The sequence below is a fragment of the Nocardia vulneris genome, from assembly GCF_001613425.1.
Classification (GTDB): domain Bacteria; phylum Actinomycetota; class Actinomycetes; order Mycobacteriales; family Mycobacteriaceae; genus Nocardia; species Nocardia vulneris.
The window spans coordinates 57672-113328 of the sequence record NZ_BDCI01000017.1; the positions used below are offsets into that span (position 1 = coordinate 57672).

Annotated in this window: 59 protein-coding genes (2 of these 59 only partly in view); 33 read left to right on the top strand and 26 right to left on the bottom strand. The window is 66.9% G+C overall.

Going from position 1 to position 55657, the window contains the following annotated elements:
- Positions 1-1339: the 5' portion of a hypothetical protein gene (locus tag NVU01S_RS43420; RefSeq protein WP_156161567.1), read on the bottom strand. Its footprint begins 224 nt before the window's first position; the window shows 1339 of its 1563 coding nt (coding positions 1-1339); its start codon is at positions 1337-1339; the stop codon falls past the left edge of the window.
- 288 nt (positions 1340-1627) lie between these two features.
- On the opposite strand from NVU01S_RS43420, the gene NVU01S_RS17985 reads away from it, so the two are divergent.
- Positions 1628-2611, top strand: a complete 984-nt coding sequence (locus NVU01S_RS17985; RefSeq protein WP_082032030.1) for an alpha/beta hydrolase — start codon at positions 1628-1630, stop codon at positions 2609-2611.
- Positions 2612-2714: 103 nt separating this feature from the next.
- On the opposite strand, the gene NVU01S_RS17990 is transcribed toward NVU01S_RS17985, so the two are convergent.
- Positions 2715-3116: a nuclear transport factor 2 family protein gene (locus NVU01S_RS17990; protein WP_043670103.1), complete on the bottom strand. Its 402-nt coding sequence runs from the start codon at positions 3114-3116 to the stop codon at positions 2715-2717.
- A 204-nt stretch (positions 3117-3320) separates the two neighbouring features.
- Here NVU01S_RS17990 and NVU01S_RS17995 point away from each other — a divergent pair, with 204 nt between their 5' ends.
- Positions 3321-3623, top strand: a complete 303-nt coding sequence (locus NVU01S_RS17995; protein WP_209444792.1) for a hypothetical protein — start codon at positions 3321-3323, stop codon at positions 3621-3623.
- 59 nt (positions 3624-3682) lie between these two features.
- Here the strand turns inward: NVU01S_RS17995 and NVU01S_RS18000 are convergent, their stop codons facing one another.
- Positions 3683-4306, bottom strand: coding sequence for a TetR/AcrR family transcriptional regulator (locus NVU01S_RS18000; RefSeq protein ID WP_043670109.1), 624 nt, complete (start codon positions 4304-4306; stop codon positions 3683-3685).
- A gap of 188 nt (positions 4307-4494) precedes the next feature.
- On the opposite strand from NVU01S_RS18000, the gene NVU01S_RS18005 reads away from it, so the two are divergent.
- Positions 4495-5709: a cytochrome P450 gene (locus tag NVU01S_RS18005; RefSeq protein WP_043670112.1), complete on the top strand. Its 1215-nt coding sequence runs from the start codon at positions 4495-4497 to the stop codon at positions 5707-5709.
- A gap of 582 nt (positions 5710-6291) precedes the next feature.
- Positions 6292-8085: an FAD/NAD(P)-binding protein gene (locus NVU01S_RS18015; RefSeq protein WP_209444793.1), complete on the top strand. Its 1794-nt coding sequence runs from the start codon at positions 6292-6294 to the stop codon at positions 8083-8085.
- 34 nt (positions 8086-8119) lie between these two features.
- On the opposite strand, the gene NVU01S_RS18020 is transcribed toward NVU01S_RS18015, so the two are convergent.
- Positions 8120-10459, bottom strand: a complete 2340-nt coding sequence (locus tag NVU01S_RS18020; protein WP_244467230.1) for a thiamine pyrophosphate-binding protein — start codon at positions 10457-10459, stop codon at positions 8120-8122.
- Between NVU01S_RS18020 and NVU01S_RS44225 the strand changes: the two genes are divergently transcribed.
- Together NVU01S_RS44225 and NVU01S_RS18025 are read left to right on the top strand one after the other, a co-directional pair.
- The gene (locus NVU01S_RS44225) at positions 10446-10634 is read left to right on the top strand and encodes a hypothetical protein (protein ID WP_167829376.1); all 189 of its coding nucleotides are present in this window, start codon (positions 10446-10448) and stop codon (positions 10632-10634) included. The two genes, NVU01S_RS18020 and NVU01S_RS44225, sit on opposite strands and share 14 nt — an antisense overlap.
- 12 nt (positions 10635-10646) lie before the next feature.
- The gene (locus NVU01S_RS18025; RefSeq protein WP_043670116.1) at positions 10647-10958 is read left to right on the top strand and encodes an EthD family reductase; all 312 of its coding nucleotides are present in this window, start codon (positions 10647-10649) and stop codon (positions 10956-10958) included.
- Between the two features lie 164 nt (positions 10959-11122).
- Here the strand turns inward: NVU01S_RS18025 and NVU01S_RS18030 are convergent, their stop codons facing one another.
- On the bottom strand, positions 11123-12271 hold the full coding sequence (locus NVU01S_RS18030; protein WP_167829381.1) for a DSD1 family PLP-dependent enzyme: 1149 nt from the start codon (positions 12269-12271) through the stop codon (positions 11123-11125).
- A 385-nt stretch (positions 12272-12656) separates the two neighbouring features.
- Between NVU01S_RS18030 and NVU01S_RS18035 the strand changes: the two genes are divergently transcribed.
- Entirely contained in the window at positions 12657-13028 is a 372-nt protein-coding gene (locus NVU01S_RS18035; protein ID WP_244467231.1) for a winged helix-turn-helix transcriptional regulator, read from the top strand.
- A complete protein-coding gene (locus NVU01S_RS18040; protein WP_063775963.1) occupies positions 13025-13780 on the top strand; it encodes an NADPH-dependent F420 reductase in 756 nt (251 codons plus the stop codon). The genes NVU01S_RS18035 and NVU01S_RS18040 overlap by 4 nt, the downstream gene beginning before the upstream one ends.
- 918 nt (positions 13781-14698) lie before the next feature.
- Here the strand turns inward: NVU01S_RS18040 and NVU01S_RS18045 are convergent.
- Together NVU01S_RS18045 and NVU01S_RS18050 are read right to left on the bottom strand one after the other, a co-directional pair.
- Positions 14699-15382: an HD domain-containing protein gene (locus tag NVU01S_RS18045; RefSeq protein WP_156161569.1), complete on the bottom strand. Its 684-nt coding sequence runs from the start codon at positions 15380-15382 to the stop codon at positions 14699-14701.
- Positions 15383-15496: 114 nt separating this feature from the next.
- On the bottom strand, positions 15497-16171 hold the full coding sequence (locus NVU01S_RS18050) for an HD domain-containing protein (protein ID WP_043670122.1): 675 nt from the start codon (positions 16169-16171) through the stop codon (positions 15497-15499).
- A 146-nt stretch (positions 16172-16317) separates the two neighbouring features.
- Between NVU01S_RS18050 and NVU01S_RS18055 the strand changes: the two genes are divergently transcribed.
- Positions 16318-17712: a lipase family protein gene (locus NVU01S_RS18055; protein ID WP_156161570.1), complete on the top strand. Its 1395-nt coding sequence runs from the start codon at positions 16318-16320 to the stop codon at positions 17710-17712.
- Between the two features lie 126 nt (positions 17713-17838).
- Here NVU01S_RS18055 and NVU01S_RS18060 read toward each other — a convergent pair whose 3' ends face one another.
- Positions 17839-19104, bottom strand: a complete 1266-nt coding sequence (locus NVU01S_RS18060) for an EstA family serine hydrolase (RefSeq protein ID WP_043670124.1) — start codon at positions 19102-19104, stop codon at positions 17839-17841.
- A 192-nt stretch (positions 19105-19296) separates the two neighbouring features.
- Between NVU01S_RS18060 and NVU01S_RS18065 the strand changes: the two genes are divergently transcribed.
- Positions 19297-20181: a class I SAM-dependent methyltransferase gene (locus tag NVU01S_RS18065; RefSeq protein ID WP_043670125.1), complete on the top strand. Its 885-nt coding sequence runs from the start codon at positions 19297-19299 to the stop codon at positions 20179-20181.
- 21 nt (positions 20182-20202) lie between these two features.
- Here the strand turns inward: NVU01S_RS18065 and NVU01S_RS18070 are convergent, their stop codons facing one another.
- On the bottom strand, positions 20203-21120 hold the full coding sequence (locus NVU01S_RS18070) for an NADP-dependent oxidoreductase (RefSeq protein ID WP_043670362.1): 918 nt from the start codon (positions 21118-21120) through the stop codon (positions 20203-20205).
- A gap of 143 nt (positions 21121-21263) precedes the next feature.
- On the opposite strand from NVU01S_RS18070, the gene NVU01S_RS18075 reads away from it, so the two are divergent.
- From NVU01S_RS18075 to NVU01S_RS18090, 4 genes are all read left to right on the top strand, one after another.
- Entirely contained in the window at positions 21264-21671 is a 408-nt protein-coding gene (locus tag NVU01S_RS18075; protein WP_043670127.1) for a PPOX class F420-dependent oxidoreductase, read from the top strand.
- Positions 21672-21783: 112 nt separating this feature from the next.
- Positions 21784-22128, top strand: a complete 345-nt coding sequence (locus NVU01S_RS18080) for an ArsR/SmtB family transcription factor (protein ID WP_043670129.1) — start codon at positions 21784-21786, stop codon at positions 22126-22128.
- A complete protein-coding gene (locus tag NVU01S_RS18085; RefSeq protein ID WP_043670132.1) occupies positions 22128-22628 on the top strand; it encodes an SRPBCC family protein in 501 nt (166 codons plus the stop codon). The genes NVU01S_RS18080 and NVU01S_RS18085 overlap by 1 nt, the downstream gene beginning before the upstream one ends.
- The gene (locus NVU01S_RS18090; RefSeq protein WP_043670135.1) at positions 22628-23248 is read left to right on the top strand and encodes a dihydrofolate reductase family protein; all 621 of its coding nucleotides are present in this window, start codon (positions 22628-22630) and stop codon (positions 23246-23248) included. Before NVU01S_RS18085 ends, NVU01S_RS18090 begins: the two co-directional genes overlap by 1 nt.
- Positions 23249-23362: 114 nt before the next feature.
- Here the strand turns inward: NVU01S_RS18090 and NVU01S_RS18095 are convergent, their stop codons facing one another.
- Positions 23363-24304 carry a Gfo/Idh/MocA family oxidoreductase gene (locus tag NVU01S_RS18095; protein WP_043670138.1) on the bottom strand — a complete coding sequence of 314 codons (942 nt, stop codon included), beginning with the start codon at positions 24302-24304 and terminating at the stop codon, positions 23363-23365.
- Positions 24305-24399: 95 nt separating this feature from the next.
- Between NVU01S_RS18095 and NVU01S_RS18100 the strand changes: the two genes are divergently transcribed.
- The gene (locus NVU01S_RS18100; RefSeq protein WP_043670140.1) at positions 24400-25371 is read left to right on the top strand and encodes a helix-turn-helix transcriptional regulator; all 972 of its coding nucleotides are present in this window, start codon (positions 24400-24402) and stop codon (positions 25369-25371) included.
- Positions 25372-25432: 61 nt separating this feature from the next.
- On the opposite strand, the gene NVU01S_RS18105 is transcribed toward NVU01S_RS18100, so the two are convergent.
- The gene (locus NVU01S_RS18105; RefSeq protein ID WP_244896316.1) at positions 25433-26845 is read right to left on the bottom strand and encodes a cytochrome P450; all 1413 of its coding nucleotides are present in this window, start codon (positions 26843-26845) and stop codon (positions 25433-25435) included.
- A 173-nt stretch (positions 26846-27018) separates the two neighbouring features.
- On the opposite strand from NVU01S_RS18105, the gene NVU01S_RS18110 reads away from it, so the two are divergent.
- From NVU01S_RS18110 to NVU01S_RS18135, 6 genes are all read left to right on the top strand, one after another.
- Complete coding sequence (locus NVU01S_RS18110) at positions 27019-27585, top strand: DUF6790 family protein (RefSeq protein ID WP_043670143.1); 567 nt, start codon at positions 27019-27021, stop codon at positions 27583-27585.
- A gap of 224 nt (positions 27586-27809) precedes the next feature.
- On the top strand, positions 27810-28415 hold the full coding sequence (locus tag NVU01S_RS18115) for a PadR family transcriptional regulator (RefSeq protein WP_052280572.1): 606 nt from the start codon (positions 27810-27812) through the stop codon (positions 28413-28415).
- Positions 28415-30187 (top strand): sulfatase, encoded by a 1773-nt coding sequence (locus tag NVU01S_RS18120; protein WP_043670147.1) that lies wholly within the window; start codon positions 28415-28417, stop codon positions 30185-30187. The genes NVU01S_RS18115 and NVU01S_RS18120 overlap by 1 nt, the downstream gene beginning before the upstream one ends.
- A 33-nt stretch (positions 30188-30220) precedes the next feature.
- Complete coding sequence (locus NVU01S_RS42520) at positions 30221-31540, top strand: MFS transporter (RefSeq protein WP_052280573.1); 1320 nt, start codon at positions 30221-30223, stop codon at positions 31538-31540.
- Positions 31537-32415, top strand: coding sequence for a formylglycine-generating enzyme family protein (locus tag NVU01S_RS18130; protein ID WP_043670149.1), 879 nt, complete (start codon positions 31537-31539; stop codon positions 32413-32415). The genes NVU01S_RS42520 and NVU01S_RS18130 overlap by 4 nt, the downstream gene beginning before the upstream one ends.
- Before the next feature lie 80 nt (positions 32416-32495).
- Complete coding sequence (locus NVU01S_RS18135; protein ID WP_043670152.1) at positions 32496-32918, top strand: MarR family winged helix-turn-helix transcriptional regulator; 423 nt, start codon at positions 32496-32498, stop codon at positions 32916-32918.
- Here the strand turns inward: NVU01S_RS18135 and NVU01S_RS18140 are convergent.
- A complete protein-coding gene (locus tag NVU01S_RS18140; protein ID WP_043670155.1) occupies positions 32915-34069 on the bottom strand; it encodes a M20 family metallopeptidase in 1155 nt (384 codons plus the stop codon). The genes NVU01S_RS18135 and NVU01S_RS18140 overlap by 4 nt on opposite strands.
- A 14-nt stretch (positions 34070-34083) precedes the next feature.
- Positions 34084-34965 carry a polysaccharide deacetylase family protein gene (locus NVU01S_RS18145; protein WP_043670158.1) on the bottom strand — a complete coding sequence of 294 codons (882 nt, stop codon included), beginning with the start codon at positions 34963-34965 and terminating at the stop codon, positions 34084-34086.
- 195 nt (positions 34966-35160) lie between these two features.
- Between NVU01S_RS18145 and NVU01S_RS18150 the strand changes: the two genes are divergently transcribed.
- From NVU01S_RS18150 to NVU01S_RS18160, 3 genes are all read left to right on the top strand, one after another.
- Positions 35161-35979 (top strand): IclR family transcriptional regulator, encoded by an 819-nt coding sequence (locus tag NVU01S_RS18150; protein WP_052280574.1) that lies wholly within the window; start codon positions 35161-35163, stop codon positions 35977-35979.
- 150 nt (positions 35980-36129) lie between these two features.
- Positions 36130-37227 (top strand): oxidoreductase, encoded by a 1098-nt coding sequence (locus NVU01S_RS18155; protein ID WP_218023630.1) that lies wholly within the window; start codon positions 36130-36132, stop codon positions 37225-37227.
- A 28-nt stretch (positions 37228-37255) separates the two neighbouring features.
- Entirely contained in the window at positions 37256-38050 is a 795-nt protein-coding gene (locus tag NVU01S_RS18160; protein ID WP_043670164.1) for an alpha/beta fold hydrolase, read from the top strand.
- Between the two features lie 28 nt (positions 38051-38078).
- Here NVU01S_RS18160 and NVU01S_RS18165 read toward each other — a convergent pair whose 3' ends face one another.
- From NVU01S_RS18165 to NVU01S_RS18180, 4 genes are all read right to left on the bottom strand, one after another.
- Entirely contained in the window at positions 38079-38774 is a 696-nt protein-coding gene (locus tag NVU01S_RS18165; RefSeq protein ID WP_244467233.1) for a GntR family transcriptional regulator, read from the bottom strand.
- A 30-nt stretch (positions 38775-38804) separates the two neighbouring features.
- Entirely contained in the window at positions 38805-39722 is a 918-nt protein-coding gene (locus NVU01S_RS18170) for an NAD(P)-dependent oxidoreductase (protein ID WP_043670377.1), read from the bottom strand.
- Between the two features lie 10 nt (positions 39723-39732).
- Positions 39733-40149, bottom strand: coding sequence for a carboxymuconolactone decarboxylase family protein (locus NVU01S_RS18175; protein WP_244467234.1), 417 nt, complete (start codon positions 40147-40149; stop codon positions 39733-39735).
- 70 nt (positions 40150-40219) lie between these two features.
- On the bottom strand, positions 40220-41374 hold the full coding sequence (locus NVU01S_RS18180; RefSeq protein ID WP_043670170.1) for a serine hydrolase domain-containing protein: 1155 nt from the start codon (positions 41372-41374) through the stop codon (positions 40220-40222).
- A 224-nt stretch (positions 41375-41598) separates the two neighbouring features.
- On the opposite strand from NVU01S_RS18180, the gene NVU01S_RS42525 reads away from it, so the two are divergent.
- The 4 genes from NVU01S_RS42525 (at position 41599) to NVU01S_RS18200 (ending at position 43841) form a co-directional block, all read left to right on the top strand.
- The gene (locus NVU01S_RS42525) at positions 41599-42246 is read left to right on the top strand and encodes a TMEM175 family protein (protein WP_052280575.1); all 648 of its coding nucleotides are present in this window, start codon (positions 41599-41601) and stop codon (positions 42244-42246) included.
- A gap of 2 nt (positions 42247-42248) precedes the next feature.
- Positions 42249-42665, top strand: coding sequence for a MarR family winged helix-turn-helix transcriptional regulator (locus NVU01S_RS18190; protein ID WP_043670173.1), 417 nt, complete (start codon positions 42249-42251; stop codon positions 42663-42665).
- 92 nt (positions 42666-42757) lie between these two features.
- Entirely contained in the window at positions 42758-43033 is a 276-nt protein-coding gene (locus NVU01S_RS18195; RefSeq protein WP_043670177.1) for a GlsB/YeaQ/YmgE family stress response membrane protein, read from the top strand.
- A gap of 112 nt (positions 43034-43145) precedes the next feature.
- Positions 43146-43841 (top strand): DUF899 domain-containing protein, encoded by a 696-nt coding sequence (locus tag NVU01S_RS18200; protein ID WP_156161571.1) that lies wholly within the window; start codon positions 43146-43148, stop codon positions 43839-43841.
- Positions 43842-43860: 19 nt separating this feature from the next.
- Here NVU01S_RS18200 and aztD read toward each other — a convergent pair whose 3' ends face one another.
- Genes aztD through aztB form a run of 3 tightly spaced genes read right to left on the bottom strand, consistent with a single transcriptional unit; the run spans position 43861 to position 47964 of the window.
- Positions 43861-45027, bottom strand: coding sequence for a zinc metallochaperone AztD (gene aztD, locus NVU01S_RS18205; protein ID WP_043670179.1), 1167 nt, complete (start codon positions 45025-45027; stop codon positions 43861-43863).
- 28 nt (positions 45028-45055) lie between these two features.
- Positions 45056-45979 (bottom strand): zinc ABC transporter substrate-binding protein AztC, encoded by a 924-nt coding sequence (gene aztC / locus NVU01S_RS18210; RefSeq protein WP_043670182.1) that lies wholly within the window; start codon positions 45977-45979, stop codon positions 45056-45058.
- Entirely contained in the window at positions 45976-47964 is a 1989-nt protein-coding gene (aztB, locus tag NVU01S_RS18215) for a zinc ABC transporter permease AztB (RefSeq protein ID WP_043670185.1), read from the bottom strand. The genes aztC and aztB overlap by 4 nt, the downstream gene beginning before the upstream one ends.
- Positions 47965-48011: 47 nt before the next feature.
- Between aztB and aztA the strand changes: the two genes are divergently transcribed.
- The gene (gene aztA, locus NVU01S_RS18220; RefSeq protein ID WP_043670188.1) at positions 48012-48677 is read left to right on the top strand and encodes a zinc ABC transporter ATP-binding protein AztA; all 666 of its coding nucleotides are present in this window, start codon (positions 48012-48014) and stop codon (positions 48675-48677) included.
- Positions 48678-48754: 77 nt separating this feature from the next.
- On the opposite strand, the gene NVU01S_RS18225 is transcribed toward aztA, so the two are convergent.
- Together NVU01S_RS18225 and NVU01S_RS18230 are read right to left on the bottom strand one after the other, a co-directional pair.
- Positions 48755-49285, bottom strand: a complete 531-nt coding sequence (locus tag NVU01S_RS18225; protein ID WP_063048141.1) for a hypothetical protein — start codon at positions 49283-49285, stop codon at positions 48755-48757.
- A 69-nt stretch (positions 49286-49354) separates the two neighbouring features.
- The gene (locus NVU01S_RS18230) at positions 49355-49534 is read right to left on the bottom strand and encodes a hypothetical protein (RefSeq protein ID WP_043670193.1); all 180 of its coding nucleotides are present in this window, start codon (positions 49532-49534) and stop codon (positions 49355-49357) included.
- Between the two features lie 21 nt (positions 49535-49555).
- On the opposite strand from NVU01S_RS18230, the gene NVU01S_RS18235 reads away from it, so the two are divergent.
- The 4 genes from NVU01S_RS18235 (at position 49556) to NVU01S_RS18250 (ending at position 51949) form a co-directional block, all read left to right on the top strand.
- On the top strand, positions 49556-49777 hold the full coding sequence (locus tag NVU01S_RS18235; protein ID WP_156161573.1) for a hypothetical protein: 222 nt from the start codon (positions 49556-49558) through the stop codon (positions 49775-49777).
- Positions 49778-49823: 46 nt separating this feature from the next.
- Entirely contained in the window at positions 49824-50336 is a 513-nt protein-coding gene (locus NVU01S_RS18240) for a CAP domain-containing protein (RefSeq protein WP_043670198.1), read from the top strand.
- Between the two features lie 150 nt (positions 50337-50486).
- Entirely contained in the window at positions 50487-50780 is a 294-nt protein-coding gene (locus NVU01S_RS18245) for a hypothetical protein (protein WP_043670201.1), read from the top strand.
- The gene (locus tag NVU01S_RS18250) at positions 50777-51949 is read left to right on the top strand and encodes a JmjC domain-containing protein (protein WP_043670203.1); all 1173 of its coding nucleotides are present in this window, start codon (positions 50777-50779) and stop codon (positions 51947-51949) included. The genes NVU01S_RS18245 and NVU01S_RS18250 overlap by 4 nt, the downstream gene beginning before the upstream one ends.
- Before the next feature lie 52 nt (positions 51950-52001).
- Here NVU01S_RS18250 and NVU01S_RS18255 read toward each other — a convergent pair whose 3' ends face one another.
- The 4 genes in view from NVU01S_RS18255 to NVU01S_RS18270 are tightly spaced (at most 31 nt apart) and all read right to left on the bottom strand, a layout consistent with a single transcriptional unit that may run on beyond the window.
- Entirely contained in the window at positions 52002-53333 is a 1332-nt protein-coding gene (locus NVU01S_RS18255; RefSeq protein ID WP_043670205.1) for a nucleotide sugar dehydrogenase, read from the bottom strand.
- Between the two features lie 26 nt (positions 53334-53359).
- Positions 53360-54541: a hypothetical protein gene (locus NVU01S_RS18260; protein WP_043670208.1), complete on the bottom strand. Its 1182-nt coding sequence runs from the start codon at positions 54539-54541 to the stop codon at positions 53360-53362.
- Between the two features lie 31 nt (positions 54542-54572).
- The gene (locus tag NVU01S_RS18265; protein ID WP_043670211.1) at positions 54573-55592 is read right to left on the bottom strand and encodes a Gfo/Idh/MocA family oxidoreductase; all 1020 of its coding nucleotides are present in this window, start codon (positions 55590-55592) and stop codon (positions 54573-54575) included.
- A gap of 1 nt (position 55593) precedes the next feature.
- Positions 55594-55657 carry the 3' end of an FAD-dependent oxidoreductase gene (locus NVU01S_RS18270; RefSeq protein WP_082032034.1) on the bottom strand. The gene runs 1355 nt beyond the window's last position, so only the last 64 of its 1419 coding nucleotides appear in the window; the start codon falls outside the window, past its right edge; its stop codon occupies positions 55594-55596.

Consider the following 55657-nt stretch of genomic DNA (forward strand, 5'->3'; position numbering starts at 1 on the left):
GAGACAAAGGACGAGGAGAGAGTTGATCCGAGGTGCAAACACACCACTCCCACTCAACCGAATCGAACGATGGCCAACCTGGAGGGAATTTGACCAATTCACCCCGAGCTCTGACGCGTTCACGAAGCCCATCTAACTGCTCGGCACCTTTGACTATCCAGTTATCAGTACTCCTTACATCAGAAATCGTGACGGCTTCGATAGGCCATTTGACCTCCAATATCACACCTTTTCCAAGCAATGGATCGACGGCAACGACATCCAGATCGCCTAACAATTTTCTATTTTCATCCTTTATTTTCAATCCTTCTAAAACTTTTACGCCAGGTATGAGGCGAAGCCATCCTGCCAACGCAGTAGCCCGCTCGCCTTGCCGCTTCCCTATTGGACCAAACAAAGATGTATCAGATGCAGCGGTGCGCAACATAGATGCATCCAAGACGCGCGGAAACATCAGCAATGGGAGGATTGAAATGAAATCCCCATTCGGTATCAGCAACGATGTCCTCAGCGAACGCCGGGGGCCGACCATCAATCGGTCTAAGGCTACTTCAATGATCCGTTCAGATAGCGAGGGGTTTATTTGACTCACCAGGTCGACGATCACCGTCCGTAGTGCGTGAAACATCATCGTTCCTGGATATGCGACCCTGCGATGCGCCAATTCACCTAATTCCGCCATCCCCATCAAAGTAGCTATTACCGCGGTCATTGCCTCGACCGTCAGTCCCTCACCGAGATCGAAGTCGTTTGGCAGGGTGCCCTCTGGGCGGTAGGCCCGGAAATTGGTCATGGCAGACAGTGCACGTGATGAGGCAGCGCTTAGCAATTCGACCGGCGGCACAAAGCGATTAAGGTGTTCACGGCTCTGAGATGACGCCCAATCCACCTCGGCCGATGACGGACGTTGCATCTCAAAGGGTCTAAGTTTACGTTCAAGATACATGTCCGCAACCTCGGGTGCCATATCCCATTGGTAGCTCAATTTAAACGCGCCAGAATTTTTTCGAATCCTATATGTGCCAGCTCGTATTGCAGTTTCAAGCGGATCCAGCCTCATAAATTGAGTCGCGAGCTCAAGTGCCTTGTAAACATCGGCCTCATGGCATATTTCGTCCCCCAAAGGATGATCGAAATGCCAACGCACCATTAGTTCCACGAGGGATTCCCACGGAAAATCCATAACTTCTAGTCCACGACGCGCCGATTCAGCTCGTGGGAGTAGGGCCATACGAAGCAACGCGTGAAGGCGATCGTGCCCCGCCTTCCACACCGATAACCTGTCAACCTGCTGACGAAATCTCACGATGACATCTAGCAGCTCAGCTTCTGGCGTCATACTTGATTCATCCTACTCGATGCCGATGGACCGGCACTAACGCCTAGCAGCGACGGCAGCAGCCTCAATGTGGTCTGACGCCGGCTTGGGGCCATACGTCACGATCACCGACGACCCCGCGACCCGCGCGCCGCCACCCCCCTTGCGTTCGAGTACGCGTTCCCGATCCGACCTTCCCCCACCTGGGAATTGGCGACTTGGCAAGGTGCACAGTTAGCCTGGGCGACAGGCCAATTCGGGTCCCTCGCCGGTCGGGTCGCGGGCGGGAAGTTGAAAGGTATACGCATAGTGGTGTTTTCGGTGGGTCGGGGGAAGGTGCCGGGTTGGCGCCGACGGGCCGGCGTTGTTTTGGCTGCGGCTGTCCTCGTGTCGGGGATCGGTGCGACGGCCTCGGCAGCACCGGTGCGTGGACCGGTGCTGCGTGCACCCGCGGGCGGCTATCAAGAGCTGGTCGTGCCGTCCAGCATGGGCCCTATCAAGGTGCAGGTGCAGTGGGCGTCGCGGGGCGGCAGCTCCGCGCTCTACTTCCTCGACGGCCTACGTGCACCGGCCGATCACAGCCAGTGGACCTCCGACACCGACGCCCTGCGCCAATTCGCCGGCGACAACGTCACACTGGTGTTCCCGGTCGGCGGCCACTCGAGCTTCTACACCGACTGGTACCGGCCGAGCAGCACCAACAGCCAGCCGACTACCTACCGCTGGGAGACCTTCCTCACCAGAGAGCTGCCCGCTTTCCTTGCGGGCTACGGTGTTTCGCGAACCAACAATGCGATCGTCGGCGCCTCCATGGGCGGCAACGCCGCCCTCACCCTGGCCGGACACCACCGTGACCAATTCAAATTCGCCGGGTCCTTTTCCGGTTTCGTGCATCCCACCTTCCCGCTGTGGAACGAGGCGATGCGCGCCGCAATGCTCGATGAGGGCCGCTTCAACGTGGACGACATGTGGGGCCCCGCAGGCACTCCCGCTTGGTTCCGCAACGACGCGACCGTCCAGGCCGAACTACTGCGCGGCCTCCCGATCTACGTCTCCACCGGCAACGGCCTGCCCGGTCCGCTGGACGCCCCCAACGCCATCACCGACACATTCAACGGCATCGCCCTCGAAGCCATGACCGTCGCCGCGACCCGAATCTTCCGAGACCGCTTGGCAACTCTGAACATTCCTGCCCGCATCGACATCACGGACGGCACCCACACCTGGCCCTACTGGCAGAATTCCCTGGCCGCCGCCCGCCCCGCCATCCTCGACGTATTGAACGCGCACTAGCCGCGCCAGGTCGGTCGAGAATCGCTCAGCCTGGATGGGCAACTCGAGCTGCTGCCGCAGGACTCCACCGGTGCGGAGTTCACGTCGGGCGCACCGTGCCGGATCAGGGTGCGGCCAACGGAAGGTCCGTGATGCCGGTGGCTTGCGACCAGACACAACGCCATATGCCGCCGGCATTGGTGTAGACATCGGTGTGCCAGGCCTCATGCCGCGGAATGCCCGCTCCGTCGACGGCGAGTTCGATCACGCACTGGTAGCGCAGGACGACGACGTCGGTGCCGACGATGGCGTCCATATCGCCGATCAACCCCAGTTCCCGATAGACGACCCGTCCTGTGGTGAGGAGATCGAGGTAGGCGGCCTTGGTCCACACCGTGCCGGTCGGGTTGCACAACCGGTACTCCGCGGCGTGCAAGCGGTCGTAGGCGCCGCGATCCACGTCGAGAAGGCATTGGATCCGCTCCCGCTCAGCCCCGATCACTTGACTGGCCACATCGGCGGTCATACCCGCTCCTATTCACTCATTCGACCCGAACGAACTCCGTCGAGATGTTCGCCATCGGCCTTCGGGTCCGCCGCTACTACATGAACCAGATTGCCGCACACCAAGACCAGGCAACCGCGATCATTCTTCACTGCCGGGAAGCATGTCGGTTTGCGGACTGTCGAGAACCCGTCTCGGACCCAGCTGCACGACATCCTGGCGGACATGAGCTTCAATGCGCCGTTCGTGATCGTCGATCGGCTCGGCGGACCCGAACCCGGCGACTTCTACATCCAGGTCCACCTCGATGAAGACGTGGATCCCGCCGACGGTCACAGCTACATCATCGAATTCCGCGACGGCGGACCCGACGCGCATTTCCGTGCCACGACCAGAGACGACGCACCGTGGGACAGCGTCGTCTCACCGGCCTTCGACACCGTGGTGAAAGTAGTGCAGGACTGGGCATTTCAACGCGAGGGGTGGCGAGAAGCGCTCTCGTGGGAACAGATGCAGTTCGACTCTTGACGCAACCGGGTCCCCCGGCCGAGCACGTCACGGTTGCCGGGCACCGTTGTCAACCACGTTCAGGTCGCGGGATGACCGCCTGAGATACCGTGCTGCACCGCGTCGAACGCCTGATTCAAGCGCTGACGGTGCGTTGTAGCGAGGTGGGCGAGATCGTCTCCGGCGAGCCGGCGCCGTACCGTGTCGACGGCGACTGTCCGGTACGCGGCGACGAGCAGGGCTGCCGCGAGCGCGCTGTCACCGGAGAACGCGGGGTCCTGGTCGAGTTCGGCGGTCAGTGCTGCCTCGATTTCGGACGCGAAGGCGCGCAGCCGCGCGATCAAAGCGGGCGACGCCGTGATGGTTCGCATCATCGGTTCGATGTCGCCGGCGAGGCCCGAGAGCACGTGCCGCTCCTCGCCGAGCGCGACGGCGGCCCGGCGCAGCGCCTCGACCGCATCGATGGTGTCGCCCCGCCCGCGGATCGCGTTGCGGACGATCTCGACGACGTCCGGAAGACGGTCGAACAGCAGATCTTCCTTCCGTTCGAAATGCGAGAACACCGTCACCTTGGACACGCCCGCCGTCGCGGCGACATCGGCGATCGTGACGTTGTCGAAGCCGCGCCCGACGAACAGTTCCTGCGCGACCTCGGCGATGCGCGCTCGCGTCTTCGCCCCGCCGCGGTCCCCTTTGTTCGGCATGCGCGTGGAACTCCCTCCTGCTACCGGGGCTTTACAAAGTAAATTTACCAGGTAAGGACGAGCCACAGAGGCCGGGGCGCTCAGGCATCTTGTCCAAATAAGCTTACTTGATAAGCTTACTGAGTAAGCCTAACTTCAGCGCGGAGGTTCGGAGTACCGGTGCCGACCGCGGTTCGATGGGAGAAGCCATGACGTCGCAGACGCCACTGCACCTTGTTCACACAGCGCGTGAGCGATACAGCCCGGGGCCCGCTCTGACCGAGCGAGCGCACACAGAGGGCCTCACCAGAACGGACACGCCTTTCGGAGTGCCGGGTTGGCTGGTCACCCGCCATGAGGACGTACGCGCCGTACTCGGTGACGCCGCCCGGTTCAGCAGCGCGACACCTGGCCGTCGCGCGAATCCGCCCGCCGCGTCGACCGATACCGACTCGGCCGGTAAGCAGTTCGCCAGTGCGGCATCGTTTTTGGTCGGCCAGGATCCGCCCGAACACCCCCGCCTGCGCCGATTGCTCACCCCCGAATTCACGATGCGCCGTATGCGCGAGCTGGCGCCTCGGGTGCGCGCCGTTGTCGGAGCGGTACTCGACGGCATGCAGGACGCGGGCTCGCCGGTCGACCTCGTCGAGTGCTTCGCACTCCCCGTCCCGTCCCTGGTCATCTGCGAACTCCTCGGCGTCCCCTATGCCGACCGGGAAATGTTCCAACGTCTGACGGCGGTCCAGCTGCGGGCCACAGCGGCGCAAGAAGAGCGGACCGAAGCCTTCCTCGCGCTGCGTTCTTATATGGGCGATCTCGTCGACCGGCAGCGCACTGCTCCGGGTGATGATCTGATCGGCATGCTCATCCGCGAACACGATGACGACCTCAGCCACGACGAGTTGGTCGGCGTCGCCCTCGTCCTGTTGATCGCGGGGCATGAGACGACCGCCAACACCCTCGGCGCGGGCACCGCCCTGCTTCTCGAACACCCCGGCCAACTCGCCGCGATCCGCGACGAGCCGCACCGGGTCGACGGCGCGGTCGAGGAACTGCTCCGCTTCTGCACACCGGTCCACACGGGCCTGGTCCGGACGGTCACGACGGACACCGTCATCGGCGGGCAGCCGATGAAAACCGGTGACCTGGTGGTTGTTTCGCTGCCCATGGCCAACCGCGACCCGCGTCTGGTCACCGCACCGGACGACTTCGACATCGCACGCAAGCCGGTCCCGCACGTCGCGTTCGGCCACGGCATCCACCACTGTGTCGGCGCTCCCCTGGCCAGGATGGAACTACGGATCGCACTCCCGGCCCTGTTGCAACGCTTCCCCGGACTCCGGCTCGATCTCGATCCGGCGGACATCCAGTTCCGCACCATGACAGCCGTGCACGGCGTCGAAAGTTTGCCCGTCGCTTGGTGATAACGCATCGTGGGCCGTGCGGCGCCGGTCCCAGCGTCAGCCGGGCTGACGAGTAACCGGCGGCGGGACTGGATCTGAACAGCTTATCGCGACGTAAGGCGCAGCCGGACTCATCCACGAGGACTCGGCGTCAATCACGGGACGTGACAACGGTTGTCATGCGTTCGGTCGATACCGCTCAGGGGTACGTGTCGAACAGAATGAGGCTATTGCAGGGTCAAGATCATCGACGATGAGGAATACTGCGCGCATGATGTTTGCGCTGGCGACAGCTGCGGATGTTTCTGAGCCGGACCCGGCGGGGGTTCCCGCGGCGCACGCTGATGTCGTGCCGCCCCACGCGGCGACTTTCGCAGCGACACTAGGGTTCTCGGCCAGACCGAGCTCGGCGCAGCTAGATGCCGTACGTCAGCTCAATGCGCACGCGACCAGTAGCGAGCAGTGGCGCCGGGCGTTCGGGGATGCCATCCGCGGGTGGGCCGAGGGTAGGCTCGGGAACCCTCCGGTCCAGAAACTCTCGCCGTCATCGTGCGGGTAGCAGCCGATCAGGCGGGATCACCACCGAGGTCCCGGCGAATCGTCGTGGTCGGTGCAGGTCTGGCCGGCACCGCCACGGCCATACGACTGCTGCGGTTCGCCACCGAGCCTGTTGAAATTGTCCTGCTCGAACGTCAGAAGGAACACAGACACGCGGGAGTCGCGTATCACGCGGCGGGAAATCCGTGGCACCACATCTTCAACATCCAAGCGGGCAGGATGTCGGCTTTCCGGGAGGATGTCGACGACTTCTTGAATTGGGCCAACCGAGAAGCCGATCGATCGGCGTGGCCGCCGGAATGGCGGGAAGTCACCTTCTTCGAATCGGATCCGGCACCACGCCGGATCTATGCGGATTACCTCGGTCAGCGGCTGGCCGAGGCCGCGGCGGAAGCCGGCGACGGCGTCGTCCTGCTCGAGGCAGACGGCGAAATGGTCGGCCTGACGCCGTCTGCCGACGGCATTTCCGCAGCGATCGAAAACCTGTCCTGGTCGGGCGGCCCCGGACTCGAAACGACGACCGTGGACGCAGACCACATCATCCTCGCAACGGGACCTGAACTGCGTCACCCGCGCTACGCACAGGCCGTGCTCGACCACCCGTCCTATATTCGGCTGCCGTACACCGGCGAGGCAGTGGAGCGAATCAAGGCCCTGCCGCCGCGTGCTGTCGTCGCGATCATCGGAACACTGCTCAGCGCTTACGATTTCGCTGCGCTGCTGCTACGGCAAGGGCACACCGGCGCGATATACATGATTTCGCCGTCGAGCCTGACGCCGGGAACCTACCCGGCCGACCACCGGCATGACGTACTGGCCGTCCCGCCACCCATTGTCGACATCGAGCAGGGACGTGCGACTCTCGCCGGCCAACTCGAAGCCGAGTGGATCAGGGCATGCCTTTTCGTCGCCGAGCAGCATCCCGAGGTACACACCGCCGTGATTTCGGAGCGAGTCGCGAAAGCCTGGGAAGCATATCTGCCCGACATATTCCAGAACATCTCCGCCGAAGACCTGCAGTTCCTTTTGGAAAAGTACGGCAGCCGTCTCGCCACGCTACGGGTCAGTGCGATGGCGTACACCACCGCCGTCGTGGATGCCGCGCTCCGCGTCAGCGGGCAGGTCCAGGTGGTGACCGGCCGCGTCACGGACTTGCAGCCGCTCGAGCAGGACCGATTGTTGCTGACACGCTCCGGCGAGGGACCACACCGAACCTTGGCAGCAGACCTGGTCATCTCCAATTTCGGCCGAGAGTTCGACTATGCCGCGGTGCGGTCTCGGCTGTGGCAATGCCTCCTCGACAGTGGGCTGGCCGTTCCGCACCGGAAGACCCGAAGAGGCGTGGAGGTAGACCGATTCGGCGCCTTGCTCATGGTTGATGGCCGCAAGTCCGGAGCGGTCTCCGCGGTGGGGGCTCCCCGGGAAGGCGACGAGATTGTTCGGCATGGACGGCTCGGGGCCTTCAGTTTCAATCTGGCCACCATCAAGAACCATTCCGTGTCGGTGGCCGCAGATGTGCTGCGCAAACTCGAATCGAGGTACGCGAGCCTGCCCGACTCCACATCGACTCCACCGCTGGAAAGCGCATGGGCCGAACTGGTTTCGTTGGAGGTCCAGCGCTTGGCTGCGCGTCGGCGGCGGACCCGCACCGAATTTCAGGAGCAGTTGGACACGAAACTCCTCGAGGCCGCTGGACAATCCGATATCAGCACCTGGCGGGCGGCGATAAATCGAGCAGCGGTCGACTGCTTGACCGAGCTCTCCGTGACGCCGCGGGAACTACGTGCCCAGCTCATGCTCGACCTCCGACCGCCGAACTCGGACCGGACACTTCAGTGACCGAGAACGCGCTGGACCGGCGGAGGTGGCGCACTCAACCGGCCGCACCGAGAACGTCGAGAGCGGCGGCGACAATGCTGTCGGCGTCCAACCCGTGGTACCGGTACACCTCCTCCAGCGAGCCGACCTGCCCGTAACGTGTCACCCCGAGATCGATATGATGCACCCGGTTGATTCCGGAGAGGAAAGACATGGTGTGCGGGTGGCCGTCCAGGACGGTCACCATCGGCGTGGCCCGGGCGGGCGGGAACAACTGATCCAGGATCCAGCTCTCACCGCGGCCGCGACCTTGCCTGGCCTGCAATGCCTCGAAGAGCAGACCAGGACTGGTGACGCACACGACGTCGGCGACCACCCCGCCCGATTCGAGCCGGTCGGCCGCAGCCACCGCCTCGGTCACCACAGCGCCCATCGCGACGATCGTGACGACCGCGGCCTCGCGCCGGCGCAGCGGATATCCGCCTGCGACAACCTGTTTGCGCCGGCGCTCCCGCGCGGCAGGGTCGGCGGGCACCTCGGCGAGCCGCTGTTCGACCGGCCGGGTCGACAACCGCAGATACGCCGAGGTCCCGTCCGGTCGCCCGAGGCGGGCGATACTGGCCAGCAGCGTCCATTCCACATCGAGGGCGAACGCGGGTTCGTAACAGATCAGGCCCGGGGTCTCGATACCGATCGAGGGCGTCGTAATCGATTGGTGGGCACCGCCTTCGGCGGCGAGCGTGACACCCGACGGCGTGCCGATCAGGATCGACTGCCCGCCGGCGTAGATGCCGTACGTCCAGGGTTCGAGCGCGCGTTCGACGAACGGGTCGTAGAGCACACCGATCGGGAACAGGGGTTGGCCCCACCGGCTCCAGGTCGCGCCGAGTTCGCCGATCAGCCCCACCAGATTCGTTTCGGCGATGCCGAGTTCCATGTGCCGCCCGGTGGGTTGCTCACGCCAGCGCACGAGCGTTTCGGCGTCGTCGGCGAACCAGTCGTGCCGTTCGGCGCTCGACCACACGCCGACCTTGTTGATCCAGCCCGCCAGATTGGTGGTCGAGCTGACGTCGGGACTCACGGTGATCACCCGCCGCGCCATCTCCGGCGCCGCCCGGCTCAGGTCCAGCAGGGTGCGCCCCAGCGCCGCCTGCGTGGTCGCGACACTTTTCGGCGTGTGGCCGAAATCCTTTGGTACCTCGGGTACTTCGACAGTAGGCACCGGTTCACGGCGCAACCGCAGCGCGGTATCCGCGCACAACCGCCCGGCGGCACTCTCGTCGTCGAGCCGCGCCCACGGTTGTTGCGGATCGCGGCCGAGTTCGGCGGCGAGCGACTCGTACTCGGCCACCGACAGCAGCGACGAATGGTTCTGTGGGTGCCCCTGCGTCGGCAGCCCATAGCCTTTGATGGTGTAGGCGATGATCACCGTCGGGCGGGTGTCGTCGATCTGCGCATAGGCCTCGATCAAAGCCTGCATATCGTGCCCGCCCAAATTACGGATCGCCGCCAGCAACGTCGAATCATCCAGACCGGCAATCAATTCCGCCAATTCCGCGTGATCGGTCCCGCTGCCCGGCAGCCTGCGCCGAAGTTCGTCGGCGTCGCAGCGCAGCAGGCGCTGGTACTCAGGGTTGGGCATGTCGAGGATCCGGGTACGCAGCGCCGCGCCGCCCGGCCGGGCGAACAACGACTCCAGTAGACGGCCGAACTTCACCGTGAGCACCTGCCAACCCGCGGCGGCGAACATCGCCTCCAGCCGACCGGCCGCGATATTGGGCACCACCCGGTCCAGGGACTGCCGGTTCAGATCGACGATCCATACGATCTCACCGAGATCGGCGTTACCGGGATCGACCACCGCCTCCCACACCGCGCCCTCGTCCAGCTCCGCATCACCGACCAGCGAATACTGCCGGCCGGTACCGGTTTCGGCACCCAGTGCGTCGTTGAGATAGCGCCGCGCGATCGCACCCCAGATCGGCGCGGTCGCCCCGATCCCGACCGATCCGGTCGAATAGTCGACCGGGTCAGGGTCCTTGGACCGGCTGGGATAGGACTGCAGCCCACCGAATTGACGCAGGGTGGTCAGGTACGACTCGTCCAACTCCCCCAGCAGATAGTTGATGGCGTGCAGCACCGGCGAGGCATGTGGTTTGACCGAAACCCGGTCACCGGAGCGCAATGCGGTGAACCACAGCGAAGTCATGATGGTGGTCATCGACGCGCACGACGCCTGATGACCGCCCACCTTCAACCCCGACGGATTCGGCCGCACCCGGTTGGCGTGATGAATCATCGAAACCGCCAGCCACAGCGTGCGACGCTCGATCTCCGCCAGGGCGTCCAGCTCGGCGGTGCCGCGCTGGTATTTCGGCTCGGTGACCTCGGTCATCGGCATCTCCTCGAATGACATCCGGGTGTTCGGGTGGGTCCGTGCCTGGTTCGGGGCAGAGCGCACGTGGTTCGCGATGACCGCGTCGTCGGTCGCGCCGTACATCTCGTCGATCGTTTCGATCCTGCCATTCACGGTCCGCTCGCCGTGCGCTACCGTCGTCGCTCGCCGCTGAACGGAGTCTGTTGTGCACAAGCTGATGGTCCTGTATCCCGAGCCCGCCGATCCCGACCACTTCCGCGACTACTACGTGAACATCCACCTCCCCCTGGTCACGCGCATGCCTGGTCTGCTCGCGTGGCGCTACAGCTTCGAGGTGGCAGCGGCGCAGGGACAGACGCCGTACTTCGCGGTCTTCGAAGCCGAATTCGCTGACATCGCGGCAATGACCGCGGCTCGGACGTCTCCGCAGGGCCAACAGGTGGCAGCCGATGTCGCCAACTACGCGACCGGCGGTGCGGTCGTCATCCACTATCCGGTACAGAACGGCACCTGCTGAGCAGGACCCGAACGGCCCACCGCACGCAGCGTGCGCGAGCCGGCGGTTCCGCCTCGCCAACCCCCGTGGCATATCAGCCACCGGACCGTGACCGGGGTGCTCGCGGAACGACCTGATCGCACACCGGCGGGCGACGCAGAATTTCGAACCCGCGAACGCACTCGCTACTGCGAGCGTCCGCGCGCGTGCACCGGCCACAGGTCGACGAGCACATCGTTCTCGACGACGTGGATGAAGTCGTAGCGATCAATGGTCGGATCACAGTGCGGCGGAACGAATTCGACGCGAGAACCGAGCGGCGGGCGCTCCGGTTCACCGACGACCAGAACGCCGTGCTCGTCGCCGTACCAGACATAGGTGCCGAGGTCGGTGCCAGGCACGTCGGCGTCGGTGGCGAACGCTTTCAACCCGGCGTCGACCGTAACCCATTGCGGCTGAGCGGTGTTGATGACCGTTGACTGGACGAACAACGCCTGCTCGAGCGATCGCAACCAGGTGCTCTCGACCTCGCCGTACTGCCGATCCAGCACCGCGTAGGAGCCGGGCTGCACCTCGTTGAGCACCCCCAGCGCGAGGTCGGCGTCGAGGGTGCCGGTACCGCCGCCGGTGCGGATGCCGGTGTCGAAACCGGCCTTGTCCAGCGCGTCGATCGTGGCGGTGAGCAACTCCATACCGTCGGCCACCGCCGCGCGCCGGGCATCTGGTTCCCGCACATGCTGCCAATGCCCGCCGTATCCCTGCACACCCCGCAACCGCAGGTTCGGCGAGGCTTGGATGGGCGCGGCCAGCACGAGCGCGGCCTCGGGATCGGGCACGCCGGTGCGGTGCATGTTCACGTCGACGTCGATGAGCACGTCGATCGGGGTACGCGCGGCCGCGGCGAGCGCGACCACACCGTCGAGATGGTCGACGGTGACCCGCACCGAGGCGCCCTGTGCAGCCAGATCGGCAACTCGTGCGGCCACGTGATGATCGATGATCGGCGAGGTGATCAACAGATCGGTGATCCCCGCCGCGAACAACGCTTCGGCCTCACCGGTTTTGGCGACACACACCCCGACAGCTCCGGAGTCCAGTTGCAGCCGTGCCAGATCCGCCGACTTGTGTGTCTTGGCGTGCGGCCGGAGCGCGACACCGCTGTCCGCGCACAGCTGTGCCGCGCGAGAAAGGTTGCGCCGCAACGCAGCCAGATCGATCACCGCCGCGGGCGTCGGGATCATCCGACGCGATCCAGGACGGCCGATCAACTCCAGTGCCGTCCGTACGACCGGCACAGTCACCTCGCCGGTCGCCCACTTGTGCTGGGTAGTCATGCCGTTCACCTCCACATTCCGACAACCCGCCCGAGTCCGTTCCCGGCCGAGGGCCATCACGCACCCGGGCAATCCGAGTGCGGCGGCCAAATGTTCCGCCGATGGAAACAAATGAATACCTTCGCAGCACCTGAGTCGAGGATCTGCAGCGGAACGTCCCGGTTGCGGCAGCCGGTTGGCGCAGGGACGCCGTATTCGGCCACGGGACTGCCGGGCCGAGCAGCCTCAGGACCGAGGCCCTTCGCCGACGGTTCGGCTTCGCCTCGCAGGCAGTCGTCCCGCTTGGGCGACGGCGTCGATGACAGCGCCGTCGGTAGCCGAGGTTTAACGGACACGGCACCGATATGCACCGATCGGTAGGAAACTGCGGTGCACCATGGTCGGCATGAACGGAAATGGTGGGCCGGAACAGTTGCTGGCGGATTGTCAGCTGCGCGCGGTGGTCGATCTGTTCACCCACCGCTGGGACCTGGTGGTGCTTGCCGCCCTGCACGACGGGCCGCACCGGCGCGGCGTGCTGCACGAACGGGTCGGCGGGCTCAGCGACAAATCGCTGACCGAGACGCTGCGGCGGCTGTTACAAGCGGGCCTGATCCAGCGGCAGCGGTTCGGGGAACGGCCGCCGCGGGTCGATTACGCGTTGACGACGCTCGGCGGGAGTCTCGTCGACGGGCCGGTACGGGAGCTGGGTCGGTGGATTCATGAGAACGGGGACGCGTTGCTCGCGGCCCAGGAGCGCAACGGGAGCGAGATATGAAGACCATCGGCGTAATCGGTATCGGCATGATCGGCGGCACGCTGGCACGGCTGCTCGCGGCGAATGGATATGACGTCGTTGTCGCCAATTCCGGCGATCCGGCGGCCTTGGCCGAGGAGTTCGCCGACCTGCCGGGCATCGAGCCGGTCTGGGCCCGGACGGCGGCCGCCGACACCGACCTGACCATCGTGAGCGTCCCCTATGCGGCGATCCCACGCCTCGCCCGCACCGTCTTCGCCGACACGACCGGCCCCGCGGTGCTCGACACGGGCAACTATTTCCCGCAACGCGACGCCGCCCTGCCCGGCTTCGACACCGACACCGTCGACAGCGTCTGGGTGGCACACCAGCTCGGCCGTCCGGTCTACAAGGCGTTCAACACCATTCACGCATTCCTGCTCGAACAGGCGGGCCGGCCCGCCGGCGCCGCCGACCGCATCGCCCTGCCCGTCGCCGGCCCCGCGGGCACCGAAAAACAACAGGTGCTCGATTTGGTGGACGCAGTGGGATTCGACCCTGTCGACGCCGGCGAACTCGAAACCTCGTGGCGGCAACACATGGACACCCCGGTCTTCCTGGCCGAACTCGACCCCGCCGGTGTTCGCGCCGCCCTCGACCGAGCCGAGCCGCAACGCCCCGACTTCATCATCGACCCCGCCCGCATCGCCGCCCAACACGACCTCGCCCGCCGCTGGCACCCTTCCGAACGACTGCGAGCGGGAATGATGAGCGCATACGGCATCGACATGTGAACTTCTTCCGCCGACCGCTCCTCGCGCCACCGAGTCGAGCCCAATCACGAAGGCCCTTGGTGCACAACGTTTATCAACTTCTCGCACGAGACCTTGCGGTGGCTCCCGGTCCACCTCCTCGACGCTGTCGACTCGAGGCGACGGCTCACCGAACATGCGGCACCAGGCGATATTCGCGGTTGCCGCGGTCCAGGCAGTGGGACCCGCATTCGGCTTCTCCGCCGCAGTGCGATCTGCCTTCTCGGCCGCATGGACGAAGCATGGCGGCGAGGGAGCGGCCACGTCGGGTGCTAGCGCGGTGCCGGATCAACGCCGGTCAGCATCCCGACCACCCTGATCGACGACTGGCGCGAAGTCGGCGGGATCGCGGCCCAGCCGGGCGCGCTGTCTGCCTATCGCACAGGGCCATTCCCGAAATCCGTGGCGGTCCGGGCGGTCGTCCGTGCGGCAGCGGCTCCGACCGACGGCGGGTTGGCGCTGATGAGTTCGCCGGGAGACGGGTTGTTCTGTTCGACACCCAGCAACGCGGCCAGCACTTGGGATATCGGAGTGCCAGTAGGCGAGTCGGACTTCGGGTTGCCGGCAAAGTGCGTAGCTATCGGACCCAGTGCGGTCGGCCGACGGTGCAGGGCGACTGCTGTGGCGGGGTGCCGCTTCAGTCGGTGCTGAGCGTCGGCACGTTGCTGTTCCAGGCCGGGACCTTGTGTTGCCGCGGTCTTCTCGTCGGCGGCGCGTTGCTCGGGAGGGTAGTCGCCGTCGACCGCCGACAGTTGGTGCGGTATGAGTTCAGCAGCCGAAGCGACAGTGGTCGACAGCGACAATGCCGCGAATGCTACGGCTGCGAATGCTGAGAATTTGACGCGAACGTGCATGGTCCACCCCCGTGGTATCGCTGAAAGCTTCCGGTCGTCGCGGACGTCACTCCGCGAAAGGTGCGTTCGTCACACCCATTTCGAAACCCATCTGGCGCATCAGGGCGGTCCGTCCGTCCGGAACGGCTTCGGATTCCAAGCGCACAGCTTCGATCACCCGCCGTTTGAAATCGAGGCGAGGGTGTTGCGCCACCACCATATCCACCCATTGGCGATTCATTTCTTCCACGCGGGTCCCGCCGAGGTCGGTCTCACAGCCGGCCGAAACGACACCGGCCAGATCCGACAGATCCTTCTCCACACCGAAGGTGATGTGGCCGGAAATCCCGTTGCGCACGAGGACCACCTTGTCCCGGGCGACACCGAGGCCGGTGAGGAAGCGTTCGGCATCTTCGGCGCCGCGCACCGCGAAACACCTTCCGGGAACTGGATGTTCGAACTCGATGTCATGGAGGATGGCCGTGGTGAAGTGCAACTCTTCATCGAGCGGCACCCCGTCGAGTTTCGCCAAAGCCTTACCGAAGTAATAGACCCGATAGGAGTGCTCCAGCACCCACGGGGTCAGCCGCCGCCGAGCCTCCCATTCAGCCTCTTTGGCCAGGGCGGTATCCGGAATGCGCATCCCGATCTCGTCGAGTGCGGCCGAACCCTGTACGCCCAGAAATGACAGCGCGTGGCTACTGAACGCTCCCGGAACCAATGTGGCGGCGGCGAGCAAGAGCTTGCCCATCTGCCGCCGGTCGAGCTTGCCGCCGGTACCGCTGGCCCAGCTCCAATCGAACCCATCCTGTGCACCCATGGTCGAACCTCGATTCCTTGTCGGTCGACGCGTCGATTCGACGCGTCAGTTTCCCCACCGTCCGGCGCTCGCGGCACGTTCGGTCCAGCTGAGATGGTCGGCCGCCTGCCGGCGTTCTGTCGTCATGACCGCGGCCGGGGAGAAGGGGGGCGCGGTGGCCGGCCATGTCGTCGCCTGCTCGATCACCGCGTTCGCCAGTGCCGTCGCCATCGAATAGCGTGGATAGGCTTCGTGGATTGCCGCACCTTGCTCGTCGGTGATGAATTCCGAGGAAGGCCCGTACAGGAATCCGGCCGGCGGCCCGAAATCGAGATTGATTCCGGAGCGGGTGAGGTAGCATAACGTGTTTCGCTGTTCGGCAATGTGGGCCGAGGTGTGCAGCGCGATAGCTTCCCACACCGCGTCCACATCGGCAGCGGGCACGTTCAAATCGGTCAGGAATGTCGCAGCCATGTTCGCGCCGTCGACCTCGAAGCGTAAATCACGGCCTGCGGCAGAGCCGAGCCCCAGATCGTGCAGAACGCAGGCGAGGAACAGCAGTTCAGGGTCGTAGTCCGCACCGGGTGCCGCCTCGACATGGTCCGCGAACAGTTTCGCGAACAGAAAACTACGGATGCTGTGGTTGGCGATTGCCGGCGATTCCTCGCGCAGCACGAGCTCGAGACTTCGCCGGGCCGGCGTCGTATCCGGAAGCGCCAATAGTGTCGTCTGAACGTTCACGGCAAACTCCTCTGCTCGACCCGATGAATCTCTATCCCCCAGCTGGTTGACACACATGGCAAACGGTGTCTCACTGGAGACACTACGCCCGGCGTGTCTCATCGGCAATGTGACCTATACGGCTCGACGGCATCCAGCCTCGACGCTTGCCTTTGAGACACCTAAGAGCTAATGTCTCATTGAGACACAAGCTAGCACTTGTCTCAGTAGGTGCATTTCAGGTGGTTCCAGCTCCGCGAAGTCGATGTCTTCGAACAATGGAGGTCGAAATGTCCAGAGAGGCGCAACGACGCGTCCGCAGGTTCGGCGTGGCCGCAGTGGCCGTCATGGTGACAATGGCCGGGCCGGTGTTTGCTTCAGCGAATCCGGCGGGCGCTGCGCCACCCCTGCCGCAGGTAGATGAGTTCTACCAACCGCCAGACGATTTCGCGTCCGCGGCGCCGGGCACGATTCTGCGATCCCGGCCGATCCAACCGGTGGTGCCGTTGCCGGCGCAAGCTTGGCAACTGCTTTATCGCACCACCGACCTGTTCGAACAACCGGATGTCACCGTCACCACGGTGTTCCTGCCCGATAACGTCCGGCCGGACCGGCCGTTGATATCGCAGCAAATGTTCGAGGACGCCTCCGGCCCACTGTGCGTCCCGTCCTACGGATTACAGACCGGTGCCCGATCCTCGATGGAAACCACGGGGCAACTGATCGATTTGCAGACCTTGCTGCAGCACGGCTGGGTGGTGTCGGTACCCGACTTCGGCGGACGATCCGGCCATTTCCCGGTTGGCGAAGAGCCCGGTTACATGGTGCTGGACGGTATTCGCGCGGCCAAGCAGTTCGCACCATTGGGTCTCGGCTCCGAAACCCGCATCGGCCTGTACGGGTACTCGGGCGGCGGATTCGCGACGGGCTGGACGGCCGAGGTGCAGCCCGGTTACGCACCCGAACTCGACCTGGCGGGCGCCGCGTACGGCGGCCCCGGACCGGACATCAACGCGGCATTGTTCACCACTAACGGCGGACCCTTCTCGGCCATAGTCGGTAGCGGGCTGTCCTCCTATTACGCCACCTATCCCGAGGTCAAAGCGGCGATGCAACCGCACCTGACCCCCGAGGGTGTAGCCATGATGGAACAGATTCAGACGCAATGTCTTTCCGTCACCCTGGTTCAGCAGTTCCTGTCCGACTGGAAACGGTATTTCGACATCCCGCTCGACCAGGTTCTGGCATTGCCACCGCTCGCCGAGGCGATCAACGAGGCCAGGCTGGGAACCCATGCGGCCACTGCGCCGCTCTATGTCTTTCAAGCCGTGCACGACGAAGTGATTCCGGTAGCTTCGACCGACCGGATGGTCGAAGATCTCTGTGCTCGTGGGGCTCGGGTCACCTATATCCGGGAGGAATTCGCCGAGCACATGAGCACGATTCTCTCGGCCGCCCCTGCCGCGTTCGCCTGGCTGCGGGAACGCCTCGACACCGGCACTCCGGTGCCCACCGGGTGCCACACAACTACTGTGCCGTCCCAGCTCCTCGCCCCGAAGTAGCTTGTAGGGCAGTCATCCGCATGAACCGACGAATCGAAAAGTGTTGGTGATGACATCCCCCGGCAATCCGGAGTCGTGATGGGCGTCCGGCCGAGCCGGGTGACTGTCGAGAAGGCGGGTTCTCGTTCATCCGAGGCAGGTTCGGACGGCTTGGGCCAAGTTGGTGGCGCGGGGGTCGTCGGGCCGGAAGTTCCACAGGTTCGGGATGTAGGCGAAGCCGACGCGAGCCTCGGGGTCGGCGAAGCCGATCGAGCCACCGGAACCGGGGTGGCCGAAGGAGGACGGCCCGAGCATCGGTAGCGGCGGACAGGCGCGCCAGAAACCCAGGGACATATAGAAACTGCGGTCCGCTGGGATGTCCGACCCCGTTGGCAGCCCGTGCATCCGGGACTTCCCGGTCTGGACTTCGATCGCGTTCGCGACCGTGGACGAGTCGAGCAGGCGCATGCCGTCGACCTCGCTGACCGTGGCAGCGTACATCCGTGCGACCGAACGCGCGTCCGCGATCATGTTGGCGGCCGGGAACTCCGCCGCCCGCCATGCCCGTGTCGTGTAGTACGCGGTCGCGGGGTCGGCCATATTGTCCAGCGCGCCACCGAGTTCCCCGGCACGGAGCGAGACCGCGTCGGGCCCGAACCCCGCGTTCATCCAGGCGGTTACCGTATCCTCTTCCAGCCCAGTGCTTTTGATCATCCCTGCGGTCAGTTCTTCGACACTGAAGGGGTCGGCGTAGTCGATCCGGGCGATACGGTGCTCGTGCTCCTCGGGCAGCCCGATCCAGGCACTCAGCCCCAGCGGGGCCGCGACCTCGTCGGCGAAGAACGTGCCGAGCGATTTGCCGGAGATCCGCCGCACCACCTCGCCGACCAGGTGGCCGTAGGTGACTGCGTGATAGAGGTGTTCGGTGCCCGGCTCCCACAGCGGCGGCTGCGCCTCGAGTGCGCGAATGACCGGCTCCCAGGCACACGCCTGCTCGAAGGTGAGCGGCCCGTCGACGACCGGCAGGCCGGCCTGATGAGACAGCAACCAGCGCACCGGAATCCGGTCTTTACCGTGCGCGCCGAACTCCGGCCAGTACTGGACCACCGGGGCGTCGAGATCGAGTTGACCACGCTGCGCCAGCAGGTGGGCGCAGATCGCGGTGGCGCCTTTCGTCGTGGAGGCGACCCGCACAATGGTGTCCGCACCCCACGGCTGCTCGGCCGCACGATCGTCGGGACCGGCCACCTCGCGACCGGCGACACCGTCCCACAGGTCGACGACGCGGCGACCATCCACGTACACACAGCACGCCGCGCCGCGCTCACCGAAGTTCTCGAAGTTCGCGCGGAAGGCGTCGGCGACCTTCCCCCATCCGTCTTCGACACCGCTCTGGTTCGTTGCGCTGGCCATTGCTGTACTCCTTTTTCTGAGTGAAACTTCGAATCGAGGTCGCCTGCTGGTGTTCGGCACAGGCGGTTGGTCACGCAACAACTCTCAGCGCCTGGCCTGACATCGCCCTGACACCGAGCTGATACGGGTCGGCAAGGCTCGGTGTGGCCGAGTTCATGGTGCTCGGGCCGCAATCATGAGTAGGTTCCGAATATGGAGAATGACGGACCGAGCCGGACCGCGCTCGCGACTGCTTACGCGCGTGCCTATCACCAAATCGCTGATCAGCCCAGGATTCTCACGGATCCCTTGGCGGTGCGCCTGCTGGGTGTCGGGGAGGATGAGCTGACGGAAGCGGGGCGGCCCGCGGCGGCTCGTTCCGATAGCGATGACAGTCTGGGTGTGCTGCGGCTCGGTGTCAGCGATCGGCCGCGGCGGTTGTTCTTCGCCGCTCGTTCCCGATTCGCCGAGGATCGGGTGGCCGAGGCCGTCGCGGCGGGCGCGCGACAGGTCGTGATCCTCGGGGCGGGCCTGGATACCTTCGCCTATCGCAACCCGCATTCCGGACTGCGGGTGTTCGAGGTCGACCATCCCGCTACCCAGGAGTGGAAACGTCAACGACTCGCCGCGGCCGGTATCGACCTGCCTGAACTGTCGGCCTTCGTACCCGTCGACTTCGAAACCGACCTACTGGCAACGCAATTGGCGGATGCCGGGTTCAACCGGTCCGAGCCGGCCGTGTTCGTGTGGCTCGGTGTCGTCTTCTATCTGACGCCCGACGCCGCCAGTGCCACCCTCGAATACATCGCCGGTCAGACAGCGCCGGTCGAGGTGGTCTTCGACTATCTGGCAGACAACGGTGCGAATCGTGCGGAGCTGCTGGCCCGCGCGGAGCGGGCGGCAGCTGTCGGCGAACCTTGGTTCAGCTACTTCACCCCGGACGACATCGCAGCACAATTGCGCGCGCTCGGCCTCACCGAGGTCGAGGACCACGCGGCCGCGGACCTCATCGCCGGTTACCTCGGTGGGTCCGCGGAGTTCGCGGACGATCCCCGGGCACTGCGGCCGGTCCGCATACTGCGAGCGAGCCGCCCGTAACGCGCTGGGCGCGCGAAAAGCTCAGGGCCGCACGCGAATCACGGTTTTGCCTTTGCGCCGCGTGGTCGGGTTCAGCGCCGGGATCGCGTCATCGAGGGTCGCGACGGTGCCGATGTGGGTGCGCAGCCGTCCGTCCCGCACCCGGTCGACGATCTCTATCAGCTGACCCGGTACGGACTCGACGACGAAGTCGACCGCGAGTCCGTCGACCGGGCGATGCTCGGCGGGGCCGACGACGGACACCAGCGTCCCCCCGGGACGGATGATGCTCGCCGAGCGCCTTTGCACGTCCCCGCCGATCACATCGAAGACCAGATCGACGCCGCCGACGTCTTCGAGCTGCTCGCCGTCGAGATCGAGGAACTCGTTCGCGCCGAAGTCGAGCGCCGCCTGGCGGTCCGCCGCGCGTCCGGTGCCGATGACGTAGGCCCCGAACTCCCGGGCGAGCTGGGTGACCACAGACCCGACCGCGCCGGCGGCGCCGTGTGCGAGGACGGTCTGCCCGGCCCGCAGACGACCGTGCTGGAACAGGCCCTGCCAGGCGGTCAGCCCGGAGATCGGCAGGGCGGCACCCACCGTGAAGTCGACGTCGCCCGGCAGCGGCGCCAGGTTGCGTGCCTCGACGGCTGTGTACTCGGCCAGGGTGCCGTCACGGTGCCAGTCGGTGATGCCGATGACTCGCTGGCCCAGCGAGAGCCCCGTCGTGCCGTAACCGAGGGCGGTGACCACGCCCGCGAGCTCGTGGCCGATGATCGCGTCCGCTCGATCGCGACCCGAGCGATCGACCCAGGTCGAGGGCCACTCCCACTCGGCAGGGACGAAGCCCGACGCCTGGACTTCGACGACGACATCGTTGATCGCCGGTGTCGGCTCGGGCCGCTCGGCCAACGTGATCCCGGCAGCTTCCGCGGTCTGATCGGTCGCGACGATCGCCTTCATCTCCACCTCCGAATATCTCGTGCTCGATGGGTGTACGTGGCGCAGTGCGAGCCTGGCGGCCCGCTACTCGCTAGTCAACCACCGGGTGGCGAGCTGGATTCGAACAACCCCGACTACTTCGTGTTGCGAGGCATAATCCGCCGATGACCTTCACCGACGCAGAAGTCGAATATCTCCGGTCGCAGCCGCTCGCGCGCCTCGCCACCCGTGCCACGAACGGGCAGCCCGACGTCGTTCCCGTCGCCTTCGAATTCGATGGCGCCTCCTTCTGGGTCGGCGGTGGCGCGACCTTCCCCGGGACGCGCAAGGCACGCAATGTCAGCGCAGGCAACGCCGAAATCGCGCTCGTCATCGACGATCTCGTCTCCCTCGACCCCTTCGTTGCTCGTGGCATTCGTGTTTACGGTCGTGCCGAACCGCCCGTCGAACGAGTGGGCATGGTGGGGCCCGGCCACTATCTGCGAATCACCCCTGTCGAGTCGTGGAGCTGGAACTTGACCGGCGAACCGGCCGGCGATCAGTGGTACGAGACCCGCTACGCCCGGCACTGACGAGACGTACGCGCTGCACCGCGCCGAATTTCCTCGACCTCGGCGCGCCCACCATCGGGCCCTTGCGAGCGCACCGCTTGACGTATACCCATATCGGAATATGATTGCGCTCATGGCACGAGCAGCTACGACGTCGGACGTCTTCAATGCCATCGCCGAGCCGCAGCGCCGGGACATCCTGGTGCTGTTACGAGCGGGCGAGCGGCCGGTGAGCGAGCTGGCACAGGAGTTGGGGATGACCCAGCCGGGGGCGTCCAAGCACCTGCGGGTGCTCCGGGAGGTCGGGCTGGTGCGGGATCGCAAGGCGGGCAAACAACGCCTGTACGGGTTGAACGCCCGCGGGCTGCGACCGGTGCACGAATGGACCGGCGGGTTCGAGCGGTTCTGGAACGAGAGCTTCGATCGGCTGGACGAGTACGTGCAGGACCTGAAACAAGAACGGCACAAGGAGAATTGATGAGCGAAACGGGCGGAACAACGCAGTCGGCTACCGCCGAGCGCGAGGTCGTGATCAGCCGGATCATCGACGCCCCAAGGGAGTTGGTGTTCGAGGCGTTCACCGCCGTCCGGCACCTGTCGCGGTGGTGGGGGCCGGCGGGGTTCTCCACCACCACGCGGGCGTTCGAGTTCCGCGTCGGTGGGGCATGGGATTTCGTGATGCACGGGCCGGACGGGACGGACTACCAGGAGTGGATCGCGTGGACCGAGATCACCCCGCCGTCGCGGATCGCGATGCTGCACGGCGAGTCCCGCGACGACCCGAACGCCTTCGAATCGGTCCTCACGTTCGCCCCGGATGGTGCGGCGACCCGGATCGAGATGCGAACGGTCTTCCCCACCAAGCAGTTACGCGATGAGGCGGTAGAGAAGTACCACGCGATCGAGGGCGGCAGGCAGACCCTCGACGGGCTCGCGGCTTACGTCACCGAACTCGTCAGGGCCGGAGCGCAGAGCTGATGGCCGGGAAGGTCTTCTTCAGCGTGTCCATGTCGCTGGACGGGTTCATCGCGCCCGAATCCCCCGAGGAATTGATGGGCCGGCAGTGGCAGGAACTGCACCGGTGGATGTTTCCGTTGCGGTTCACCCGGGAGAACCTGAAGCTCGGCGCCGGCGGCGAGGAGGGCCGCGACAACGACATCGCGCGCGAAACCCACGAGCGCACCGGCGCGAGTGTCATGGGCAAGCGCATGTTCGACGCCGGTGAACCCGCCTGGCCTGAGGACGCGCCGTTCCATACCCCGGTCTTCGTCGTGACCCACGAGCAGCGCGACCCCTGGAAACGATTGGGCGGGACCACCTTCCATTTCATCAACGAGGGCATCGAATCCGCCCTCGACCAAGCCCGCGCGGCCGCGGGCGACCGGGACGTCCGGATCGCGGGCGGCGGCGCAACGATCCTGGCGTACGTGAACGCCGGACTGATCGACGAGTTCACCGTCGCGGTCTCACCAGTGCTGTTCGGCTCCGGAATCCGCCTGTTCGAGGGCGTCGACGCGAGCCGCGTAGCCCTGCAGCAGATCCGCGCAGAGCCGACGCAGCGGGTAACCCACCTGACCTACGCCGTCCGAGCACGGTAGCGGCTCGCCCCAACGCTTCCGGGGCGACAGGCGGTCCAGGCCAGGCGCCCGCAGGGAAGCCGACTACGCCAGGATGAAAGTCATTGCAGGGAAGGGCATTTCGGCGAAGTCCTGTCAGCCGTTGACGTGCTGATCGATTTGCACGGTCAACTCGAGCGCGTCCAATGCCGACGCCGGAGTGATCAGGTTCGTGGCTTCGGCACCCAGACAGGCCAAGACGTGCTCGATCATGCTCGTGTACGGGTCGCCACCGGGCAGGTCGATACGCTGCACGTCATCGGCGGTGTACACGGTGACCACGGAATCGGGCTTGCCGTCGTAACCCTGCGTGGAGGTGGACTCGAGGATGGCGTCGGCGAAGGTGGCCCGATAGCCGCCGCGCGCGCCGTAGCTCATCGGCATCATGGACGAGGACGAACACCGCGCGCTCGCATGCGGATAGCCGAATACGACATCCACCACCCCGGACTCCGTACCACCCGCTGCCGCAACAACTTCGACAGTGTCGGGCATACCCAGAACGGAGATGAGCAGGTCGAAATCGCTGTGCATCATGTCCATCGGGACGGCGGACAAGCCGAGATTCGCACCCGGCCAGAGCGGCGCGGTGTTCAGCTCGATCGCCAGGTGACGTAATGGCCCATAGGTCTTTTCGGCGACCGCGTCGAACAGCAGCCGGTTCGACGGGAGGAAGCGTTCGAACATGTCCACGAACACCTGCCGGTCACTGGCCGCGGCCGCGGCGGTCACCGCCCGGGCCGCATCCAGGTCCGCCGCGAGCGGCAGCTCGGTCAGCACATGCTTGCCCGCGGCCAGGCCACGCAGCACCATCGCCGCGTGCAGGCTCGTCGGCAGGCAGATATCGATCAGGTCGATGTCCGAGTCGTCGAACACGACATCGAGATCGGTGGTGGTCGCGAAGCCGAAACTGTCGGTGAACCACTGCAGCGCTTCGGTTCTGCGGCCGAAGACGATCACCTTCACGTCGTCGCGAGCGGCGTACACCGCTGCGTGCGCTTGCGCGAAACCCGTGCCCAGCAATCCGATCTTTCTCACTCGCTTCTCCTCGTCTGTGCGTCAGATACGAACAAAAGCGAAGGTAGAACGGCTATAGGACGTTCAGTGTCCTCTTAGCGGGACAGAATCGTGGCATGCGTGATCCCTCCGGTCGACTGCTCCGACTGCTGACGCTGCTCCAGTCGCCGCGCGAATGGTCCGGCGGCGAGCTGGCCGAACGGCTCGGCGTGACGGTGCGCACCATACGGCGCGACGTGGACCGGCTCCGGGACCTCGGGTACCCGGTGCACGCCAGCCACGGCAACACCGGCGGCTACCGGCTCACCGCGGGGACGGCGATGCCGCCGCTGGTGCTCGACGACGAAGAGGCCATCGCGATAGCGGTCGGGATGCGTGCGGCGACGACCGCGGCCGTCACCGGCATCGACGACGCGTCGATTCGCGCGCTCGCCAAACTGGAGCAGGTGCTGCCCGGCCGGTTGCGGACCCGGGTGACCGCGGTGTCACAGACCGCCGTGACCGGGGCGACCGGCGGGGCCACCGCCGATCCAGAGATCCTGGCCGCGCTCGCGAGCGCCTGTGTCGCGCACGAGAAGATCCGCTTCACGTATACGAAAGCCGACGGGACGACGACGAAACGGTTCGCCGAACCCCACCAGGTCGTGGCGGCCGGACGGCGTTGGTACCTGCTCGGTTTCGACCGCGACCGCGACGACTGGCGAACCTTCCGCCTCGACCGCGTCACCGCGATCCACCGCACCGGCCTCCGCGTACCGGCCCGGTCCCTGCCGGGCGGCCTCGACGCCGCAACCTGGTTGATCCGTTCGCTGGCCGCCAAATCCGGCTCGGTGCGCGCCCGGGTGCTACTGCACCAACCGATCGCGCAGGCCGGTCCACAGCTCGCGGCACGGCAGGGCGTACTGGAATCCATCGACGAATCCCGTTGCCTGCTGACCACATTCCCCGACACACCGCAGTATCTCGCGTACAGCATCGCACTCCTACCGATGCCGTACACCCTGCTCGAACCCACCGAGGTCGCACAGCACCTGCGCGAAATGGCCGAGCGCGCCGCCGCAGCAACCGCCCACCTCCCCGACCCCTGACCCGCCCGTTGCCCGCCTCGGCTACCTGAGCTTGCCCAAAGCCAAAGTTATCTTGGCCCGCTCACGCGGTACTGGTGGTTCGGGTGGTTTGGGGTGCGCGGGCGGTGACTTGCATTCGCAGCTGCCGCGGTTGGGGCACTACGGCCAGGGTGGGGCTGGTGTCGGTGCCGGGGACGGTGTGCAGTTGCCATCGAGCGGCGATGGTTGCCAATGCGAGGGTGGCTTCGGCCAGGGCGAAGGTGTCGCCGATGCATTTGCGGGCGCCGGCCGCGAACGGCAGCATCGCGTCGCGTGGGGGTGGCGTGCCGCGGTCGGGCGCGAAGCGGTCCGGGTCGAAACGTTCGGGGTCGGGGTACAGGTCGGCTCGATGCTGGATCAGGTACGAGCTGTAGATGACGGTGGTGCCGGCGACCAGCGAATACCCGCCGAGTTCGGTGTCCTCGGTCACCGTGCGAGTCTGCAGCCAGCCGGGCGGGTGCAGGCGCAGGACTTCGTCGATCACCTGTCCGGTGAACTGCAGACTCGGCAGGTCCGCACTGACCGCGGGGCGGCCGGCCAGCACGGTGTCGACCTCGGCGTGCACGCGGGCGGCGAACTCGGGGTGCTGGTCGAGCAGGATCAGCGCCCAGGCCAATGTCGCGGCGCTGGTGTCGGTGCCCGCGAAGAAGAATGTGAGCACCTGATCGACGATCTCGCCTTCGGTCAGTTGCCCGCCGCCCTGACTGTCGTGGGCAAACACCAAGGCCGAGAACAGATCACCGCGATCGTCGCCCGCGGCGCGGCGCGCGGCCACCAGCTCCCCGAGGATGGCCCGCGCCTCGGCCGCCGCGTCGATGCAGGCCCGGTTGCCCACGATCGGCCACCGGCGCATCCACTCCGGCACGATCGCGTGCCGCATCGCACCGGCGAAAACCGCTTCGACGTCGTGCAGGAGCCGTGCCTGGGTCGCCTCCGAGATCGCCTGATCGAACAGCGTCGCCGCGATCACGCGGGCGGCGAAGGTGTGCAGTTCGGCTTTCACATCGACGACCTGCCCGTCCGGCCAGGAGTCGACCAGCTCGGCGATCTTCTGGGCCATCACGGGTGTGTACCCGGTGAGGCGCTTGGCATGGAACGCGGGTTGCAGCAGCCGGCGTTGCCGGCGATGCTTCGCGTGCGGGCACGTCGCCAGGCCCTCCCCGACCAGCTCGCGTCCGCTGTCGAACAGCGGTCCGCCCTTGTCGAAGATGCGGTCCTGACGCAGCACCTGCCTGGTCAGTTCGAGATCGCAGATCACCACCGCCGTCATCGGTCCCAGTCCGATCCCGACCAGGTCACCGTGCGCAGGCAGAGAAGTCATGAACCCCAACGGATCTCGCATCAGCGGCACCAGGTGCCCCAGCACCGGCAGCCGGCCCGGCGCTACCGCGATCGGCGCGGCCGCGCGCTGTCTCGCAGCGCTTTCGACCGCGACGACGGGCCCTCGGCCCGTCACCCGGCGAACCGTCTTTACCATCCACCGATTCGGTGACCGCTCGTCCATGACCGACTCCCTACCGCAAGACCACCCACCATTGTCGGCAATCCCGAACGGCACCACTACCACCCGACGGGGTGGATTCTCGCCAAGTCTTGCGCGGTTAATATTAACTATGCAAGACTCTTCGTATGAGCACACCGACTTACCTCACGCAGACCGCCTTCCCCCTGATCTGGCCGCTCATCGCGGTCGTCGGCGCCGTCGTCCGGACTCGGCACAGCACCTCCCGGCAGGCCACACTGGAGACCTGGCAGCGGTGGTGGGCCGTCGCGGCCCTGGGCTGCGGCAGCCTGTGGATGACGGTCGCGTTCCTGACCATCCCGGAAAAGATGGCGACGACCATCGGCTTCGCCGCCACACCGTTCCAGTTCGAAATCGCCTTCGCCAACCTCGGACTCGCCGTGATGGCCTTCCGCGCGGCCTCGCCCTCGGCCACTGCCCGCGAACGCATCACCGTCGGCCTCGGCGCCGGAATGTTCTTGTGGGGCGCGTTGATCGGCCACGTCTACCAGTGGTTCGCACACGGCGACCACGCCCCGGGCAACACCGGCGGCGTCCTGGTCTGCGACCTGCTCTTCCCGGGGGTGCTGATCGCCCTCGCCTGGTACTCGCAGCGACTTGCTACCAACGAAACCGCAACCGCCACAGGCCCGTCGAGCAACTCCGCACCGGAGGTCGGCAGCCTGCGGGTCTGAACAGCCCGGTCGTGATCAGCGGCGGAATCGGTGCCATCGGCATTCGAGCCGCCGCAGACGCGCGGCTGCCGCAGGACAAGGTCGCCGAGACACGCCGAGAGTTCGACTTTTCGCCGACACGCCCGAAATCGCCTTCACACCAACGTCTTCCGGTAGCGCACCCACCGACGGCGCTATATGCTTTTGCACCTAGATGCAAAAGCACCTAAGTCAGAGAGGGCGCGATGAAGCTCGAATTCCCGCTCCTGGGTCTGGTGGCAGCCCGGGCCATGAGCGGCTACGACATCAAGCGGTGGTGCGAGGTGGAAGGCAAGTTCGTCGGCCTCGACCGCCATGGCAGCCAGATCTACCGCGAACTGAACCGGATGCAGGCCGAAGGCTCGGTCGAGTCGCGGACCGATCCCCGCGACGGCGGACCGGACGCGAAGATCTACACCGTCACCGAGGCCGGGATGCAACGGCTACGGCACTGGGTGCGTTCCTCGTACGTACCGCCACGCCGATTCCAGGACCCCGAGTTCGCATTCCGGCTCCGCGTCGGCATGATGCTGCGCGAACCCGGCATGCTCGACCTCGTGCGCGAAGAACTGGCTGCGCGACGGGAACAGGTGCGGCTCAACCGAAACCGCCCGTACGACACCGAGACCGACGCCGACCGCGCCGACATCGATGCCGAGGCACTGGATTTCATCGCCCATCAGATCCGGCACCAGGGCGAGCGGCAGATCGACGCATGGATCGCGTGGCTCGAGCAGTTACAGGAGGTGATGCAAGCCCGCGCCGATGCCGCGGCGACCGAGCGCTCCGGCCGTTCGAAGGCGAGCAGCTGATGCGCGCGGTTCTGATGTTGTTCGACAGTCTCAACCTCCGGTTCCTACCGCCCTACGGCGCGGACTGGGTGCACGCCCCGAACTTCACCCGGCTCGCCGCCCACACCGTGCGGTTCGAGCACTGCTACGGCGGTTCGATGCCGTGCATGCCCGCCCGCCGGGAGATGCACACCGGCCGCCACAACTTCCTGCACCGATCCTGGGGCCCGCTGGAACCCTTCGACGATTCGGTGCCCGAAATGCTTTCCGCCGCTGGGATATATCCGCACCTCGTCACCGATCATCCGCACTACTGGGAGGACGGCGGAGCGACCTACCACACCCGGTTCCGCACCTTCGAGTTCTTCCGCGGACAAGAAGGCGACGCGTGGAAAGGTCAGGTCGCCGATCCGCCGCAACCGCAGAGCCCGCGCCGGGTCCGCCACCACCTGTGGCGGCAGGATCTGGTGAACCGGCAGTACCTGACCGAAGCGGCCGATCACCCCCAGATCCGGACCGTGCACGCCGGGCTCGAGTTCATCCGCGCCAATCGTTCCGAGGACGCGTGGTTCTTGCAGATCGAGTGCTTCGACCCGCACGAGCCGTACTTCTCCCACCGCGAACACCGGCGCCACTACCCTGCCCTGAACACCCCCGGCGAGGCCCCGGCGTGGCCCGATTACAAACGGGCGACCGAGGATTCGGACACCGTGCAGCGCACGCAGGCCGAGTACGCGGCGCTGTTGACCATGTGCGACGCGTCGCTGGGCCGGGTCCTCGACCTCTTCGACGAGCTGAACCTGTGGGACGACACGCTGCTGATCGTGTGCACCGACCACGGCTTCCTGCTCGGTGAGCACGGCTGGTGGGGCAAGAACGTGCAGCCCTGGTACGACGAGAACATCCATACGCCGCTGTTCGTCTGGGATCCGGTGGCCCGCACGCAGGCGGGCATCTGCCCGGAACTGGTCCAGACGATCGACTTCGGCCCTACGCTGCTGGATTTCTTCGACCTGGAACCGACCGCGGACATGCGCGGGCGGTCCCTGCTGCCGTTGCTGCGCGAACCGGTACCGGGCACCCACCGCACCGGCGCGCTGTTCGGGATCTTCGGCGGACACGTCAACGTCACCGACGGTCGGTATGTGTATCTGCGCGCCCCGGCCGCACCGGGCAACGCGCCGCTTTTCGAGCACACCCTGATGCCCACGCACATGGCATCCCGTTTCACCCCGGCGGAATTGGCGAACGCACAGCTCGTCGACCCGCTCCCGTTCACCAAGAATGCCCCGGTGCTGCGGATGCCCGGCTTCGCCGTCGGCGATCCGTTCACCTTCGGTACCGCCCTGTTCGACCTGGAAACCGACCCGCACCAAGAGAATCCGATCGTCGACGACGATCTCGAATTGCGCATGGTCACGCTCCTGCTGGAACTCATGCGGGCCAACGACGCGCCGGACTCCCAGTTCACCCGGCTCGGCCTGCCGCTCGACGGGCCTGCCGATTCGCGGCATCTACTGGCTCGTGCGCAACTGCAGAACTATCTGGAAGCCGTTGCGCCGCTACCGGTCCCGGCGGACTTTCCGACCGGGCGCCCAGGCGTGAACACACCGATCACCGATCTGCTCGCGGCCGCGAGCACCCGCGCGATCGTCGAGGCCGCGCTCGGTCCGGCGATCGCCGACATCGCCGCACAGACCGGCTCGGCCACCCTGCTCGACCTCGCCGACTTCAGCCCGATGCTGACCAGGCGAATTCTCTTTCAGCTCGATCGGGCACTGGCCGCAAGCTGAGCGGCCTTCGCTCCACTCCACCAGAGGCACACCATGACAGACACCGTCGCGCCGGCGACCCCGGCCCACACCGCTACGCCCGTTCCGCATCGCTGGCGCAAACTCGCCCTCGTCGTCGCACCGCTCTGGGCCGACAACAACGAGTCCAGCGTGCTCAGCACCCTCGCCCCGGTCATCGTCACCGCGGTCGCCGCCCCCGCGGCGGCGGTCGGCTATCTGACTTCGATCGGGAAGTTCATCAGCGTCGTCTGCGGACCGCTGTGGGCGTGGGTGGCCCGCCGGACGAACCGCAAAATCGCCTTCGCGATCGCCTCCGGTCTCGCCGGAATCGCCACTGCCGCAACCGGTCTCGCGCAGAACTACACCCAGCTCATCCTGCTGTACGGACTGTCGGCCGTATTCATCGCCGCGGCGCTGCCGATCGCCAGCGAGATCACCGCCGACCTGTTCGACGACGAATCCCGCGGTCGCGCCAATGGTTACACCTGGGGCGTGATCTCACTGCTCGGCTCGCTGCTCGGGCCGCTGATCGGGCAGTTGTCGCGGGTGCCCGACGGCTGGCGCTACGGGTTCTTCGCTTGGGGCGCCATCACCATACTGACCGCCGTGCTGCTGGCCGTGTTCTTCACCGACCCCGCCGTCGGCGCCAGCGAATCCACCGCGCCGCCCACCGACGACAACCAGATCACCTGGGCCAAAGTACGTTTGATGCTGCAGATTCCGACGTTCGTCCTCATGCTGATCCAGCGGCTGATCTCCGGCCACCTGCTGATCGCGAGCTTCGGCATCGTCTTCCTCGTGCACACCTATGGCTTCACCACCGCGGTCGCTTCGATCGTCACCCTGCCCTTCGGTGTCGGCTACCTGTTCGGCACCTTCGGCGGCAGTGTGGCCACCGACTTCCTGCAGAACCGGCTGCCCCGGACCGGGCGCATCATCGTCCTGCAGTTCGCCCAGCTCGGCTTCGGGGCCGTCGCCCTGGTCGGCACTCAGCACGACTGGGGCGGCATCGAGATCTTCGCCGGCTTCTGGGCGGTCCTCGGATTCTTGCAGGGTCTCAACCCAGGGGTGAACCGGCCCATTGTGGCCGCGGTCGTGCCGCCCGAAATGCGCGGTGCCGCATTCGCATTGCTGCTCTCGGTGTTCGAGGCCCTCGCCTACGCGCTGTTCAACCTCGCCGCCGGACTGCTCACCGACGTGATCGGCCTGCGCGGGGTGATGCTGTGGATCCCAGGCATTCTCATGCTCGTCAACGCCGCGTTCTGCACCCTGCTCTATCGCACCTATCCGCGTGACGTCGAACGGCAACGCGCCCTGCTGGCCGAACGGGCCCGAACCGCGGCGGCCGGATGAGTTCCGCACGGCACCCGATCGAACAGGCACACGTGCCCGGCGGGATCTTCGAGATGGGCGATGCGCACCGCGACGGATTCCACGCCGACGGCGAGACACCCGTACACACCGTGGCACTCTCGCCGTTCACGATCGATACGACCACCGTCACAAATGCCGCGTTCGCGACCTTCGTGGAAGAGACCGGATATGTAAGTGACGCAGAAAGATTCGGCTGCTCCCCCGTGTTCCACCTCGTCCTGGCCGCCGAGCCGGGCGATCTCCTCGGGAGTGATCCGCGGGCACCGTGGTGGATCGATGTGCGGGGCGCCGACTGGCGGCATCCGGAGGGACGGCATTCGAGCATCGCGGACCGGGCCGAGCACCCGGTCGTGCAGGTGTCCTGGTTCGACGCCGTCGCCTATTGCGAGTGGGCCGGACGGCGTCTCCCGACCGAGGCGGAGTGGGAATTCGCCGCGCGCGGCGGCCTGCCCGGGGCCCGCTATCCGTGGGGCGACGAGGCCCCGGGCGCCGGCGGCGAGTGGCGCGCGAACATCTGGCAGGGCACGTTCCCGACCGACAACACACAGGAGGACGGATATCTGACCACCGCGCCGGTGCGCTCGTACCGGCCCAACGGGTACGGACTGTGGCAGATGGCAGGCAATGTCTGGGAGTGGTGCTCGGATCGGTTCTCCCCGAACACCTATGGGCACGACGCCCGAACGGGGCACGTGCGCGATCCGCAAGGCGCGTCCGCCGGACAGTCACGGGTACTGCGCGGCGGTTCGTACCTCTGCCACGACAGCTACTGCTCCAGGTATCGCACTGCCGCCCGCTCCTCGAACATGCCCGACGCCACCATGGGCAACGCGGGCTTCCGCACCGTCGGGTGACGTCGAGCACGCACGGCGAATCGACACCCGAGAATTGTGAGGTTAATATTAACCAGTAAAGATACTGGTAAACTCGCCCCATGGACGATGGACTCGGCGATCTACTGCATCGCGTGGTGTTCCTGCTCGGCGAAGCCACGCGACGGCGGGTGGACAGTTCCGGCGGGTTGAGCTACAGCCAGATGCGGCTGCTCGGCACCCTCGAAGAGAACGAGCCGATGACCCAGCACCAACTGGCGCAAGCGCTTTCGGTGTCCGACCCGGCGATCAGCCGGGCCCTGCGCCCGCTGGAGGCAGCCGGGCTGATCCGGATCACCCCCGACCCCGAACACGGGCGACGACGACTGGTCAGCACCACCGAGGCAGGCCGCAACGCCTTCCACGCGAGCGGTAGACCGCTCTACGACGAACTGCGCAACGGCCTGCTCGCGGCGGGCTTTCCCTACGAGCGCTACCTGCGCGACACGATCCGGCTCGCCGAGATCCTCGAGCGCGCCCGCTAGCGTCGGGCGATCAGCCGGGCGCGCACCGATTCCGATTGCGCGATATCGGCAATGGTGAGCGCCATGGCCAGCCCCGCGTCCCGGACGAACCGGTCGCCTTCGGGACCGCCCGCCGCCACGGCGAACGCGGCCGTGTGATTGCCGTCCTCCGGCGGCAGATCGAAGGCGAGCATCGGATGGATCGCCGGAATGCGCAGCGACACATTGCCCATGTCGGTCGAACCGAACATCTTGTCGGGGTAGTCGGGGAAGGTCCGTCCGATCGCCTGCGCGTTTCGCTCGAACGCGGGAGCCAGGTCGGGATCGTGCCGGAACTCCCGGTAGATCGACGGCAAGGACGTGTACTCGACGGCGGTGCCGGTGGCGATGGCGCCCGCGTCGAAGCACGGGCGCACCCGCTGCCACACCTCGTCGACCTCCGCGATGGTGTCGCACCGGATCATGCAGTCGACCACCGCGCGGTCCGGGATGACGTTCACGGCCTTGCCCGCTTCCTTGACCACGTGATGCACCCTGATGCCGTCGCGCAGTTGCTGGCGCAGCAGACCGATCGCGGTCTGCGCCACGACGGTCGCATCGCCCGCGTTCCACGAACTCCACGGCCGCGACGCGTGCCCGCCACGACCGGTATAGGTCACCCGCCAGGAACGCGAGGCGCGCAGCTGCGGAACCACGACGTTCTTCAGCGTCGGATGCACCATCATGGCCGCGTGCGTATCGTCGAAAACGCCACGGTCGACCATGATTTCCTTGCCGGTGCCCTGCTCCTCGGCGGGCGTGCCGAACACACGCACGGTGAGTCCGAGTTCGTCGGCGTAGGGGGCCAGCGCGAGCGCGGCGCCCACCGCCGCCGCGGCGATCACGTTGTGCCCGCAGCCGTGGCCGATATCGGGCAGCGCGTCCATTTCCGCGCAGATGCCGAACGCCAGTTCGCCCGAGCCGGTCGAGGCGACGAACGCCGTCGGCAGCTCGGCCACGCCCTTCTCCACGGTGAATTGTCCGCCGTTCACGAGCGCGGCGACGATCGCCGCCGACGTCTCGTGCTCTTCGAAGGCCAGTTCGGGATGAGCGTTGATGCGATGCGACAACTCGACGACCGAGTCCAGGTTGTCCTGGAACGAATTACGGATGCGGGTGTGGATATCTGTCATGATGGCAAGCTCTTTCAGCTCAGTACGTGGTCGGCGATCTGGGCGTGCGTGGCGAACCAGACGCCCTCGTGTGCGGTGATGTATTCGAGCAACTCCGCCAGGACCGCGATACGGGACCGGTGCCCGATGCAGTGGGGGTGCATGGTGAGCTGGAAGACGCCGCCCTCCGCGTAGGCGATATCGAACTCGTCGCGCCAGATCGACAGCACCCCACGGGGTGTCGTATAGGGCCGCAGGGCGGTGAAGCGGTCCATCGTGAAGTACGCCAGGTCGTCCCGAATCCATTCGACGGGCAGTTCGACGATGCCGGTGGGTTCTCCGTCGGCGAGGATCTCGTAGCAGTCGTCGTCCGCCATCAGCGACGAGTCGTAGGTCAGGCCCAGGTCACGGATGATCTGCAACGAGTGGGCGGAGAAATCCCACGACGGCGTCCGAATGCCGACCGGGCGTACACCGGTGAGCCGTTCGAGCGTGTCCGCAGCCCGGAACGCGAGTTCGCGCTCGACACCGGGCGGCAGCTGCGTGTTGCGCTCGTGGATCCAACCGTGCAGCGCGACCTCGTGCCCGGCGGACACATAGGACTTCGCCTCACCGTCGTGCAGCAGCGCCGAAACACCGGGCATGAAAAAGGTCGACGGTGCGGCGAACCGCTCGAGCAGCCGCAGAACTCGGGGCACCCCGACGCGGGCCCCGTACTCGCCCTGAGACAGCTTGCCCGGCAGCACTTCTCCGTCGCGCAGCGGAATCGTCTCGTGATCGGAGTCGAACGACAGCGCCACCGCTACTTTCGCGCCGCCGGGCCACGATCGCGGGCGTAATACGCGCCCGGCGCGCACCTTGTCGACATGGCCACGCCAGGCCGCCTCATCCCATTCCCACGGCTGCTGCTCGGTCACGGTTCCTCCAACTTGGTGTGGTGCTGCGGCTTTCGCCGCACGACGCCCCGGGGACGACGCCCCCACCATCGTCAGCTTCATGCCGCTCCGTTCCTCAATGTGGTACGTCGTTTCGCATCGTAGACCGGATTGCGGTCCACGTAAACCGTGCCGACAGGAGGAACGGTGGAGCGCCCCTTGGTACGCTCACCCACCATGGACAGCACCGAAGGCCCCCGCGACGCCCCCGCACAGGACGTGCCGAACAGCAGTGTCCGGACGATGAACAGCGTGCTCAGCACCCTGCGCGTCTTCGAAGAAGTGGCGCAGCGCCAGCCCGTCGGGGTGTCCGAACTCGCCCGTGCGACGCAGATCCCGAAGAGTTCCGTGCAGCGGTGCCTGGTGACGCTGCAGCAGGCCGGCTGGCTGAAAATCGTGGACCCCGAACGTGCCCGCTGGGGCGTCACGACGAAGGTCCTGACCCTCGGGCTGCGCAGTGCCGGCGAACAGGATCTCCGGAAAGTGGCCGCGCCCATCGTCAAACGACTCGCCGCCGAAACGGACGAAACCGTGCTCCTCGGCGTGCGCGACGGCGACGAGTACGTCATCGTGGCCCGCGAGGACACGACCCAACCCGTGCGGGTATTCCAAGAGATCGGCGCGCGAGTGCCGCTGCGCGCGACCTCGGCGGGTGTCGCGATCATGGCGTTGCTCGACGACGGCGAGATCGACGATCTGCTCCGGCCCGAGCTGACGGAATTCGCCGAGGCCCAGGTGGCGCCCGCCGCGGAAATCCGGCGGGAGATCGCCGAGACCGCGAAACGCGGGTACGCACTGCATGGTTCGTCGTCGTGGTACCGCCCGCACGTGGCCTCGATCGGCGCGGCCATCACGGACGCGGCCGGTCACCCCATCGCCGGACTCACCCTGCCGGTGCCGCAGATGCGCTACAACCGGACCCGGGAGAAGACTTTCGCGCCACTGGTGACCGCGGCCGCGGCCGAGATCAGCCGGCTGATCTCGGCCGTCGCGTAGGGGAATCCGGCTCCGGCGGTCGGAAGGCGGGCCGGGCGCTCCGGGCAGAGACGTGACGACCATCACACACAGTCGGGATTATCGTAATACCGTCATACTGTTGGTCAAGGCGTGCAGTACCGTGAAGACGAGAAGGAAGGCCGTCACGAAGTGAGTTCGATAGTGTCCGGAACGCGATCCGAGGTGGAGTTACGCCCGCTGCGACTCCGGGAAGTCACGATCCCCAACCGGCTGTGGATGTCCCCGATGGCCCAGTACGCCGCCGGGGCGGACGGCAAACCCACCGACTGGCACCTGGTGCATTACGGCGCACGGGCCGTCGGCGGCGTCGGTTTGATCATGGTCGAGTCCGCGGCCGTGGGACCGCTGCATCGCACCACCGCCGCGGATCTCGGCATCTGGAACGAGGAGCAGGCGGCCGCACACCGGCGGCTGACTTCGTTCATCGCCGAACGCGGCGCGATACCCGGCATCCAGCTCCTGGCCGCGGGCCGGAAGGGCTCGCACCGCGTGCCCTGGGACGGCGAGGGGCAGAACGGCCCGGTGGGCGTGGCCGAGGGTGGCTGGGAACTGATCGCGCCGTCGCCGATTCCGTTCGGCGACCTGAGTATGCCGCGCGAAGCCGAGCCCGCCGAGATCGACGAGGTGGTCGAGGCGTTCGCTCGAGCGGCGCGGATGGCCGATCGGGCGGGGTACCAGGTCGTGGAGATCCACGCCTCGCACGGCTATATCCTGCACCAATTCCTGTCTCCGCTGTCGAATCAGCGAACCGACGAATACGGCGGCAGCCTGGCGAACCGGATGCGACTGCCGCTTCGGGTCGCGCGCGCAGTGCGGGCCGCCTTTCCCGCCGACAAGCCCGTCTTCGTCCGCATCACCGCTACCGACTGGATCGAGGGCGGTATCTCCGTCGACGAGGCGACCGCGTTCGCCAAGGAACTGGCGGTGGTGGGCATCGACCTGCTCGACGTCACCTCCGGCGTGCTGGTGCGCGACCTGCAGGCGCGACCGCCCGCGGACGACGGCGTCAACGTCGCCTTCGCGCACGCATTGCAGCAAGCGTCCGGACTAGCGGTCGCCCCGGTCGGACAGATCGCCGATCTGGCGCTGGCCGGCGAGATCATCGCGACCGGCCGCGCGGAGGCGGTGCTGATGGGACGCGCGCTGCTGCGCGATCCGTATCTCGCGCTGCGCGGCCGTCCGCACGATCGAACAGCCTGGCCGCAGCGATACCACCGTGCCCTGTAGATCCACGCACCGAGAACGAAAGAACGAGATGACGAATCCTGTTGCCGTACGCGCCGAGATCCACCGCCGCGACGATACGACGATCCGGTACACGGTGACCGGCCCGGACGACGGCCCGACGATTGCTTTCATCCACGGATGGGGTTGTGACCGTTCGGATTTCGACAAGATCACCGAATTCCTCCCCGGCCACCTGCGCGTCCTGGCGATCGACCTCGCCGAGCACGGCGAATCCCGGTCCACCCGTGACGTGTGGACCATCGAAGAGTTCGCCCGCGATGTCGCCGCCGTGCTGGCGGCGCTGTCGGTGCACGACTGCGTCGTGGTCGGACACTCGCTCGGCGGCGCGGTGGCGGTGGAAACCGCACGGCTACTGCCGAATTCGGTCTCGCGGGTGATCGCTCTCGAAGCCCTGCATTACCTTTCGCTGTTTCCCGCACAGGACGACGAACAGGCCGCCGCCGTAATGCAGCCGTTCCGTGCCGATTTCGCCGCGGCGATGGTGGGCATGGTGGCGGCCGGCTCGCCGGACGGCACCGATCCCGCGGTGCAGGACAGCTACGTCGCCAAGATGTCGGCGGTGCGGCAACCGGCAGGTCTGCACGCCCTCGAGGGCTTGCTGGCCTGGGACATGGACGCGGCACTACGCGCGGCCGAACAACCGATCACGCTGTTCGCGGTGCGTTCGATCATCGCCCAGGAAGCCATCGATCGCTACGGCGACCGAATCGATATCGTGCTCGTCGATCTGGGCAGTCACCACTTCCACGTCGAGTCACCCGAAGCCACCGCCAGGCTGGTGGCCGACGCGGTAGACAGATAGCGACGACCGATAGCAAGGGGCTTTCGGCTCAGCCCGCGGGCACTTCGCGTTGCCGTCGCGCGGCCAGTTCGCGCAGCGCGGTGGCCGCGGCATTGCGCACATGGACTTCACACGCCTCGCGAGCGGCCGCGGCATCACCGCGCAGGGCGGCGGCCTCGTAGATCGCGGTGATCTCGCGGACGGTCTCGGGCCCGCGCCCCGGCGTCTGCATGGTGAGTCCGCGCAGCATCTGCACGCGCGCGTGGATGCCGCGCAGTGTCGAATCGATGATCGGGTTCACCGCGCCGGCGATGAGGACGTCGTAGAACTCGTCCTTCATCGCCAGGCGGCGGGCCAGATCGGCCCCCTCGTAGGCACGGGAGAGCTCGTCTACGACCTGCCCCATCCGCTCGCGCTGTTCCGGGGTGGCCCGCTCGGCGAACAGCGCCCCGGCCAGACCTTCCAGCGCTCCGCGCACCTCGTACAACGCCTTGGCGTCGAAGGCCGTCAACTCGGTGACGACCGGGCCGCGGTTGGGCAGCATGGTCACGAGTCCTTCGGACTCCAACTGGCGCAGCACTTCCCGGACGACCGTCCGGGAGACCTCGTATCGCGCGCACAACCGCGCCTCGATCAGCCGGTCACCCGGCTTGAAGTCCTCCGCCGCCAAAATATCCTGGCGCAGCGCGTCGAGCACCTGCGCGCGCAGCGGTGCGGCGACCCGCTGGACCCGTTGCCCTGTCACCTGGCCTCCCTCCATCGAACCCCGAGCGTATCACGGTAATACCGGACGCTCGGTCAGGTCGACGCCGGTCAGGTCCGCGAGATAGCGCGCCATCTCGGATTGGTCCGGATTCCCGTCGCCCAGGCCCGCGAGCGCGGCCTGGCAGAACCGCACGCACGCTTGCGACACCTCCGGCGACAGATCCAGCGAGGTGGCCAGATCGAGGGCCGTGGTGATGTCCTTGACGGTCAGCGGCAGGGAGAAGCCCACCTGGAAGCGCCCGTCCAGCACCTCGGGCCCGATCTTGACCTCCGTGGACTGGTTCCGTCCGGTCGACCGGTTGATCACGTCGAGCATGATCCGCGGATCCAGGCCGAATTTGGTTCCCACGGTGAGCACTTCGAGCGCGCCGACCAGTCCGATCGCCGACAGGAGATTGTTGAGCGCCTTCAGCGCGTGCGCCGAACCGACGGCGCCGACATGAGTCACCGAGGTGCCCATCGCGCGCAGCAGCGGAAGCGCCCGCCGATAGTCCTGCGCGCGGCCACCGGCCATGATCGTCAGCTCGGCGGTCGCGGCCTTGCGTGGACCGCCGGACACCGGCGCGTCGACCAGCGCGATCGCCCGCCGCGCCAACCCCTCGGACAACTGCTGGGTCGCCCTGGGCGCCGAGGAGCCCATGTCGATGACCAGCGTGCCCGGCCTCAGGCGACCGGTGAAACTCGCGGGATCGCCCGGATCACCGAGCACCCGCTCGACGATCGAACTGTTGGGCAGCATGAGAATCACGACGTCGGCGCCGACACCGTCGCCCGGACCGGCCAGCGGCGTCACGTGCTCGGTGCCCGCCGCCGCCGCGACCGCGTCCGGGTTCGAGTCGTACACCGCCACCGGCACGGATCGCGCAAGGTTGCGCACCATCGGCAGACCCATCGTGCCCAAGCCGATGAAGGCCACGGTATCGGCCATGATCATTCTCCTAAGAACCCGTGCCGCCCTGGAAGACCGCGACCGTCGGCTCCAGACCCTCCGCGCCGACCACCTCGCGCCAGGCGTCGAAGCCGGCCTGGAAGGCGACGATGCCCGCTTCCGGCAAGCTGATCTCGATCGCCTCGAGGATCGCACGCGGCGTGACGCCCAGCTCGAGCGCGACCCGGATATGGCTCTGGATATGGCCTTTCGAGGCCCGCAGCACCGTGAGACTGACGATGAAGATGAGTTCCTTCGTCTGCCGGTCCAGCTCCCGCTGGTCCAGGTAGGCCGCCCCGACCAGCCCGTTGGCCGCCTTCAGCACCTCGAAGTCCTGCTTGGCCATCACCTTGTGATAGTCGAGCACATACCCGCGCTCCCGAGCCATGTCGTCGATGTATTCCTGCGGGTTCACCACGCTGGTCACCGGTCCTCCTTCGCCTTTGCCTACCCAACAACCGTAATACCGTAATACGAAAGTTGGCAACAGGGCCCGGTCAGGGTTGGGGTTTGGTGGGGACGGTCGTGCAGAGGGCCGTTTCGAGGGCGGTGCGGATGTCTGCTTCCTGGGCGTCGGTTTCGCCGGGGTAGAGGTTGGCCATGACGGTCACGGTGCGGCCGGCGGTGGTGGTGGCACCGAAGGTTTGGGAGCCGAAGATGGCGCCGTCGTGGCCCCAGTACAGGCCACCGCAGGGCAACGGGGTGCTTTGCAGGCCAAGGCCGTAGGCGTCGTGGTGGGAGTTGCCGAGCGGCCGGGTCGTCGTCATCGCGGCGCGTTCGGGCGGGGGCAGCAGCTGACCGTTGACGAGGGCATCGAGGAACTTGTTCAGATCCGCTGCGCTGGAGATCATCCCGCCGGCCGAACTCGCGATCGAGGGATTCAGCTCGGTCAGATCGAGGGGATCGGCGCTGCCGTGCCGACCGTAACCGCGCGGATGTGTGCCCGGAATGCCCGGCCCGTCGCCGGGGACGGTCGTGTCATCGAGGCCGAGCGGCTGAATGATGCGCTGCTCGACCGCTTCTCGGGGAGCCCGGCCGGTGACCCGCTCGATGATCATCCCCGCCAGCACGTAATTCGTGTTCGAGTACGACCAGTCCGATCCCGGCGGAAACAGGGGTGGATGAGCCAGGCCGATATGCACCAGTTCCAGCGGATCGTAATGTCGCAGCGGATCTTTCAGAACCTGCTCGAGGGGTATGTGGTCCAGATAGTCGGGCAGCCCACTGGTGTGCTGGAGCAGCTGGCGCACCGTGATGTCCTGTCCGTTGTTGCCGTTGCCCCGGACGATGCCGGGCAAGTACGTCTCGACCGGCGCATCGAGTGCCACCCGCCCTTCGCCCACGAGTTGCAGCACCACGGCGGCGACGAACGTCTTGGTCATGCTGCCGATGCGAAACCGGCTCGCGCCGTCCATGGGCGCGGCGGTCGCGAGGTTCGCGACACCGCTCGTCAGCGTGGTCCGGCCGTGCGCGTCGCGCACGCCGAGCAGCACGCCCGGCGCACCGTCCGCAGTGGTCACACGGTCCAGGATCGGCTGCACGCCGGCGTAGTCCGGCGCATCGGCCACCGCATGCTCCGCGGTTCCGCACGCACCCAGCAGCAGCGCGGACACCGCGCATACAGTGCCGAGAATCTCAGTGGGCCTGCGCATTTCGTCCTCCCTCGGTCGGCAGGACACCCATGCTAGGCAGCCGCGCTCCAGCGACGCCTCACCCCGGAGAGCCAGCCGGCACGCCGCAGTGGCATACCGGAGTGCCACGTCCACAGCCTCGACTCGCGCGCAAGTCCCACCCCGCCACGTCTTGCGTAGTTAATATTAACCATGCAAGACTGTGTCGCAGGCACCTACGAGACCGGGAAACGAAGGGTAGGAACATGGAGAAGCAGAGGGGCGCGGGCGTCCCCGAGCCCGGGTGGCCGCCGCATCGGATCGGCGCCTTCGTCGACGCCGTCCTCGCCATCGCGATCACCCTACTGGCGATCGAACTGGAGCGGCCGAAGCACGAGGACGTGACCGATGCCGCCGCGCTGGCCGACTTCCTCTGGCACGAGCGGTCCTCGTTCGTGGCGCTGTTGATGGCGTTCTTCCTGCTGTGGTCGGTGTGGCGGCGTCACCATGTGCTGATCTACCAGGTCGAGCGCGTGGATCGGTACACGCTGGCCGCGCACGCGCCGATGCTGCTGTTCGCGACGCTGCTGCCGTTCGTCACCGCGGTGTTCGGCGGCGCTACCGGCAATCCGCTCGCCGTCTGCCTGTTCGCGGGCGTGGCCGCGGCGCTGTCCGCCAGCGAGGCGGTGGTCAAGGAGATCGCGGCCCGCAAAGCCGTTCTGGCCGAGCAGATCACCGCCGCCGATCTCCGCCTGAACGCGGACGGGTCATACGCTGTAGCAACGATTTTCGCCGTCACCGCCGCGCTGGCCTGGCTCACCGCCGACGTGTGGGTGGTGTGGCTCTTCGCACCGTTCGGCGCCACCTTCGGTGGCCGCATCATCAGCCGGGTCCGCGGCCTGACCCGGTCGTGAACATGGACGACGGACTCGCAGACCTGCTGCACCGCGTCGCCGCCTTGGTCGACAAAGCGACCCGACGGCGCATGGACGACTACGGGTTGAGTCACCGCCAGCTGCGGCTGCTCACGACGTTGCAGGACATCGAGCCGGTGACCCAGCATCGGCTCGCGCAAGCGCTGGCAGTGTCCGATCCCGCGATCAGCCGAGCGCTGCGCCCGCTGCAGGCAGCCGGGCTCGTGCGGGTCGACATCGACCCCGCGCACAAACGACGACGCCTGGTCAGCACCACCGAGGCGGGCCGCGACACCGTCCGCGCCACCCGCAACCCCTGCACCGCCGAACTGGACGCCGATTTTCCCTTCGAGAGCTATCTGCACGACACCGCCGCGCTGGCCGACTTCCTCGAACCGGCCCGTCGGCAGACCGACTGAAGATCGGTGGTTGACGACGAACCTGCGGGGTATGTCCAGCGACGAACGGGGCCCGCGCACCGGGGCCGCTGGACACGAAAGGGACTTTCGCAATGCTCGGACTCGGCATCATCGGTTGGATCATCATCGGCGGACTGGCCGGCTGGATCGCCAGCAAATTCATGAAAACCGACGCACAGCAGGGCATCCTGCTGAACATCGTGGTCGGCGTCGTCGGTGGCCTGCTCGGCGGCTTCCTGCTGAAGCTGCTCGGGGTCGACGTCGAGGGCGGCGGCCTGTGGTTCAGCTTCTTCACCTGCCTCGGCGGCGCGGTGATCCTGCTGTTCCTGGTCGGGCTCGTGACCGGCCGCCGCGGCGCCATGCGCTGAGCACACCACGACCCACACCGAGGGCAGCCACATCATGTGCGCTGCCCTCGGTGCGTCCGACATCCCTCGTCGCAGAGCGATGAATTTCACAGCGGTCTCCGGTCTACACATCATGACTGAAAAGACCGCATTGCCTCCCGTCGTCGACCGGCAGACCTGGCAGGCCGCGCTCGACGACCTGCGAGCGCGGGAGAAAGCCGCCACTCGTGAACTCGACGCCATCGCCGCGCAGCGCCGCCGCCTGCCGATGGTCGAACTCCCGGACTACACGCTGATCGGCCCGGACGGCCCGATCCGGCTGGTCGACGTGTTCGACGGGCGCTCCCAGCTGATCGTCTACAACCACATGTGGTCCGACGGCGCGGAGTGGCAGTGCGGCGGCTGCACCGGGCTCACCTCGCAATACGTCCGTCTGGATCTGCTGGACAACTACGACGCGCGCTTCGTCGTCGTCACCAACGGACCCATCGAGGAAGCACTCGCCTACAGGGCCAAGGTGGGCAACCAGATGGACTGGTACTCCGCCGCGGAGAGTTCGTTCGGCGCCGACGTGGACGCACCGCCCGGCGGCGGCTTCGGGGTGAACGTCTTCCTGCGCGACGGCGACAAGGTCTTCCGCACCTGGCACACCAACGGCCGCGGCACCGAACAGCTCAGCTACACCTTCGCGCTGGTCGACATCCTGCCATGGGGCCGCCAGGAGGAATGGCAGGATTCCCCGGACGGCTGGCCCCAGTCACCCACCTATTCCAAGTGGCTCGACTCCCCCGACGTCGCCCGGCTCTACGGACCCGGCGGCGACGCCTAGCGCCGAGGTCCGCGCCGGGTCAGTGGCCGACGACTCCGCTCAGTTCGTTCGGGGCGACGGGCAACGTGACGGTGGCCGCCACCGAGCCGGTGGCGAGATCGACCCGATGGACCTGTTTGGTCGCGGGGTCCGAGACGTAGGCCATGCCGTTGCGGGCGAACAGGGCGGGACGCGCCTCCTGCCACTTCAGCGGTTCCTGCCAGGGCGAAAGCACCGGAATCGACCGGGTGACGGTGCCCGCGACGGGATCGATGACGTGCAGGCGGCCGTCGGTGCCGAGGACCAGCGCCTCGCCGAGGGGTCCGCGCGCCAGGGACCGGAAGGTGTAGCTGGTGCCGAGGTCGACCAGCCGCAACGTGCCCGACACCGTATCGATGAGCGAAACCTGTTGCGGCCGCTCCAATTCGGCGTCCTTGTCCTGTTTGTAGTCGGCGAGCACGATCGGCGAGAGATCGCTGCCCGCGGCGTTGCCGATCCGGCCGTACGGGGTGGGACCGGCCACCTTGGTGAAGGCGCCGTTGCGGAACACGAGAGCGCCTGTCTGGCAACCGATCACGACCGCCTCGTCCTTGGCGGCCGCCTCACCGTGCACGCCTGGGCAGTCCTCGTTGCGAGCGATTTCCTTGCGCTGCTGGTCCAATGCCACGGCGCCGACCCGCTTCTCCTCGGTACCGAGCGTGACGACCAGGTTTTTGTTCGCCAGTTCCACCGCCACGCCGTGATGCGGTGCGGCGGCGCGATAACTCTCGGTGGTCGGCTTGCCGTCGCCCAGTGCGGCGGGGTCGAAGGTGGTGACCTCGCCGCTGCCGTCGGCGAACAGCACGGTGCGACCAGCGTGCCGCACGACATGTCCCGGCTTGGCGGCGGGGAATTCTGTCCCGGTGAACTCGGCGGTCACCGCGTCGAACACCCGGAATCCGTCCTTGACCGACACCAGCAGATGCCGGTTGTTCCCGGCCGGGTTGAGCCGGTTGAATCCCTCCAGGCGCGTCTCGCCGGTCTTCGCCAGCGTCGTCGCGTCCAGGACGTAGATACCGCCGTCGTAGGTGATCGCGATCGGCTCGGCGCCCGGTGCGGGCGCCGCGGCGTCCTTCGAATCATCTGTGCCGCAACCACTTACCGCGACGAGTGCGGCGACGATGCCGGACAGGGCGACCGGCTTGGCGGTGCGTGACCATATATGCATTGCTACTCCGTGTTTCTCGTGAAAAAGGTCAGGCTGTCGGCGCGGCGAGGCCGCGTACGATGGCCGCGGTGTTGGCGCGGGTCATCTCCAGGAAGGTGCCGGCGCCGCCGCCGGGTTCGGTCAACGACTCGGTGTGCAGCGCGATGACCTGTACCTGCACACCGGCGTGCTCGGCCAGTACGCGGGCCAGCTTGTCCGGCTGCGACGAGTCGGCGAAGATCGCGCCGACGCCCGCGGTGCGGATGGCCTCGGCCAGTGCGCTGAGATCCGAGGAACTCGGCGAGGCGAGGGTGGTACCGGAGGGGATCACCGCGCCGACCACCTGGAAGCCGAAACGCTGTGCCAGATAACCGAAGACGTGATGGTTGGTGACCAACTTGCGGCGTTCGGCGGGGAGGCCGGCGAACTGTTCGGTGACCCACCGATCGAGCTGGTCGAGTTCGCCGAGATAGCGATCGGTGTTCGCGCGGATCGCCGCGGCGTCTACCCCGTCGACGTGCGCGAGGATCGCCGCGGAAATCGCCGACACCGCCGCGCGCACCCGCTCGGGGTCGGTCCAGAAATGCGGGTCGGGTCGGCCCGCGGATTCGTCGGAGGTGTAGCTGATCGGGTCGACGTGCTCACCGACCGCCAACGTGGAGACCCCCGCGCTCTGCGCCGCCGTCACATGCCGCGCGACCCCTTCCTCGAGGCCGAGGCCGTTGTGCACCACCAGCGCGGCCCGATCCAGCTTCGCGGCCTGCTGCGCCGAGACCGCGAACGAGTGCGGGTCGGCATTCGGCGGCATCAGCACGGTCACCTCGGCGGCGTCGCCGGCAACGGCCCGGGTGAGGTCTCCCAGAATGTTGGTAGTGACCACGATCCCGGTACGGTCACCGCCACCCCCGGTGCACGCGGCGACCAGGGGAAGGGTCGTCGACAGCGTGATGAGAAGTCGTATCAGGGTTTTCATTCGCCTGCCGCCACCATGTGAGCCGGGGCCAGGCCGACGCCGAAAGTGCGGGCCAGGCGCAGATTGTCGTTGTAGGCGATCTCGAAGACCTGCCGCCGGGCCGCGTCGTTGAGATAGGCCCGGTTGGTGTCGACCAGAATCACCGGGGCGGGGGTGTCCGGCGCGAGCGGCTCGAGCAATGCGACCCGGTTTGTCTCCCTGCCGGTTTCGGCATCGATACCGTGCAGCACACCGTCCGGGGTCAACGCCAGGATCGCCGCGCCCTCCCCTGCCGTGTTCACGGCGACGACCGGGCCGATCGGCGCCAGTATCCATCGCCGCTTCCGCACGTCGAGCAGCCAGAGGCCCTGCTGCCCGGCGGGTGCGGTGAGCGTCGCGCTGCCCGGACGATGGGTGAACGCCGTGGCCCGCTCGGCGGCGGCGTCTTGCGGGTAGCGGATCTTCTCGCCGACGAACTTGCCGTCGTGCCGCGTTACGACGAGAGCACCGTCCGCACAACCGAATACGACACCGCGGCGGGTCACCGATTGTCCGCGCGGGTCCGGGCACGGTTCGGTGATCGCCTCGACCGCGGCGTTGTCGCGCGTGCGTACCTGCACCCCGGCGCCCGTGACGACCAGCAGGTGCTCGGCGTAGGGCAGCGCGGCGCCGTCGGCGATCCGGACCCGCTCGACGATCGAGCCCTGATCGAGCGCGGCGCGATCCAGCACCAGCGTCCCACCACCGTCGAGTTGCAGCGCGGCCACCACGGGATCGCTGTGCGCGACGCTCACCCGTCCGTCGACCGTACCGACGTCGCGGATCGGCGCGCGGTAGTAGTGCACGTGGTCACCGTGATCGACCAGCCAGCTGCCGCTGTCCACGATGCGCGTCGAATTCGCCGCGCTCACATAGCCGTAGCGCCCGTCACCGGCGATGGCGCGCAGGCCCTCGGCCTTTCCCGCATCCTCGGCTTTCTCGGTGGTGAGATCCAGGACCTGGATCGCCCCCGTGCTCCGGTCGGCGAGAACCAGCCGCGACTGTGGTTCGGCCGTCTCCTCGGCGCCGGCCACGTAACCATGCGGCGTCTCGACCACGGCGGGCGGCTCCGTGGCTGTTCCGCAGCCGGCCAGCGGCAGCACGGCCAACGCGCTCGCGGTCGCCGCGGCAGTGCGAACTCCCCTGCCACGCAACCGGTCACGGATCGAAGCCGCGAGCGCGGAAAGGAAGAACAGCCCCACCGCCACCGCGGCGATGGTGGCCCCACCCGCCGTGCCCGCATGCCAGGAAATCAGCAGGCCCGTCACCGTGGCGAGGCCGCCGAGCACCGCGGCGAGCGCCATCACCGTCGGAATCCGGTCGGCCCAGTAGGTGGCGGCCGCCGGGGGCGCGATGAGCAGGCCGAAAACCAGCAAGGTGCCGACGATGTGGAACGACGCCACGATGGCCAGCGTCACCAAGCCCACCAGCGTCACATGCGCGAGCCGCGGCCGCAGTCCGAGGGTGTGTGCGGTGCGCGCATCGAAGGTCGACGCGACGAACGCGCGATGACCGAGCGCGGCGAGCAGGCCCGCGAGCAACAACGCCACCACGAGGTACACCAGATCCGTTGTGCGCACGGCGAATACGTCGCCGAACAGGAAGCCGGTCAGATCCGCGGCGAACGACCGCGACCGCGACACGATGACCACGCCCACCGCGAGCATGCCGACGAACAGCAATCCGATGCCGGTATCCGCGGACAGCCGCCGATTGCGACCCAACGCCGAGACGCCCAAAGCCATTGCGAGACAACTAATTGCCGCACCGATCAGCAGATTGCCACCGACCAGCGACGCCACCGCGACGCCGGGCAGCATGCCGTGCGCCATCGCATCCCCCAGAAAGGCCATGCCGCGCACGACGACCCACGTGCCGGCCAGGGCGCAGATACCCGAGACGAGCAGGCCGCTCCAGAGCGCCCGTTGCACAAAAGCCACCTCGAACGGGGCGAACAGCCAATCCATGGGACATACAGTAGAATGAAAATGATTGTCATTACAAGTGAGGTGTGATGTCCCCTACCCCCGACCCCGTCGCGATCCGGCTGTCCGGGCTGTTCGCGGGCTACCGCGGCCGTGCCGTCCTGCACGACGTGACCGCCGAGATCCCCCGGGGCAAGGTCACCGCCCTCGTCGGGCCGAACGGGTCCGGGAAGTCGACCCTGCTCGCGGTGCTCGCCGGGGTGCTCGCGCCGACCGCGGGGACCGTCGCGCACACCTACCGGCACCGGCCCGCGTTCGTGGTGCAGCACACCAGCGTGCCGCCGACGCTGCCGATCACCGTGCGCCAGACCGTGGCCATGGGACGGTGGGCGCATCGCGGTCCGTGGCGGCGGTTGACCCGCGCCGATCGCGACCTCGTCGACACCTGCCTCGGCCGTCTCGACCTCACCGAACTGGCAGCCCGCAGACTGGACGACCTTTCCGGCGGCCAGCGGCAGCGTGTGCTGCTCGCCCGCGCGCTCGCGCAAGAAGCCGAGGTGCTCCTGCTCGACGAACCGGCCGCCGGATTGGATTCGGCCACCCAGCAAGAGATCTCACGCATCCTGCGCGAGATCAGCGCCGACGGGGTAACCGTGCTGCAGGCCACCCACGACGCCACGGAAGCCGCCCGGGCGGACCACCGTCTCACCCTGCGCGCGGGCGTCGTGGTGACCGAGGCGGCCCACGCCCGATGAGCGCGACCACGCCTTCGCGGGCTCGCGCCGAGCGGCGCAGCGAGCTGCGACGGCGGCGCCGGTAACCGCGGAACGGGTCAGTCGGTGGGCAACTCTCCCTGCGCTGTCAGGGCGGACAATACGGCCGGACGGACGTAGTCGCGAAGCGTGGCCAGTGCGCCCATGCCCTCGAAATGTGCTGCAGCGACGGCGAAGTCGTCATCCAGCACGACTCCGGCCGCGTGCAGTTCCGCGGACAGCAGTCCGAGGGTGCCGCTGATGGCGGGAGCAGGACGCCACGTGTCGTCGTCGCGGTCCGGCGGAGTGGCACGGTATTCGATCTCCAGCGCTCGGCCGGTCCGCTGCACGTCCGGATGATCTTCCACGCGAGCCGTACGCGCCAACTCCTCGTCCAGGTTGTCCCATTCCAAGGGGCTCCAGGCCTCTTCGGGCGGCACCTCGGCGCGCTCGTCCGCACCGAGCGCATGGACCGTGAAATAGGACGGGCGATACTCCTCGAACCAGCGGATCACGACGCGGACCACTGCGCCGGCGGGGGGATTCGCCTTCAGGTCCGCGGCGATCGCCCGAGCCAGCGCCGCCGAGTACTCCTCTTCCCGCACACTCACCGGCGCAGCGTACCCGACACATCCGGGCAATTGGTCGCGCGCAGCGTGCCTACGCGTCCGCGGTTCGAGCTATGCGGCGCGGCGGGCTGCGACGGCCGCGACGATGATCAGCAAGGCGATCATGGTGGCCAGCAACGGAGTCCACCACCAGCGGGCGCCGATGCAGACCAGCAGGGCGATCGCCGCGAGGGCGGCTATGCCCGGCGGAAAGCCGAGGAACTTCGCCGGGTCGGCGCTCGCCGCCGCCATACCGCGGCGATGCCGAAAACGATGACCGCGAGGAAACTCAGCATCTGCAACCACGCGGCAAGAAACTCGACGGTCGCGGCCGGCGTCACGAGCCTGCTCGCGAAGTCCGCGCACGGCCGGATCGGCTACGCGCTGCTGTCTCGCGCCCCCGCGAACCGGCCGGGCGACGGTGGCCGCCCCGACACCTCCGGGCAACCGCTCGCGCGCAGTCGGTGCGGCACCGCCCATCGTGGAATCGAGTAGTGCCCTACTCGCGTGACCTGCGATTATTCGGCGAACTATCGAGGGTATGAAGTATCGAATCATTACCGCGCTGGGACTGGCCGCAGTCTCCAGCGTTGTGCTCACCGCTTGCCCGGGCACCTCCAGTGTGCCCGGCACGAACCTGCTCGATCTGATCAATCAGAAGCGGGCGGCTCACCATTGCAACCCGGTGTCGGGTGACGACCAGTTGCGCGTCGCGGCCGAACGGCACGCCGTCGATATCCGGGAGCACCCGGATCATTACGGTCCGCCCGGCACCGACCCGCCGCTGCACGATATCCACACCGGCACCGATAATTCCGACGGCGGCGCACGCATCGCCGCGGCGGGCTACGCACCGTTGATCCGCTGGGGCGAAATCATCTATTGGGCGGGCGGGCCACCCGGAAATACCCCGCAGGCCACCATCGACTGGTGGATGCAAAGCGACGACCACCGAGAGCAGATCGAAACCTGCGAATACACCCACGCCGGTATCGGACTGCTATACCCCGGCGGCACCAAATGGATCGCGGTGGTGAACTTCGCCTCCCACTAGTGCCCCTCGAGCGGGCCACACCGGCGCGGCAGTGTACTGCGGCGACGTTCCCGATCGCTCGGGAATCTTTCCCGAATCTTCCCGAATCACCTTGGCATGCCCAGGAAGTCGCGGCCGATAGCCTGCCTGTAGCCGAGGAAAGGGAAGCTCATGGCCGTGATGGACAATCCGGAAGTCCCACCCGCGATCCACGTGCGCGTGGAACAGGAAGCGGAACGGAACTACTCGGCCCGCCCGATCGGCGAGGTGTCGGTGACGATATCGGCCGGGCTCGCCGACGATTTCCTGAATCGTCCCGCCGGGCTGGTCAGCAGCGGTCCCGGCGCGGACGACGACGCGCCGGACGTGCTCGCCGACGCGGACGCGGTCGCCTCCGCGGGGCTGGTCGACGAATTCGTCAACCGCCCAGCAGAACTCGTCAGCAGTGCGCGGGACGACGCATGACCGCCGTCGCGGCCGGGTTCGGCTTCGCCGACTGGTTCGCACCGCTCACGCTGCCGGAGTTCAACCGCGACGTGCTCGGCCGCCGGACCCTGGTGACCCCGCCACGTCCCGAACTGGCAGAGCGGCTCAGCCAGGCACTCGAGATCCGAACTGCCCAGGACCTGTTCGACAAACGGGTCCGGCAGGTCTCGGCGTGGTTCCCGCGCCTCGACGGCGCGATCAGCTCGGCGATCATCCAGCCCGACACCGCCAAACGCTTCTACGACGCCGGAACGACCCTGTTCTATCAGGAGGTCGCCGAGTTCGATCCGTTCGCCCGCGAGGCGGCGGCCGCGTTCGGCGTTTCCGCCAAATCGGCGAAATGCCAACTGTTCTGCAACCGTCCCGGCGCGGTGACAGCCGTGCATTTCGATCCGATCGACGTGGTCACGGTACAGCTGAGCGGCCGCAAGACGTGGCGCGTCGCGCCGAACTCGTTCGCACCCGCGCCGTTGGAAGGGTGGTCGACGAAGGAGTCGGTGCCGCCGGTGCTGCGCCTCTACGCCGATGGACCGCGCCCCACCGCCATTCCCGGCGACGCGACCGAGTTCGTCCTCGAACCCGGTGCGGTACTGCATGTTCCGCGCGGCTACTGGCACGAGACCGCCTCCGATCAGGATTCGATCTCCCTGCACATCCTCCTGATCCCACCGTTGCGGCTCGATTTCCTGCTCGCCGCGCTGCGCAACGAGTTGCTGCGCGACCCGTACTGGCGTGAATCGGCGTACGACTGCAGCGGATTCGACTGGCTGGGCCCCGCGCGGGACGCCTTCGCGACCGCGGTCGACCGGATCGATATCGCGGATCTCACCCGGGCGCCGCTGCCCGACCATCCCGTACAGCTCGGCACGACCTTTGTGCGGGCCGGTCAATCGTGCCTGAGTATCGACTCGGCAGACGCGGCGAGCGCGCGAATAGCCGTGACCGCCTTCGGCTTCAGTGCGACGTCCACCTCGACGACCAGCGTCGACCGGCGACTGCTACCGCCCTGTCGCTGGCTGAACGCCCTCGAAACGGGCACCATGGTCGACGTCGCCGACCTCGTCACCGCCTTCCCCGAACTCCCCAAGCCCGACGCCCAGGACCTGCTCGCCTTCTTCGAACGAGCGAGACTCCTCCGGCGATGCTGAACGGCCCGCACCGCCGAGCACGGCCCGGAACCTGAGTTCCGGGCCGTGCGGGTCAGCCGGCGAGCCCTAGATCGGTCAGCTTCGGGCCGGCTCGGCCGACTCGGTCACAGGACAGGCCTGCCAGGTGCAGGACGATGGGGTCCAGGTGATTTCGGGCGTCGATCACCGCACGACCGCTGAGCAGGCCGGCCATCCGCTTCCAGTCCAGGTCGCGGAATTCGGGCCATTCGGTGAGCAGCATGATCGCCGCCGCACCGTGTGCCACGTGGTAGGCGGTCTCCATGACCCGCAAGCGATCCGGCGTGCCGGGCACCGCGGCGCGGACGCTGGGATCGTAGGCGCGCACGTCGGCACCCTCGGCGAGCAGCCGATCCGCGATCGCCAGCGCCGGTGAGTCCCGCAGGTCGTCGGTGCCTGCCTTGAAGGTCAAGCCCAGCAACCCGATTCGTACGCCCGCCAAGCTGCCGCCGACCGCTTGGCGCACCTTGTCCACCACCAGGTCGCGCTGTCTGGCATTGGTGTCGATGGCCGCCCGCAGCAGCGGGAAATCGCAGCCGGCCGTTTCCGCCGAACGCAACAGTGCGTGTGTGTCTTTGGGCAGACAAGACCCGCCCCACCCCGGGCCGGGACGGAGAAACTCCTTCCCGATTCGCTGGTCGTATCCCATGCCCGCGGTCACGTCGCTAATATCCGCGCCGAGACATTCGCACAACTCCGCGATGGCGTTCACGTAGGACAGTCGCGTGGCCAGATAGCAGTTGGCCGCGTACTTGATCAGCTCCGCGCTTGCCGCACCGGTCAGCAGCACGGGCGCGTCGAGCGGGCCGTACAGCGCGGCGACCCGTTCGGCCGCTGCGGGATCGTTCGAGCCGACCACGATCCGGTCGGGGCTCAGGAAGTCGCGGATCGCGGACCCTTCCCGCAGGAACTCCGGGTTGGAGACGACCGCCACGTCGTCTCGGCCGATCACCCCGCCGAGGCGCACCGCGGTGCCGACGGGCACGGTCGACTTGTTCACGACGACACAGCCGGGCCGCAATTCGTCGCGCACCTCCGCGATGACGGCCTCCAACGTCCGCAGGTCCGCCGCGCCGTCGGCACCCATCGGCGTCGGGACGCACAGGATGACGAACTCGGCGGCGGTCACCGCCGCGCCGGCGCCGAGCACGAAACTCAGTCGCCCCGAAGCCAATCCGTCCACGACGAGTTCACACATCCCCGGTTCCGCGATGGTCGACGCACCGCCGGACAAGGTTTCGATCTTCGCCGGGTCGACGTCCGCGCACACCACGCGATGGCCCAGCGAGGCCAAGCACACCGCCGTCGTCAGTCCGACGTAGCCGGCGCCGACGACAGCGATATCAGTTTTGAACACAGCATTCATCTCCTTGATCGTGCGAACGGGCGATATCAGAGCGGGATCGCCCGAATGCCCTTGAACGGAGCGTCTTTTCCGAGATAGTCGACGGTCTCGAACAAGCCGACCGCGTCCATCGGAAAGCGGGCGCCGGCCTCGGCCGCGAAGAGGCACGGCTGGATCGTCTTCCGTTCCGAGGCGCCGGAGCCGCCGCTCTTGCGAATGTGCTTGTGCGTGTGGATCAGAATGGGCATGAATCCGCCGCCGAGGAACGATCCGCTCTGCAGGATCGCGCCGCCGACGCAGTCGATCACCAAACCCTTGCCGAGGATGGCATCGCGGCCCTGGTAGTAGTAGGACGGCGTGGCGAGCGTGCCGTGCTCGACGTGGAAGACGCCGGCGGAGAGCCCGATGATGGAGCGGCCGCTGATCCGCAGCACGGACTTGTAGAAGTCGACCAGGATCGGTCGCACCTGCGCGTCCGGCAGCTTGAATTCGGGACACAGCAACACGATTCGCATGAGTTCCGCGAGCGTGATCCCGGCGCCGTCCGGGCCGGGGAACTCCTGATCCCACGGCACCAGGTAGTCCGACGGCGCGATCATGCTCGTTCCGGCGTCCTCGACGATCAGCCGCTCCGCGTCGGTGCTCGGGGGCGCGACCGGGGTGCCCGGCGCGAGGACGCGCCCGGCGAGCAGGTACCTGCTCTCCAGCGTCTTCGCGGTGCTGGCGGTGATCAGCAGATCGATCCGCTCCGACGCGGTTTCCGGGATATCGAAGAGGTGATCGATGCCGTCGGTGGGCACGTTGATCTTCGCTTCCAGGCTGCGTGCGGGCAGCGGCTGGTAGGAAGCAACCACCTCCTCGAGCGCACCGGCGTACTCCCCCGGGCCGAGCCGCCGCAGTTCCTCCGCCGCGAACGCGCGATAGTCGTAGGGAATCGCGGTCGAGGTGGACAGCACGACCCCGGCCACCAAGGCGCGGTGCCGGTCGTCGTCCAGCGATTCCGCGGCCAGTTCCAGCGAGAGGTACGCAGATCGTTCGCCCGGCTGGTGGACCCAGCTCACGACGAACGGGTTCTCGAAGCGACACACCTGCGAAAACAGTTGGTACGCGGCGTCTTCGGACTTGATCCAGGTGGCAACCCGGGTCCGGGCCGATTCCGCGTCGGTGACTTCGGCCAGCATGTCGGGCGCCACGCGCAGGAGCTTCGAAACTTCCTCGATGGTGTGCATTTCGGTGCCTCTTTCGATCGTGCGATATTTCTCAGATATTGATGAAGCGACTGGCCAGACCCGCCATGAACCGATGCTCCGGAAGTCGCATCGGCGGCACGGGTTCGGTGGTGCCGCAGAGTAGGTCCAGCTGAATGAGCAATGCCTCCTTGAAATGGTTTCCGGAGATCGTGAATTGCTGCCGCACCGCGGCATCACGGACATAGACGGCGTGCTGGTTCTTGTAATCGAGCGCCACGCCGTAATGCGGCTCGAACACCAGCGTCACGTGCCTGCCGGAGGCGAATTCCACATCGGCGAAGCGATAGCGCATCTCGGCGCCGTAGGGGATCACCGAGTGCCGCAGGCAATCCCGCGCGAGATCCCCGGGGAAGGCGAACCCCGCCAGCTCGGCGAACCCGATGTCGCCGCGGGACGAGGCGTAGAGTTCGATTTCGGGCAGATCCATCGCCAGGGTGCGCACCCGCATTTCGGGCGTGATCGACAGCGGAGTCGTGCGCAGATAGGTCCGGTACCGCTCGCGCGGCAGGATCGACCGCAGAATGCTCAGCATGTGGAAGAACTCGTAACCGGCCTCGCCGTAACGGGTGTCGACGAACCTGCCGTGCGCGACGTCGAGTTCCCGGTTCTTGGTGAACTCGATCGTTATTTTCCTGAGCTGATCCGTTCGGCCGCATTGCCGGACCGATTCGGCGAATTGCCGCACCGCCGCGCTGTAGGTGTAGACATCGTTGACGAGGATCCGTGCCTGCGGATTATGCCGGAGCAGCCGGGCCAGTTCGGGTAGCTCCGCGGGATAGCAGGCCGGCTTCTCGAGCAGGATGCGCGCGTCCGGACGAGCCCGCAGCAGCTCGGTGACCACGGGCAGATGCGTGGCCGTCGGCGTCGCGACGACCCAGGCCGCCACCTGCGCCGGGTCGGGTACCAGCGCGATCCGCGGGAAATCCGCGCCCGGTCGCCGATCGACGGTGACCACCTCGTGGCCGGCCTCTTCGAAGTACGTGGCGTGCCGCGCGCCGATCATGCCGCGGCCGATGACAACGATGCGCATGTCAGACCGCCCCGGCACGCCGGGCGTATGCGGCCGCGTGCGTGCCCGCCGCTCGACCGAGTACC

Excerpts from the sequence above, each read along its gene's own strand:
- NVU01S_RS18070 (WP_043670362.1), bottom strand. The coding sequence starts at position 21,120 with ATGAAGGCGATCGTCGCGACCGATCAGACCGCGGAAGCTGCCGGGATC.
- NVU01S_RS18045 (WP_156161569.1), bottom strand. The coding sequence starts at position 15,382 with ATGGGCAAGCTCTTGCTCGCCGCCGCCACATTGGTTCCGGGAGCGTTC.
- NVU01S_RS18090 (WP_043670135.1), top strand. The coding sequence starts at position 22,628 with ATGGCCGGGAAGGTCTTCTTCAGCGTGTCCATGTCGCTGGACGGGTTC.
- NVU01S_RS18190 (WP_043670173.1), top strand. The coding sequence starts at position 42,249 with ATGGACGACGGACTCGCAGACCTGCTGCACCGCGTCGCCGCCTTGGTC.
- NVU01S_RS18080 (WP_043670129.1), top strand. The coding sequence starts at position 21,784 with ATGGCACGAGCAGCTACGACGTCGGACGTCTTCAATGCCATCGCCGAG.
- NVU01S_RS18250 (WP_043670203.1), top strand. The coding sequence starts at position 50,777 with ATGACCGCCGTCGCGGCCGGGTTCGGCTTCGCCGACTGGTTCGCACCG.
- NVU01S_RS18240 (WP_043670198.1), top strand. The coding sequence starts at position 49,824 with ATGAAGTATCGAATCATTACCGCGCTGGGACTGGCCGCAGTCTCCAGC.
- aztB (WP_043670185.1), bottom strand. The coding sequence starts at position 47,964 with ATGGATTGGCTGTTCGCCCCGTTCGAGGTGGCTTTTGTGCAACGGGCG.
- NVU01S_RS18195 (WP_043670177.1), top strand. The coding sequence starts at position 42,758 with ATGCTCGGACTCGGCATCATCGGTTGGATCATCATCGGCGGACTGGCC.
- NVU01S_RS17990 (WP_043670103.1), bottom strand. The coding sequence starts at position 3,116 with ATGACCGCCGATGTGGCCAGTCAAGTGATCGGGGCTGAGCGGGAGCGG.
- NVU01S_RS18135 (WP_043670152.1), top strand. The coding sequence starts at position 32,496 with ATGGACGATGGACTCGGCGATCTACTGCATCGCGTGGTGTTCCTGCTC.
- NVU01S_RS18120 (WP_043670147.1), top strand. The coding sequence starts at position 28,415 with ATGCGCGCGGTTCTGATGTTGTTCGACAGTCTCAACCTCCGGTTCCTA.
- NVU01S_RS18110 (WP_043670143.1), top strand. The coding sequence starts at position 27,019 with ATGAGCACACCGACTTACCTCACGCAGACCGCCTTCCCCCTGATCTGG.
- NVU01S_RS18260 (WP_043670208.1), bottom strand. The coding sequence starts at position 54,541 with ATGCACACCATCGAGGAAGTTTCGAAGCTCCTGCGCGTGGCGCCCGAC.
- NVU01S_RS18140 (WP_043670155.1), bottom strand. The coding sequence starts at position 34,069 with ATGACAGATATCCACACCCGCATCCGTAATTCGTTCCAGGACAACCTG.
- NVU01S_RS18035 (WP_244467231.1), top strand. The coding sequence starts at position 12,657 with ATGAACGGAAATGGTGGGCCGGAACAGTTGCTGGCGGATTGTCAGCTG.
- NVU01S_RS18230 (WP_043670193.1), bottom strand. The coding sequence starts at position 49,534 with ATGGCGGCGGCGAGCGCCGACCCGGCGAAGTTCCTCGGCTTTCCGCCG.
- NVU01S_RS42520 (WP_052280573.1), top strand. The coding sequence starts at position 30,221 with ATGACAGACACCGTCGCGCCGGCGACCCCGGCCCACACCGCTACGCCC.
- NVU01S_RS18115 (WP_052280572.1), top strand. The coding sequence starts at position 27,810 with ATGAAGCTCGAATTCCCGCTCCTGGGTCTGGTGGCAGCCCGGGCCATG.
- NVU01S_RS18180 (WP_043670170.1), bottom strand. The coding sequence starts at position 41,374 with ATGCGCAGGCCCACTGAGATTCTCGGCACTGTATGCGCGGTGTCCGCG.
- NVU01S_RS18065 (WP_043670125.1), top strand. The coding sequence starts at position 19,297 with ATGGAGAATGACGGACCGAGCCGGACCGCGCTCGCGACTGCTTACGCG.
- NVU01S_RS18075 (WP_043670127.1), top strand. The coding sequence starts at position 21,264 with ATGACCTTCACCGACGCAGAAGTCGAATATCTCCGGTCGCAGCCGCTC.
- NVU01S_RS17995 (WP_209444792.1), top strand. The coding sequence starts at position 3,321 with ATGAGCTTCAATGCGCCGTTCGTGATCGTCGATCGGCTCGGCGGACCC.
- NVU01S_RS18265 (WP_043670211.1), bottom strand. The coding sequence starts at position 55,592 with ATGCGCATCGTTGTCATCGGCCGCGGCATGATCGGCGCGCGGCACGCC.
- NVU01S_RS18235 (WP_156161573.1), top strand. The coding sequence starts at position 49,556 with ATGACCGCGAGGAAACTCAGCATCTGCAACCACGCGGCAAGAAACTCG.
- NVU01S_RS42525 (WP_052280575.1), top strand. The coding sequence starts at position 41,599 with ATGGAGAAGCAGAGGGGCGCGGGCGTCCCCGAGCCCGGGTGGCCGCCG.
- NVU01S_RS18130 (WP_043670149.1), top strand. The coding sequence starts at position 31,537 with ATGAGTTCCGCACGGCACCCGATCGAACAGGCACACGTGCCCGGCGGG.
- NVU01S_RS18030 (WP_167829381.1), bottom strand. The coding sequence starts at position 12,271 with ATGACTACCCAGCACAAGTGGGCGACCGGCGAGGTGACTGTGCCGGTC.
- aztA (WP_043670188.1), top strand. The coding sequence starts at position 48,012 with ATGTCCCCTACCCCCGACCCCGTCGCGATCCGGCTGTCCGGGCTGTTC.
- NVU01S_RS18040 (WP_063775963.1), top strand. The coding sequence starts at position 13,025 with ATGAAGACCATCGGCGTAATCGGTATCGGCATGATCGGCGGCACGCTG.
- NVU01S_RS18170 (WP_043670377.1), bottom strand. The coding sequence starts at position 39,722 with ATGGCCGATACCGTGGCCTTCATCGGCTTGGGCACGATGGGTCTGCCG.
- NVU01S_RS18020 (WP_244467230.1), bottom strand. The coding sequence starts at position 10,459 with ATGACCGAGGTCACCGAGCCGAAATACCAGCGCGGCACCGCCGAGCTG.
- NVU01S_RS18100 (WP_043670140.1), top strand. The coding sequence starts at position 24,400 with ATGCGTGATCCCTCCGGTCGACTGCTCCGACTGCTGACGCTGCTCCAG.
- NVU01S_RS18245 (WP_043670201.1), top strand. The coding sequence starts at position 50,487 with ATGGCCGTGATGGACAATCCGGAAGTCCCACCCGCGATCCACGTGCGC.
- NVU01S_RS18085 (WP_043670132.1), top strand. The coding sequence starts at position 22,128 with ATGAGCGAAACGGGCGGAACAACGCAGTCGGCTACCGCCGAGCGCGAG.
- NVU01S_RS18255 (WP_043670205.1), bottom strand. The coding sequence starts at position 53,333 with ATGAATGCTGTGTTCAAAACTGATATCGCTGTCGTCGGCGCCGGCTAC.
- NVU01S_RS18160 (WP_043670164.1), top strand. The coding sequence starts at position 37,256 with ATGACGAATCCTGTTGCCGTACGCGCCGAGATCCACCGCCGCGACGAT.
- NVU01S_RS18060 (WP_043670124.1), bottom strand. The coding sequence starts at position 19,104 with ATGGCCAGCGCAACGAACCAGAGCGGTGTCGAAGACGGATGGGGGAAG.
- aztD (WP_043670179.1), bottom strand. The coding sequence starts at position 45,027 with ATGCATATATGGTCACGCACCGCCAAGCCGGTCGCCCTGTCCGGCATC.
- NVU01S_RS18005 (WP_043670112.1), top strand. The coding sequence starts at position 4,495 with ATGACGTCGCAGACGCCACTGCACCTTGTTCACACAGCGCGTGAGCGA.
- aztC (WP_043670182.1), bottom strand. The coding sequence starts at position 45,979 with ATGAAAACCCTGATACGACTTCTCATCACGCTGTCGACGACCCTTCCC.
- NVU01S_RS18150 (WP_052280574.1), top strand. The coding sequence starts at position 35,161 with ATGGACAGCACCGAAGGCCCCCGCGACGCCCCCGCACAGGACGTGCCG.
- NVU01S_RS18200 (WP_156161571.1), top strand. The coding sequence starts at position 43,146 with ATGACTGAAAAGACCGCATTGCCTCCCGTCGTCGACCGGCAGACCTGG.
- NVU01S_RS18000 (WP_043670109.1), bottom strand. The coding sequence starts at position 4,306 with ATGCCGAACAAAGGGGACCGCGGCGGGGCGAAGACGCGAGCGCGCATC.